Consider the following 57,671-nt stretch of genomic DNA (forward strand, 5'->3'; position numbering starts at 1 on the left):
CTTCGTGTCGCAAGAATTGCGCGCCGCCGAAGATCCAGAGTTTGAAACCTTCTACACGAAAAACATTTTGTTGAATGAGGGCATCCGCGCTTGGATGTCGCCTCAGGATCAACCGCACGAAAACTTTATCTTCCCTGAGGAAGTTCTGCCTCGCGGAAACGCTCTCTAATCTTTAAGGGCGGGCAATACGCCCCCAGACTGGAAGCATCTCGTGTAAAACACAACCCCTACCATCTGGTAGGGGTCTTTGCTTGGAATTTCTTGGCGTTGTTGCTGCTCACATCTTCAGGAATTAGGCAAAGAAACCGGGTTTATAGGAAAAATCGTCGCTTTGGAACTATAGATCGCAGCCAGAAACTTTGGTGATAGGAACGCCCTTGCGTAAGTCCTGATATTTTTCCTTTCTTCCCTCTTCCCCATCTCCCATTTTGAAATTCCTGTGTTAGTCTAATTAGAGGTGTACAACACCTGAAATGGAACAGACTCCCGTTTGAGAAAAAGACCGCTCAGGCAACAAGGAGGTGATGCCCATGATAGAAAGTAGTAAACGCATGGGTCATCAGATTGAAGTTATCCGGCTGTGTGCCGGGGCTGTTCTCTAGCAGTTAGCCTTAGTTCCTTCGGGAACTAAAACGCTGCAACTGCTGGTACTAACTGAAGAGTTCCTCCCGGCAGTCAGGTTCAATCTGAAGACCCGCTAGACCGCTCTCGCGTTGTTGGTTAAATTTTCCAACCAACCCGCGAGAGCGGATAGTTTTTTGGGGATTTATGAGAAGATTTGGCAAAAAATCTTTATATTATCGCAGAAAAAAGCAATCAGAAGGTTAAAAATCAGGAAAGTTCTGTTAATCTATAACTTGAGTAGGCGTTGCCAAGGCAATACGCCCGGTCGCCTTGATAGAAACCAAACATAGGTCTGGTTTGGCAGGAAACCTGGGGCTAAACCCAAGGAAACGGTTCAAATCATAAAATCAAGCAAGCGCGATATGCCAAAGGCACGCTTCGCGAACGCACCTCAACCAAGCTCTAAACCGTTAAATGCCTGCTTTTGGCAGCTTGGTTTGTCCAAAAGTTGGCAGAAGAAAGAATATCAGGGGTTAAAAAGCGGTTAAGGTGGGAAGGAAGAAGCGATCGCTTACTGGAAAAAGCGGCGAGTCAAAAGGCAAGCGATACCGCCTGGATGATGTAGGCTGTTAAATTCCCAAAAATTAGACCTGGGGTTGTGTAAGGTTTAGTACGGAAAGCCTACCTTCCGAAGAGTACCATTGCCCTCAGGCATGGGCGTATCAAGGGTCAGTAAGATGTAGAGCGTAGTGCCTTGACCCAAAATCAGCGCTCGCATAAGCGGCGCTATTGAAGCAACGGGCATTACTAATTCTTGGGCGTTCCTCAGCCCAGAAATCTCCAGCTCTATTGTGTGGTGAGTGTAAACATTCGGTGTGAGGATAAGAGGAAAATGTCTAATATTGTGTGGAAATCTCTGGTAATTAGCCCAGTTTTTCTGGGAACCACGCTGGTATTCGGTACTTCAGCAATTGCAGCCGAAAACGCAACCAATTTAACAGGCAGCGATAAGACCGAAATAGCTGCTGTGGCGTTAACGCTGGCAACTGATAAATCCGCTTCAGACTTTTCAACCAATTCTACAACCGAGTTAGAAAAGCTCGCTGGAGTTAAATCAGTTAAGCCGTTAGAGGATTCTATCACCTCCGGCAAACAGGCTGAAGTATCTGGCGCCACCGTAGCACAGGCAGTACCGAATACGAGGAATGCACCCGCTGCCAATCCTGACAGAACGTTAAATCAAATTCTGCAATATGGCAGCGAAAACTCTGCCAACAGAAATGCCCAGGGTCAGGTAACCTCAGTTTCCCAGCTGACTGACGTAGACCCCACTCACTGGGCATTCCAAGCATTGCAATCCCTAGTTGAGCGCTACGGTTGTATTGAAGGATATCCGGATCGCACCTATCGCGGCAACCGGGCGCTGACGCGCTACGAATTTGCGGCTGGTTTAAATGCTTGTTTAGACCGAATCAACGAACTAATTGCCGCAGCAGTCGCCGATTTGCCCAGCAAAGAAGATTTGGCGACTATCAGGCGTCTGCAAGAAGAATTTGCGGCAGAACTCGCCACCTTGCGCGGAAGGGTAGATGCATTAGAAGCGCGCACGGCGAGGCTGGAAGCTCAGCAGTTTTCTACGACCACGAAGCTGAAGGGAGAAGTAATTTTTGCCGTCACCGACGCCTTTGGCGGGGCTAGTCCAGGTGGAAACGATGACGACAACAATACAGTATTCCAAGACAGGGTGCGTTTAGAATTCCAAACCAGTTTTTCTGGAAGGGATTTGTTACACACCCGTCTGGCGGCTGGTAATGCTGGACAATTTAACTTCCCAGACCGGAACAACAACCTGACAGGGTTGACTACAGGTGAAGGCACCCAGCAATTTAACCTTGGTAACACTGGCAACAACGATATCATTTTAGACTGGTTGGCTTATCGATTCCCCATATTTGGCAAGTCGCAGGTTTATATAGCGGCACATAATGGGATTCACAGCGATTACACTCCCACCGTCAATCCTTACTTTGAAGACTATGACGGCGGAAATGGCGCGCTTTCTGCCTTTGCTCAAGAAAGCCCGATTTATCGGATTGGCGGCGGTGCAGGTGCAGGGGTAAACTTAGCCTTTGGCGGTGGCGGTATTTTGGGAGTAAGTTCGCTCACCTTAGGTTACCTGGCAGGTCCTGGTGCAAATAGTCCCTTGGATAAAAATGGCCTGTTTAATGGTGAATATGCTGCCTTGGCTCAGCTGAACTTCAATGTCAGCAATACCTTTGGCTTGGCTTTAACCTATGTCCACGGTTACCACAACGCTGGTAATGCGATCTTCGATCTTGGTGGTGGAGGCACCAGGGGTTTGGTTGGTACTGGTTTAGCTAATTCGCCAGCAACTGTTGCCGGGTTTCCAGGACGACCTATCGTGACTAACTCCTACGGTGCATCGGCAGCGCTTCGCATCAGCAAGAATTTCTCCATCAGCGGTTATGCTGCTTTCACCGACGCGATTATCATTGGTCGGGGACATGCCGATATTTGGACTTGGGGCGGTGGTCTTGCCTTCCCAGACTTGGGTGGAAAGGGTAATTTGTTGGGTCTGTTCGCCGGTGTGGAACCATACTTGACCGAGATCGATGCGCCAGGAAATTCTAATTTCGAGGACGATCCTCCTTACCACATCGAAGGCTTCTACAAGATCCAGGTAACGAACAATATCTCATTAACCCCTGGCGTCATCTGGCTAATGTCTCCCAACCAAGATAACGACAACGACGACATCTTTATTGGCACTCTCAGAACTACCTTCAGTTTCTAGTGAATACGAGGTCTGCTAGTTGACTCTCGTTGACACCTGTGCTATGAACCCGGTTTCTTTGTAGAAACCGGGTTTTTTGCGTCAGTCCGCTGATAAAATGGAAGAAACCTGCAAACTCTAGTGGAGAACTGGGGTATTTGCAAGACCTGACAGGGATCGATCGGTGCATAGAACTAAATCCCTTGTAATTGATAGCACAATTTGAACCAGTTGTAGCAATTTAGTCGAGAATGGGTATAATCTGTGGAACTTTCATGTAAAAGTGAATACGCGCTTTTAGCTTTATTGGAACTGGCAATTTCTTACAATGAAGGCGAGCCATTGCAAATTCGGCAGATTGCCGCTAAACAAAATATTCCTGACCGATATTTAGAACAACTGCTGGCTACTTTGAGGCGCTGCGGTTTGGTGCGTAGCCAACGCGGGGCAAAAGGTGGCTATTTTTTGGGTCGGGAACCCTGGAAAATTACCCTACTGGAGGTGGTGTCCTGTTTGGAAGGATTAGATCCGCAATCCTCTAAACTTGATACCAAACCAAAAACAGTAGAAAGTGCCGTACTGCGAGAAATATGGCATGAAGGGATTGAAGCTGCTTATTCAGTTTTGCAAAAATACACGCTACAAGATATGCGCGAGAAGCGAGATTCAAGGCGTCAGCTGGATATTATGTATTACATCTAATTGGTAATGGGTAATTGGTGATTGGTAATTGGTTAAAATCTTACCGATGGCGAAGGACGAACTCAGAAACCGGGTTTCAAGCTGCGATCTCTTTTTCCTAGAAACCCGGTTTCTTTGCGTAAGTCGTGGATCTATTACCCATTACCGATTACCCATTACCGATTATGGGAATTGCCCGCGATATTACAGAATTAGTCGGTCGGACACCGCTGGTACAATTGAACCGCATCGCTCAATCGGAAGGCTGCATGGCACGAATTGTGGTGAAATTAGAGGGAATGAACCAGGCGGCTGCGGTTAAAGACCGCATTGGTGCGAGTACGATCGATGTAGCAGAGAAAGAAGGATCGATCGCACCGGGTAAAACCGTTTTGCTGGAACCAACTTGGGGAAATACGGGTATTGTGCTGGCAATGGTGGTGGCAGCACCTGGTTATCGCTTAATTTTAACGATGCCGGAAACCATGAGCAGCGAAACAAGGGCGATTTTGCGCGCTTATGGTGCCGAATTGGAACTGACGCTTGGTATTGAGGGCATGACTGGGGCAATAAGACGGGCGCAGGAAATTTGGGAAACGATGCCCGATGCTTATATGTTGCAGCAGTTTCGCAACCCAGCCAAAGCCAAAATTGATCGCGAGACGACCGCTGAAAGTTGATTTAATTGATCGGGTAATCGCCGTGACCGATGAGGAAGCGATCGCTTACGGGCGCCGTCTCGCCCGCGAAGAAGGACGCAGAACGCTATTTAAGCACGCCCCTGTTCCAAGATCCAGAATCCAAGTTTTCCGTTTTGCCTATAAAGCTTGACAATTTATCTAAAAAATGGTATTAAATCCCGTGGTTTCAAAAGCTGTGTTTGCAGACTCGTGGGAAATTTTTACAATCGAAAATGTTCTTTGCGTTTAAGGGAAGCTGCTTTACAGGCGGCTGAACTCCCGTCGATTTGTAAGGCAGCTAAAAATGAGAGATCAAAACTACTACGAAACGCTAAAAGTTAGTCAGAAAGCGACACAAGCAGAAATCAAGCAAGCTTATCGCCGTTTGGCGAAGCAGTTTCACCCAGATACACAAAAGGAAACGGCAGATAGCGATCGCATCGTTGAGATCAATGCTGCTTATGAGGTGTTGGGAGATCCAACGCGGCGACAGTCTTACGATCGGCAAATATCGGGCAACTCGGCAGTTGCATCGGCAACGGCGCAAAAACAACCCCAAAAGCGGCGACCAGCTGCGCCGGACATCGACGCTCAAATTCAACTATGGCTGGCTCAAGTGTATCAGCCGGTGAATCGCTTGCTCTCTCGCATTCTCAATCCCCTACAATCGCAGATCGACGAACTATCTGCCGATCCGTTTGATGATCAACTTTTGGAAGCGTTTCAGGATTATCTGAACAACTGCCGCCAGTTTTTAAGCGAAGCGCAGAAAATTTTTCGTTCCATGCCTAACCCCTCCCCAGTCGCTGGTGCGGCGGCAAACCTTTACTACTGCCTCGATCGCGTGGGGGATGGAATTGAGGAGTTTAACTTTTTTACCGCCAACTACGACGATAGCTACCTGCACGCGGGTCGCGAAATGTTTAGAATTGCCGCTGGACTGCGCCGGGAAGCCCAATATGCCTTGAGAAATGTGACTTGAATAGTTCTTCAAGTTGCATCTATCTCAGGGTAGAGACGCGGGATACGCAAGGGCGCGCACGCTGCGCGATCGCCATCCCAAAGAAACTTCTACCCATCCTATTGAAAGGATAATGGTATCCAAGGGGTTCAACCCAGCTTCATTTTGGGCGAAATTAGTTTATTCTGAAAAAGGGCTTTATCTAACTTAACAATTCCCACCCCGCGACTTTAGCGTACTCGCTCCAGTTGTTGACCCAGGAGGACAGGTCTTCTGTCGAAACTGGTTAGCTAATTTGGACAAAAAACTCGATTTTGATTATGAAATGCATCATTAATCGTCGGGCTCAGTTTTCAGCAAGTCACAGATACTGGTTGCCAGAACTGAGTGAAGTCGAAAACATTCAGCAATTTGGTGCCTGCTCTCGTGCGCCAGGACACGGACATAACTACGTCCTATTTGTCTACATGGCTGGTGAATTGGATGAGTACGGTATGGTGCTGAACTTATCTGATGTCAAGCATGTAATCAAACGGGAAGTTACTAGCCAACTGGATTTTTCCTATCTCAACGATATCTGGTCGGAATTTCAACAAACGCTGCCAACAACCGAAAATATAGCGCGGATAATTTGGCAGCGACTGGCACCATACTTGCCAATTGTGCGAATTCAACTGTTTGAACATCCTGAACTTTGGGCAGATTATCTAGGAGATGGAATGGAAGCTTACCTCACACTTAGCACCCACTTTAGTGCGGCGCACCGACTGGCGCGTCCGGACCTCAGCTATGAGGAAAACTGCGAAATTTACGGCAAGTGCGCTCGTCCGAACGGTCACGGTCACAATTACCATTTAGAAGTAACCATCAAAGGCGAAATCAACGAACGCACTGGCATGATCGTCGATTTGGGCGCATTACAGAAAGCGATCGACGATCTTGTAGTCGCTCCTTTGGATCACACTTTCTTGAATAAAGATATCCCTTACTTCGCCAAGGTTGTTCCTACGGCTGAAAATATTGCTGTCTATATTGGCAACTTACTGAATCAGCCAATTCGGGAATTAGGGGCTAAATTGTACAAGGTTAAGTTGATTGAAAGCCCGAATAACTTCTGCGAAGTTTACGCATCTGACTTGCCTGAAAGTGCAATCGATCATCGCAAGATAGAACCGATTTTACTGCGCCTGTAATTGGTGATTTTAGATTTGAGATAAGAGACTTGCAGATTTTAGATTAAATTAAATCTGCAATCTGCAAGTCTCTTATCTGTAATTCCCAATTACCCAAAAACAAAACTGGTGTTACTGAGAACGCTGACTTGAACTCCATTGACGATCGCTAAGTCTTTGCTCAAGTAACTAATCACAACGTCACCACCTTTTTGGGCGATCGTGAGGGAGCTACTATTGTTGATTCCCAAACCATTGATGCCAATAACATCAGTACCGGCTTTAAAATCGGTGATAGTGCTAGCATCTGTGGGAAGTACCGCATTGACGATCCAAAACTGATCCTTGCCCTCGCCGCCGGTAAGGGTGTTAGAACCAGTACCAGCGTAGAGAACATCGTTGCCTTTGTCGCCGAACAGGCGATCGCCCGACCCGCCAATCATGGTGTCGCTATCCTGACCGCCGTACAGCACGTTGCCCCCCGCACCCGTAGAGGCATTGATATAATCGCTACCCTGTCCGCCATAGAGGGTGCAAGCTTTGCCAGCTAACAGCAGATCGTTGCCCTTATCGCCGGATATCAAATCCTTTGTGCCGCCGATAATGGTATCGTTTCCTTGCCCGCCAAACAGCGTATTATTCGTCCCGCCCGAAGCATCGATCGAGTCGTTACCCCCGTAACCGAAAACCAATTCGTTTCCTTTAGCAGTTAGCTTATCGGGTCCCTGCCACATCGCCATAATTAGCTGACCGCCCTCGACGTAGTTGCCTTTCATCGTCTCGCGGTCTCTGATGGTATGCGCCTGTACGTCAAACAGGTAAAAGTTTCGACCCTTGCCAACTTCCACAATGCCGGAGGTTTCCCACTCACCGGGTTCGCTAGTATTATCAAATTCTTCGCCAGCGGCGCTTTCGTCAATTTCGGCAACAAAGGTAACTTTGTCGGTGGCGATGTCGTATAGCCACATGCCAGCTTCCCGCGCCCTGGCCCTCATCACATCGCCGCCAAAGGCCGTTTCGTCTTCCTGTATCATTATCTGACCTTTGGTATCAACGACAATGTTGTCATAACTGACACCCGTGTCCATGCCGCCGATGAGGATTGTTTCAAAGTTAGATATTGGCGCAGTTGGATCGGTAGGATTGAGGGTGAAGCGATACATTCTACCGTAAGGGTTTTCTGCTTCAGCTGGAGTACTGGCTTTGCCGCCGCCTGCTTTATCGTTGGTTCCCGTTGTCACAAAGTAGAAAGTGCCGGGGTTGTTAGGGTCTTCGGAAATATCTTCCGGGCGGCGGAAGTTAGTAGAACGACCGGACGCATCCACCCAGTCGCTGAGAACTTTGCCCGTTGTATCTAAGGCTATATCTTTGGGGACGGGCGTCCAAGTGGCTTTGGTTCTTACCCCTTCTGGCAGAGTTTCGTTGTCGTATCCATCGACTTTCAGCACGTACAATTGACCATCTTTAAACCCGTTAGGGTCTTGGGCAGTTTGCTGCCCCACGAACATATAAACTTCGCCGTTGCCGAAGTCTTCTGTGCTGAACAATACGGTTCTTTCGGAATTTGTTGCCCGATACTGGGAAGCGGAAATGGTATTTTCTCTCGCAAAGCGACCAAATCCATCAAGTCCTATGGCTACGCCATCGGGCAATACCGCCCAACTACGACTGGGAGACTCACCCGTGGCACTATTGGTTGTGGTTTCTTCAGGTATGAAATAGACGGGAATTGACTGACCTTTTGCATCAACGAAGCCACTTTCTGCTAAATAGGCAGAACACAAGCGAGTCAAACTAAACTCTCTGCCATTGGCGGCGTTTACGTAGGTTCCCTTCGAGGTGTTTAAGAAATACTCCCCAGTATTATCTACTAACCTCTCGATTAAGTTCTTACCCCCGATAGGGTTCCAGTTTTTATCAAATACAAATAACGATACTCTCGCTCCTTGGATTCTGCCAGGGACGGTGGGGGAAATATCCGAGGTAATGGGATTGCCTTGTGTATTAACCGCAGCAATTTCATGATTTAAGAAAACATAATAGTTGTCTCTGGTTTCAAATAAACCCATACCATCTGGAATCCCCGTCAGGGCAAAATTTCTACCCGTTACGACTCTAAAGTTTCCTACCGTTCCTTCAATTAAAGAAACTTGATCGCCTACGGTCAGTAGAGGGATAAAGTTGAAGCCAGGATTGCCGGGAACATTTCTGATGTAGGGATTAGCGTTGCTTACCATTGATTGGCTATGCCTCTGTTTTAATGAAAATTTTTTGCACTTCCAAATATTTCGATTTGGCAAAGTCGTTTAGTAACTTTGAATAAACGTGCAAATATTAATATCTCGCCACATAGTTAAGGCTTGAATAGGAAAACCCTATGGGTAAATTAAGAAAATGCTATGAGGAAATTAACTAAAATATGTTGAATATATATAATTTTTATCAGCTTTTTTTACAAAAATTAACTAAATAACTTAAAAAAGTTTTTGAATTTATGCTATGAGTAATGAGCAGTTATAGGTGATATAATATCTGGTAGATAATACCGTTCGTAGTGAGTAATAAAGTCCTCATTCTCTTGTTGGTTAAGGACTGAAGTCCTTACTACGAACCTGAAATTGCCGATGGCAGATAGGAATTAAATGGAAAATCTGCCATCGGCAAGGGTTAAATTGCTAGAAAATGGCAGGTTGATTTGTTGTCAAAGTAGGTACGCCTGGTAGAAAAGGGATCGCATCCCTTTCCCCATTACCCATCTCATTGAGGTCAAAATTGAACGCGCCTCTGGTTGACATGCTGGCGGGATGGGAAATCGGTAGGAAGGAAAGAGGCGAGGATGCAGGGAAAAAGGTTTTCGGGAGGATATCGGTAGCGAGAGGATGGGGTGCGTTTCCCATATCCCCAGTCAGAATATCGCCAACATCGGCGACTCGCGTGGCGGTGCGACTAATCCCGGCAATTACAGTATCGTTGCGGGCGGCAAGGTTTTGAATGCGGGTATCTTGCGCTACATCCACATCGGGGATGTTAAAGGGAGTTGCGTTAAAATTTGCAGTCAAAAAGTCTCGCAAAGCTTGCTGTTCGCCAAGTCCCGTATCGATGCGGTTGGTTGCGGGGAAATTGGGGAATGGGTATCCATCGCCACCACCTGCCAAAAAGTTTAACGTGACGATGCGGAAAGTGCGGTTGGGGTCGCCAACGACTTGACCGTTTTGAACGATAGTATCGGTTGTTCTGCCATTGCTATCTTTAAGCGCAATCGAAACAACGCGACTGTTTGCAGGTCTATTTGGATCGAAGCTAAACGCCAATCCTCCCACTTGGGGGAACCTTCCCGGCGTCCGTCCAGGTGCGGTATCTGAGACTCCATGTTCGAGGACTTGCTTTAACTGCTGGGCGGTTAAAGTTAGTAGGGTTAGCTGGTTATTAAATCTGAGACTATTTTCGATATCTAATTGGGAAATTTGACCCGCTTCTTTTCCGGCGATGGGGTTAGCAACGGGAGGAATTCTTTGTCCTGCATTTGGGTCGTTACCGCCACCACCAACAACAGCACCGATAGACTCGCGAATACCGCCGCCATTTTTGATCGAAATAACGACACCAGGGTCATTTCTTCTAACCGCAGCTAAGCTAGCATCTGCTGTCAAGTTGCCTAAGTTTGTTTCTTCAGTGCGGACAGAGTTTCTGTCGCCGTTGAGATAGACATTTGTTCGCCCAAAAAGCTGACTATCTTTGGTGACGATTACGTTTCGCAATGCTTGGGTAACTTGGACAATTTTTGGATCTGGGGCAAAGTTGCCGGTGTCAGCGACGCCGCGATCGTCGGTGGCGTAAGCACCGTTAATTAATGGATCGAAACTGGCGGGAACAATTCTGCCTTGGGGGTCAAATTCGGCAACTAAACGTCCGACATAGCGGTAGTTTGCGGCAGTATTTACTACTGCGATTGGTTCGCCACTTGCCGATGTTCTGATAATGGGATAAACCCCTGCGGCAGTGTCTCCAACTCGCAAGCGATCGCTCTCATCTGCTAATAGCGTGTGGGAACCTCCGGCGACGATAATATCGACATTTCGCAGACGACTGGCGAGGTTGACTTCAATATCCAATTGCTGCATGTGCGCCAGCAGGATAACTTTATTAATACCTTGACCAGTTAAAGCATCGACTGAAGGTTGGATGCTAGCTGCCAAAGCATCTAAATCTTGCGGGTTAGAGGGTGAAACTCTCACATCGCCAGGAGAGGAAATGCTGCGTAACGTTGGCGTTGTTGCGCCGACAATACCGAATCTTTCACCCCCAAGGTCAACTACAGTACTTTTGGCGATGCTATTAGGAATAGTATTTGCTTCTCTGCCATCAGCTACGACTAAATCGCGCAAGTTGGCATCGGGACTGAAATCCAGATTCGCGCCCAGAAAGGGGAAAGCTGTACCTGTGTATTCGCGATCGCGGGCAATTAAAACCCTAACTTGGTTTGTTCCTTGGTCAAATTCATGGTTGCCAAATGCACTCGCTTGAATTCCCAATGCATTGAGAATGGCAATATCGCCGCGTCCGATATTTTCCCTGCCCAAAACAGGTCTTAAACTGGGGTCGCTACTCGCGGCAAAAAAGGGACTGGGAATATAATTATCGCCGCTAGAAAGCGTTAAAGTTTGGTTGGGATATTGGGCGCGGAGTGCGTTTAAAACTGAGGAAAAACGCGGCGCGTCGTCTAACGCGGCAACCCCTGCTTCAAAGTCCGAAGCGTGTAAAAGTTGCAGGACAAAACTGCCCGGTCTTGTTCCCGGTGCGGCGATACGACCTTGGGTTGCTCCCACTTGTACGTAGTGTTGAAATGCACTCTTGCTTCTTCCTTGTGTTATTTCTTGTCTGACATCCGGGTATAGATCTAAATAATAGTTGGGATTGAATAGGGTACTGGGTTGACGGTTTTGGAATTGTCCTATTTCAATGAAATGTTGAAACGCGCTTCTAAATTTGCCCTCGGCGATCGCTTGCCGGACATCTGGATAGCGCTGGAGATAAAAGTTAGCGTTAAATAAACGACTGGGTTCGCGGTTTTCAAATTGCCCGAATTGCCGGAAGTGTTGAAAAGCGCTGCTAATTTTGCCATCGTTTACCGCTTGACGGACATCAGCATATTGCTGCAAGTAAAACTCGCTATTAAACAAGACACTGGGGTCGCGGTTTTCAAATTGCCCCTGGTTGCGGAAGTGTTTAAAGGCACTGCTATTGTTAAGGTTAAAGATTTTAGTGAAATTGGCAAACTCGTTGTTGCGCTGTAGGTAAAAACTGCTGTCAAAGAAGTCTGCTAGGTTGAAGGTCATAGGCTAATTTGGGTCAGTGGTAATGCGGCATAGCCCAAGAGCGGCACGCTTGAGTCTACCGGATCAAAGTTAATAATAAGGGATAATTGGCTCAAGAAATGGTTAAGAAACAAAAGCAACCCGGTTTCTGTTTAGAAACCGGGTTGCTTGGCAGATCTCTAGTTCTGTTGGCACGATTTTGCAGAGAAACCCGGTTTCTGTTTAGAAACCGGGTTTCCCAATCGACGATTTTTCAGAGAAACCTTCAGAGAAACCCGGTTTCTCTAAGAAACCGGGTTTCCCAATCACCAAAGTTTGTTTAGTTTGCCCTAGCAACTATCGTGCGGTGGCGAGGACTGTTGGGGGTAATGGTAGGCGGATTAAAACCAGCTTCTACTATTGCCTGTTCGATATCTAATGTGAAATATTCGTCCAGATATGGCTCGGTACTTTTGAGCAAGGTGAGGATGTAAGGTGGCATTGTAGCAAAAGCTTGCGACTTGGGATTCATATCCATAATTCCCAAATAGCCATTTGGACGCAGCAGACGCCTCGCCTCGCGAAAAATTTGCCCTGTTGCTGACTGGGGTAGTTCGTGGCAGACCAAAAAGATGGAAACCAAGTCAAACGAAGCGGATGGCAATCCAGTCGCTTCGGCGGCGGCATGAACCCAGTTGATCGATGCTTGACGCTGCTGGGAACTGTAATCGGCAACTGCGAGAAAATACGGAGACAAATCAACTCCCGTTATCCTCGCTTGGGGATAGGCATCTTGCAGTGCAAAGGTACTCATCCCGACGCTGCAACCTAGATCTACAATATCTTCAGGTGCTTCTACGATTTGCGCTTTCAGGATATCGCGGTAAGTTTGGCGGAGTCTGGTGTCTCCTTGGGCACCCGCGTTAGGCCAAATTCCGGCGTGGACGGCGTAAGCGGCAACTTCGACTTCAAAAGCCGCTTGCCAGCTGAGATTGCCATTATCGTAGGCGTGAAATGACCGCAGGTAATAATCTGGGTAAGTTAGCTGGGGATTTGTTACCCGTTTCAAATCTGGTTCCCAGTCGCGCGATCGCAACTCCTGCACCGTCTGACGCCAAGGCACGCCAATTTTTTCTGCCCGCTGAATCATCATGTTGCGCGCTTTTTGCTTGGCAAAGTCGGCTAATGGTTTGATAGCTAGGATGCCGTTGATTAAACGGGAAACAAATCCCGGTTCTGTGTTTACAACAGTCGTCATAGATTAATTCACTCAATGGCGATAAAGTCAAGCGGTAATTTAAGGAATTTTCACGGGTTTCGAGGCTGATGTGATCGGCATCACATCTGGCAAATGTCCTAGATTGCACAAGGGAACGCAGAAAATTTGTAAAAATAAGATTTTACCATCTGCTTTTATCCGCAAAATTACTTAGGATTATCAGCCAATGTTACAGTCTGAGTTTGATGGTGGTAACAACAAACACAGAGCGTTTCCGTTACCAGGTTCTCGCCCCCACTACAGTCCGGATCGTCCGGGGCAGGTAGAGCATATCTTCCTGGATTTAGTGCTGGATATCCCTAAAAAAACCTATCACGGCACTTGCACGATTCGATTAGTGCCGGTGCGTAGCGGCATCTCGAATCTGACGCTGGATGCAGTTAGCCTGGATATCCAATCGGTACAGGTGGATGGGACATCCGTTGGGTTTGACTACGATGGGGAACAGGTGCAGATTCAGTTGCAGAAATCTACAGAGGTTGGGAAAAAAATTGAGATAGCGATCGCCTACTCCAACCAAAACCCCCAACGCGGCATCTATTTTATTAGTCCCGAAACCCACTACCCCAACAAACCCATCCAAGTCTGGACTCAGGGCGAAGATGAAGATTCTCGCTATTGGTTCCCCTGCTTTGACTATCCAGGACAACTAGCAACAAGTGAAATTCGCGTCCAAGTTGCCAAACCGTTTGTCGCTATCTCCAACGGCGAATTACTTTACGCCAAAGATGCGGGCGACGATACCATCTACCACTGGAAGCAACAGCAAGTCCATCCCACCTATTTAATGACCCTCGCAGTGGGCGACTTTGCCGAAATTCAAGATACTTGGCAGGATGTCGGGCAAGATGCCCAACCCAGAAGAATAGTGCCTGTCACCTACTATGTCGAAAAAGGCAGAGAAGAAGACGCGCGACGAAGCATGGGCAAGACGCCCCGCATGATCGAGTTTTTCAGCCAAAAATACTGCTTTCCTTATCCCTTCCCCAAATACGCCCAAGTTTGCGTCGATGATTTTATTTTTGGCGGAATGGAGAACACCTCCACGACGCTGCTGACCGACCGATGTCTACTCGATCAGCGGGCGGCGTTGGATAATCGGATTACGGAAAACTTGGTTGCTCACGAACTCGCCCACCAATGGTTTGGCGATTTAGTTGTAATTAAACACTGGTCCCATGCCTGGATTAAAGAAGGTATGGCTTCCTACTCGGAAGTCATGTGGACAGAACAAGAATATGGTGCAGATGACGCCGCCTATTACCGATTGCTGGAAGCTAGAAGTTACTTTAGCGAAGACTCCTCCCGCTACCGCCGTCCCCTCGTCACCCACATCTATCGGGAACCGATCGAATTATACGACCGACACCTTTATGAAAAAGGTGCTTGCGTCTATCACATGATGCGCGCCGAGTTGGGCGAGGAATTATTTTGGCGGGCAATTCATACCTTTGTCCAAGATAATGCCCACAAAACTGTTGAAACTGTTGACCTGCTGCGGGCAATAGAAAAAGCCACGGGGCGCAATCTTTTATTCTTGTTTGACCAGTACGTTTATCGCGGCGGTCATCCGGAGTACAAGGTTGCCTATTCCTGGGACGCCGATAGCAAGCTGGCGAAGGTTACAGTCACCCAATCTCAAGAAGAAGATTTATTCGACCTGAAACTCCCCATCGCTTTCGGTTATACCCAAAAGTCAGGAGCAGAGGCGAGTTTAGATCAACTACCTCCCACTTTGAAGACTTTTACTGTCAGAGTACACGAACGGGAACAAAGCTTTTACTTCCCGTTGTCCGAAAAACCCCAGTTTGTCAGTTTTGATGTGGGGAATCATTACCTCAAGACCGTAACTTTGGAATACCCGCTACCGGAACTCAAAGCGCAACTGCAATTCGACCCCGACCCCCTGTCGCGCATTTACGCGGCGGAGGCGTTAGCGAAGAAAGGGGGAATCATTGCAGTCAAGGCGCTTGCCGATGCCTTACAAAACGAACCCTTCTGGGGAGTAAGGGTAGAAGTGGCGAAACAACTTGCTGAAGTTAAACTCGACTTTGCAGGCAGCGCTTTGCTAGTAGGGTTAAACGATGAAAGTGCTTATGTCCGCCGCGCCGTCGCCGAAGCATTGGGCGATATCAAAACCCCCGAAAGCTACGATGCGCTGAAACAGTTAGTGGAAAAAGGCGACCCCAGTTACTACGTCGAGGCGGCGGGTGTCCGTTCCTTGGGCGGACTGGTGACATCGGCGACGCTTAAAACTAGGGAAGAAGACGTTATCGATCTGCTGACCGATGTGCTTAAACAAAGGGCGGGATGGAATGAGGTGGTGCGAATTGGCGCCATCGCTGGTCTAAGTCAGATAAAAACATCACCCGTAGCGCTCAACTTAGTTGTGCAAACTACCTCCCCAGGTATCCCGCAAGCTTTGCGCTTAGCTGCTATTCGCGCTTTAGGCACAATTTCTACTGGTCAAACACCCAACAATGTCGAGTTAATTTTGCAACAATTGCAAGATTTATCTAAGGAAAGTTTCTTCTTAACTCAAGTCGCCGTCGTTGTAGCTTTGGGACAAATGGAGACACCGAAAGCGATTCCCATTTTACGTTCCTTAGCCGATCAAACAAAGGATGGTAGAGTCCGCCGCATCGCTGAGGAAGCAATTCCCAAGGTACAGCAAAATTCCGGTTCAGATCAAGCTGTCAAGCAGCTGCGAGAAGAATTCGACCAACTGAAAAAGGAAAATCAGGAGTTGAAGAGTCGCCTGGAAAATCTAGAAGCTAAGTCGAAACAATAACACCAATCGGGCAAACCTGTACTCGCTACTTCTAGCCTTAGCGATCGCTTAACTGTCCCGCTACAACCCAGGTTTTCCCGATTGTACTCCCTGGCAATTTAACCGATAAAATAATCAGTATAACCAAACGCGATCGCAATCTCGACGCGCCTCTGATAAATTTTTTTAACTGAGTTTTATTAAAATTTTAATATTTGTTTGTAGTTATATATACTATAATTAAGAAAAAGATAAGAAATAAATGCTCCAAGCGGTTAAAATCCACGCTCGGATAGCTGCTAAGGGTTAACATGGGCATTTTTTGTAAAGAATCAGCAACAATTATTTTGCTGAAACGAGATAAAAAGTCGCTGTAGACAATTACATAGATAGAGAGGCAGATACGAGGCGTGAGTCAGCAACCTATTGCACAGTCTTTGCGTTACGATCCGATAGAGATCGCGCAGTACTACAAATACCGTCCCTGGCGAGCCATCTGGCGGGCAATAACGATAGTATGGTTATTTGCCTGGTTTGTAATTGGACTCAAGTGGGACTATTGGCGTCAGCGAGAGGAAGAAAATAAGTTAAAACGCGCCGCCCAGTTGCGGGAAATGCTCACCCACCTGGGGCCAACATTTATTAAAGTAGGACAAGCGCTATCGACGCGCCCGGACTTGGTGCGGAAAGACTTTCTGGAAGAGTTGGTGAAGCTACAAGACCAACTACCGCCGTTTGATAATGCGATCGCTTTTGCCAGAATAGAGCAAGAATTGGGTCGTCCCATCGGGCAAATGTACGGCGAAATTTCCCCAAATCCCGTCGCCGCCGCCAGTTTGGGACAAGTATATCGGGCGCGGTTGAAAACCGGCGAAGAAGTAGCCGTCAAAGTCCAAAGACCCAACTTACGCCCCATTATTACCTTAGACCTTTACCTGATGCGGTGGGCAGCGAGTTGGTTAGCGCCGTGGCTGCCCCTGAATCTGGGTCACGACCTGACCCTGATTGTAGATGAATTCGGGACAAAGTTATTTGAAGAAATAGATTACCTCAACGAAGGACGAAACGCCGAAAAATTCGCCAGCAACTTCCAAAACGACCCCCGCGTCAAAGTTCCGGCGATATATTGGCGCTATTGTTCCAGCCGCGTCCTCACCCTAGAATGGATTAACGGCTTCAAACTCACCGATACACCAGCAGTTAAAGCGGCAGGACTCGACACCGACACCCTAATCGAAATTGGCGTGACATCGGGACTGCAACAATTATTAGAATACGGCTTTTTCCACGCCGATCCGCATCCGGGGAATTTATTCGCCATGCCCGATGGTCGGATGGCATACATCGACTTCGGTATGATGGATCAGCTGGAACAAAGTACCAAAGAAACCCTAGTCGATGCGGTTGTCCATTTAATTAATAAAGACTACGACGACCTCGCCGCAGATTTTGTCAATTTAGGCTTTCTGACGCCGGAAACCGATATCAAACCGATTGTACCCGCCTTAGAAGCCGTTTTGGGAGACGCGATCGGTCAAAACGTCGGGGACTTTAACTTTAAGACGATAACCGATAAGTTTTCGGAACTGATGTACGACTATCCGTTCCGCGTCCCCGCCAAGTTTGCCTTAATTATACGTTCCCTCGTGACCCAGGAAGGGTTGGCGCTGTCGCTCAATCCTCAGTTTAAGATAGTCGAAGTCGCCTATCCTTACGTCGCGAAACGCTTGTTAACTGGGGAAACGCCTCAATTGCGGCGACGGTTGATCGAAGTGCTGTTTAAAGATGGTAAATTCAAGTGGCAGCGATTGGAAAATATGATTGCGATCGCGCGTACCGACAACAACTTCGACCTCCTACCCACCGCCCAACTCGGATTGCAGTATCTTTTGTCTGAAGAAGGTAGTTTTCTGCGACGCCAGTTGCTGTTAGCGTTAACAGAAGATGACCGACTCCACACCGCAGAAGTTCGCCGTCTTTGGGATTTAGTGAAAGATGACCTCAAACCAGCACAACTGTTTAACGTTGCTTTAAGCGTCGTAGCAGGTAACATCCTAGACGAAAGGGCAGCACTTTTTTAGCCGCATTCGCAGCAGCGTTTCAAACCCTGAATCAAGCGGGTAAGCGATCGCTGTGGGAGCGGATTTTACCAATCATACCAAATCCGCTGCCATCACCCCCTCATATCATGTCCGGTTCTTCACCTATATTTTGGCCTCCTCCCTCACCCGGTGACACGGTGAAACGGTGACGGGTCGAGATTTTGATTAAGGGTAATTAGGCGGACATCATATCACCCCCCACCCTTAAGGGTGGGGCTACACAAACAAAGTCCTAGCAGAGAGGGGCTATAAATAATAATTAGCAATTAGCAATTAGCAATTAGCAATTACCCCATCCTGGTAATATTGAACATCAGGCTGTCAATCCTAAGGAGTTTTTGTGTATTTCTATTCCAACCCGCCCTATTTTTGGCTATTAGCTGGGTTACTGATAGGGGCGACATCTGGTGCCGCCTTCGAGGCGACTCTCAAACAACTTGTCCGGGAATGGTCTAAAACTCGATCTACGCGCGCGATCGCTTATTTACAAGGAATGCCTTTACAGCTACCTTTCTGTGGTATTTGTGTCGGCATTTGTGTTTTTCTAGGTTCTGGTCTGGAAATTTTTGGTTTTCCTGCTGCGCTTTCCTATCTAATTTCTGTGCCGCTTACGGTATTTATTGGTTGGTTAGTTTGGTCGCAACTTGGTAATCTGTTGATGCAACTGGAACGCGGCGGTTCTAAAGCATTAGATTTGGATTCATTCGGTTAATATTTGTTAGAGAGGGCTGAAGTCCTCTCTAGCAAACCGAAGAATAGCTATTGAACCGCAGAGGACGCAGAGAACGCGGAGGAAAGAGGGAAGAAGAGAAGAGATTGGTAATTTGTGTTGTAGGGGCGGGTTTTACTAACTATTTAGTGGAATCGCGAAATATGTCGTTAAACCCGCCCCGGTTACAATGGCTATTAGCCATTGACTTTATCAATAATTCGTTGCCAAATGCTTTTACGAGTTTTAGTTTGAGGTGCTTGGGGCGGTTTTTCGGAGTTGAGATAGCGGTAATGTTCCCAAATATCCCAGTAAGGACAACCGGGTTCGATGCGAATTCCTGCCCAGTGCAAGTATTGTAATGGTTGGTTGACTTTGGGGTCAATCAGTCGGTAGCCATCGTATTTGAAATGCTTGCTTCCCGCCCAACTTCCAGGTCCTTTACCGGGTCGGCGGACGATGTTAAATCGGCGCTTGATTCGCTTCAAGATCATGTAGTTAATAATCGGTTGATCTGAAGTTTTTTGCGAAAAATCAAAATATTCGGGATGGGCGGCACATTCGGTAAAGGTTTCGTAGAGGTCGTTTTCTGATAAAAAGTTCTTTTTAGAAGCCCAGAAACCGCCGTTAAACATATCTTTTAATTCGGTTTCTGTAAACACGTTTTCTTCTAATACTTTAGGGCTGAAGACATTTTTAATGCCACCAGCATGTTGATAGTCGCAGCAAAGGAAGTCGTAATCTGAAAAATAATTGAGGTTGTCAACGATTTTTTCAAAGACGACGATATCGGTGTCGATGTACAAAAACTCATCAAAGGGGCCAAACCAACAAGCTTGCTTGCGAAATTGATTCGGTCTGGCGAAGAATTGTTCGCCAAATGTTTGCTGTAGTTTCTTTGAGAGACGGTCGATAAATTCTAAATCTTCGTAAACTTGAACGCCGTATTTTTCGTTTAACAAACTGGCGATTTGTTGGTAATTATCGTCATAGGGAATCATGACGATGGGGGTTTCGGTATCGTAGGCGCGAATGCTATTTAGTAGAGCGATCGCTTGTTCTGTAACTTTATCATTTGCTGTAATATAAATGCCGCGCTTCATGCTATAATCCTCAAGGATTTATTCCTAATTTTCGCAATACTTTGGTCGCCAAACTCACGGGGGGGTTATAGGGGCGGGGTTTGGTGGTAAATTTAGGTCTGTTTTCTGGTTCGTGTAAATAGCGATAGTGCAAGAACAAATCTCGGTAGGGAAAGTCTATATTTTCCCCGGCGCAAACTTGGGCAAATAATTTAGAACTTAGACCGATGTAGTGAATATAAGTTAATCGGTTCCCTTTATCGTAAAGAATGTATTCTCTTTCCTCAAAATGGGGAGAAGTGACGCAGCACCCTGTTTTTTGATTTGGGGGCAAATGTAATGCCAAATTATAATTGGAAATTCCCAATCGCATGACCATGTAATTGAGGATTGTTTGATCGGGTGCCATTGAGTATAGTACTTCCGCTTCTCCCTCGCGGAGTTTGGCTAAAAGCCAATCTCGTCTATCTCGATCGAATATCCCTTTTTTAGATCCGTAAAATCCGGAACAAAATATTTCCGATTCAATGCGTTCTGGAGGGAATAATTCCGTTAGTTTGGGCGAAGATAATTCATAAACGTGGCTTGGATCGGTATACTGAAAATCGTAAACCACCCAATCATTGTGATTTAATCGCTCAAAAATCGGTGAAACTGGCCCGATTAATAGTGTATCCGCATCCATATAAATAAAGCGGTCAAACGGGCCATCAAACGCACCATAGCGGCGATGAGTGCCAACGCGGTGGTAGGGTTCGTTAGTTACTTTACTCCATCGCTGGAGTGCGGTGGGGTGGGTATCCCAAACGTTGCGGACGAATTCATCCCATCGCTGAATCGACTCTTGATCCTGGTATAGTTGGACGTTGGGACGCTTGGCAATTGCGGCGGCAATTTTTTCGGTTCTATCGTCGTAGGGATAAATGCAAACGGGCATGTCTGGCCCTAAAATAGCCTCAATGCTGTTGAGTAAAGCAATGAGTTGGTCGTAGACGTAATCGTTAGCGAGGGTACAAATTCCATCCATGTTTATCAAAATTTTTCCACGAATTCAGACAGCCAGTTGAGTAAATTTAGTTTGTGTAGGATAATTTGACGAGCTTCTGCGATCGCATCCTTCGCGGCATACCAAGCATCCGGTGTAGCCGTCACTTCTTGAATATAGGCTAATCCTTTTTCATCCAAACTCGGTAGTCTGAGAAAGCTACCGGGAGGAAGCAGCTTGTCAGCCGCAGGGCCGCCGTAGTAAATTGGCAAGCACCAAGCTAGTAAGGCATCCCATAATTTCTCGCTGACGTACCAGTTGTTTTCGGCGTAATTCTCAATCGATAGATTGTAATAGTACGGCGCCATCGCGTACCATTTGTTGAACATTTGCCCATTGGTTTTCGCCCAACTTGGTAAACCGCGACCGTATAAATCAAACTTCACTTCATTATTTTGCAACAACCTGACAAATTCTAACCGCTGGCGGTGATTCGCAGTCCTGCTAATTCCAGAAGTAATCCAACTGCAAGTTTTTTCCTTGGGAGGGGATGGCAGTTCATTTAAATCGTTAAACGAGTTGTTGTGATACCAAATTGCTGGCATATAATCTGGGGTAGGTGCGAAGTCATCTGGTCCGGAAATATAGCCGCAATATTGTTGAGCTTTTTCGTAAACCGCTTTATTTATATGAATAATTTCCTCCAAAGGCGGTTCTCGCATTAAATAAATAATCCGTTCTTGACTCACGCCGCGAAATTGCGTTCTAAAATCTTGCTCTTGGGGGGGTTGAAACTTTTTCAGCATTTTTTCCCAACGCTTTCCTGCGGCAGGTTTTGGCACAAAATCGAACTGATACAGCAGCAAGAAATCTGGCTGATTTGCTGTCGCATGCATTTCGATATTTCCCCATACTCCAAAGAAATTGGGGGTTTGTTGCCACAACCAATCAACTGGACCGGGATTTAACCCCACATAACTGCTAACCATTCCGACAATTTTTCTGCCCATGATAATGATTAAACTAAGGTTGGACGCATCGAATCTTCTACATAACTGAGGATTTTCGCCAGTCTATTTTCGCAGGAAAATTGATTGACAAATTCCATACTATCTGCATATCCTTCGGGTTTTCTGGGATGGGTTTGTAAAACTTGTTGCAAGCATTGAGCAAATTGATGTGGATCGTCGGGTTCGCACCAACCCGCTACCGCTTTGGTCGATTCAAATTCTTTCAACGGGGGTATTTTTGAAGATACAATTGGCGTTCCGGAAGCCATATAATCAAACAGTTTTAAAGGCGAGGTAAACGTTGCCGCTTCTCCTGAAAGATGGGGATGGGCTAAAATATCGGCTGCTTGCAACAAGCTGGCTAGTTTATCTTGGGTTAAATGACCTAAAAAGGCGATGTTTTCTACTTGTTTTTCCTGTGCTAATTTTTGGTATTTTTTTACTTGGTCTTCGTTACCGCCTGCGAGGGCAAATTGAATCTCCGGTAATTCTTTTGCCACATCAATCAGTAAGTTTACGCCTTTAAATTCGTGCAAAGCTCCCGAATAGACTACCAAATGTTCTCGTTTATTCCCCAACAGTTTTTGCCGCCATTCTGCGGCTTTTTCTGGTTGCCGTTCTAAAAATAAATGGTTAAAGCCGTTATGCAGTTTAATAACTTTTTCTGGCGGCATCCCGTTTTGGATCATCGTTGATCGAATTGTATCGGCGACGGTTACGGAAATTTGAAATAACGGGCTTTTAACGATTTCGGGTTCAAATTTTTTTTCTTCGTGGTGGTGGTGTTCGTAAATTGCGGGAATGCCTTGAGCGATCGCTGCCTTAACAAAGTTCCAGTCCCGTGTATGGACAATTTTAGTTTTGGGAAGGATATGCAGGGGAAAATAGTATTTTGTGGCGAGGGTGCTAGAATTTGCCAGCTTACTATTCACAAAGTCTATAGGCCAAGGCATGGGCAGGGGCGCTACTTTTAATTTATCCTGAATATTGTAAAATTTTGCCAGTTCTTCATCTGGCTTGCGAGGGCGAAACGGGAAGATTAAATCGATGGGATTTAAAGCTTTTAATCCCTTTTGCAGGTAAACTAAAACCGCTGGGTAACCCAGGTTCGCGGCCGCGTTAGCCGTATGGGCGACTTGAACGAGGTGCGCTTGGGCTTGGGGTAAAACATTGCGGGTAAAAAAAATATAGTGCTTGGTCATAGGATGGGATTTTAGTTACTTTCAACCTTGGCCTTTTCCTCAGCTTTGTGCGTATCTTCAAACAATTCCAGGGTATTGAGCAAGCCGATCGCCGAACTGTAGGATAGTTCCAGCAATTCGCTTTGCTCTTCGGGGGTGTCTATCATATCGTCAGCGAGTAAGCGCAACGAACCGATCATAGTGTTTAAACGGCTGCGAAATTCGTAGGAAAAACGAGTTTTCAACGTGCCGTTGCTCTTGGCATTCTGCTGATGGTCGCTAAATTGCATCGAGTAAAGCCGAGCATAGTAGCCGCCTTTGCGTAACAATTCTGAGTGGGTTCCCACTTCTACGACTCTGCCTTGATCGAGTACGGCAATTTGATGGGCTTTTTGTACTGTGGAGAGGCGGTGAGCAATTACTAGAGTAGTGCGATCGCGACTCAGTTCTTCGATCGCTTGTTGTACCAGACGTTCGGAAACCGTATCTAAGGCACTGGTAGCTTCATCCAGAATTAAGATATCCGGATCTTGTACCAGGGCGCGCGCGATCGCTAGCCGCTGTCTCTGTCCCCCGGATAATAATACGCCGCGATCGCCAATCAAGGTATCAAACCCCTTCGGCAGTCGCATAATAAACTCATAAGCATTGGCTCGCTTCGCCGCGTCGATAATTTCTTCTTCTGTCGCTTCCGGACGCCCATAGGAAATATTATTGCGAACCGTATTATTGAACAAAAACGTATCTTGGCTGACTATTCCCATTGACTTCCGCAGGGTTGTGAAATCGAATTGACGCAGATCGATTCCGTCTAGGGTAATGCTGCCGCTCTTGGGGTCGTAAAATCGGGGTAACAAATCTGCCAAGGTAGATTTACCCGCACCCGAACCTCCCACCAACGCCAACGTTGTGCCGCGCGGTAGGTACAAACTAATGTCCTTTAAAACTAATTCTTGACGATTGGGATAGGCGAAGCTGATGTTATTAAAATGAATCCCTTCGCACAATTGTTGATAAGGTAATCTCCCCCTACTCATGAAGGGTTTGTTATCCCGACGCAAGAAGTCGTATAAGATTTCTAAACTGGCATCGGTATTGGCTAAAGTGCTTCTGGCACTGTTTAACTGGTAAACAAATGGCAGTAAGCGGAACAGCAATAATAAGTAAGTCAGCAGTACCGTCGAGAGTGCCTCTAACTCGTTGCCAAAAAACGTGCGACCGAGAAAGACAATCCCCATTAAACCAATAATGCCAGTTACCTCGCTCACAGGTCCGATCGCCCCTGCATTTGCCTGGGACTGAAAATCGGCTTTTTCCCGATCTCGGATCAATTTTTGCAGGCGGTGATATTCTCTCCCTTCGTTTCCCGTTGCCTTTACCAGTCGAATGCCGCTGAGGGCTTCCAATACCCCAATCGAATAAGCTTTAGACAAGTCTGAAAGTTGTTTGCCAAAATCCTTGGATCGGACTACCCAGTATTGATTGATTAGCGCGACTAAACCCAATAAAACCGTTGAAGCTACTGTTAATTGCCAGGAAATTGCCAGCAGCAAACCGACAAACACCAAAACAGTTATGCCGATAATAATTAGCCGCAGCACCGTCCCCATTGCCGTCGCTGTCCGACCTAATTCTCCACCCAAGCGGTTGATCACGTCTCCCACTTTTGTTTGGGAATAAAAGCCCAAGTCCACTTCTAGCAGCAACCGCAGTCCGGCGTCTCGCAGATCGGTTGTCAACCTCCGCGTCAGGGAACTCGCTACTAAACCTGCGATATATCCGGTCAGGTTCTTCAAAATAATAATCGTTACGATCGACCCTGCCATCACCAGCAGACGCGACTCTGCCGGAACGCTATCAAAGGGCGTCATAATACTTTTGAGAATCTGCGGGCCATCTTTTAACGTGACGTTTTGACCCAAAAAATTTAAAATAATCGGGACCATTAGGGCTGTACTGACGCCGTTAAACAAGCTTCCCGAAAAGCCCAAAATAATCGTTACTACAATCCAAACTGGATATTTGCGAATAAAAGCTTGAAACAGCAGCTTACTGTAAGACATGCAGGACTTCCGGCTTAAAGTACTTGGATTTTAGTTGATGCGATCGCCCTTCAATCAAAGACGGCTAAATCAGTCATTTTAACCAAACTTCTTTGCAGAAGTCAGTCAAAATTTTAACATTTTTTCTTAGAGACTCGAAATCACCTCTGATAATATCCGTGACATCGCATCTATACTATAATACGCTACGCATCTGTCCCTGGCTTGTTTGCCTTGCTGCAAGGCTGACTCAAAATTCTGGAAAATCCATTGAATTTGCGGGGCAATTTGCTCTGGACTACTGGGATCGACTAAATAACCAGTACCGCCTAAAATTTCTGGGATATCGCCGACTCTTGTAGCCAAAATTGGCTTCGCCATTGCCATCCCGTCGGTTAGTTTGAGGGGAAACTGAGCTACGGCTGCGGGGATATCGCGCTGGGGAACGACTACAATATGGGCAGCCGCGACGACTTCGGGCATGGTAGTAACGGGAAGCTTTGGCAGTTTGACTATCCAACGTCCCCATTGTTGAATCAGTTGCTCGTCATAGTCATCGTAGGGACTGCCACCGACAATAACGAGTCGTAAATCCGGTTCGTTTAGCAGATCTAAAGCGATTAAAACATCTTCGATGCCCTTGTAGGGACGCGGCGCGCCTGGAAACATTAGTATGCGATAACCAGAAAGGCCGTAACGATCTCGACTTTTTTCTGGATCGTACCGCGTCGGATCGAACAGGGAAGTATCTTTGCCGTTGGGGATGCAAACGCCGCCAAACCGCTTTTGCAGAAACTGGGTATGAACGGTAATGGCATCGGCACTTTTTACCCAACCTTCCATCCATTTTAAATAAAGAGGATGATCGGGAAATCTCAGGGATCCATTTTGCTTTAAAATATCCCTCGCCAGTTGTTTAAACGAGGGGCGATACTGCAATTGGTCGCCTCCGAACCAGCCTACTTCCCAGTCGTCGATATCTAATATTACCGGACGACTGCGATTTAACTTTTTAATCAAAGGTAGACCGAAGCTTGTCGGTTTCGGTCTCATCGCATAAATAATATCTCCATCGAGTTTATCTAAAAGTTGCTTAGCCGCACTCAAAAACTTGGGATATCCTTGAGCTGGAATGCAAGTTATGGGTATTTCGGTATTAAATTTGGCTTCTTGGTCTTTATCGAAAACAAATCCCACGATTTCCACATCGCAGTCTATTTTTCGCAGTGCTTGCGCCAGCAAAAACGAACGAACGCCGCCGCCTTCCCACCTGCCAGCACCGCTTTTTGATATATCGCTAACAACCAAAGATACTTTTTTTTTCATGTTATAGTTCCTTCTTTAGCGTCGCCGCCAAGGATTTTCAACTTGATTGGGTAGAAACCATTTAGCCAAGCGATCGAAAATTCTCGTGTACAGCGATCGCGTAATATTTTTAGCATATTGGGGTCGATAGGGATAGGTACAGTGCAGCACTTTGATTGGTTCGTTGACGTTGTAACTTCCCTTCCATTTATCGAGAAAATTATAGGTTGGTGGCAAAACTTTCAAACTCGGTTTAACCGTTTCCATCGCCGCCGCAAATGCGCCTTGGTCTTTCAGCAGCAGCACATCTTGATTTTTTAGTATCACTGACTCAAAATAACTCCTCCACTTGGCAAACAATTCTTCATTTTTCGCACTTTTTCTATACCCCAAAACCCCCGTATTGTATTGAATAGTTTTTTCTGTTACCGGCAATCCAACTTTTTGCAGCGTTGGCAGTATTTCTTCTTTGCCTCTCAGCAAATTAGAAGCTTTTGTGATGTCACGCTGAACATCTTCTGTAACTAAAAAATCTACTTCATCTAATGCTGCAAAAAGTTCCTCAATTTTATCTAACAAGCAAATATCGCAATCGAGGAATATTGTTTTTTCAAAAGGGGATGCTTCATACAAGGCAACCTTTGCCAGTCGAGAAGCTAAAACCGGATTTTCATTAGCTGGTGCTGGTTTAAGGATGACATTGGGAAAAGCTTTGAGCAAAGTTTGGAGATAAACAGGAACCCGGTCGATTAAAATGACAATCGGTTCAGTATGGAACTTCCTGATTGCCGCTAAAAAATGCACGCAGTCTTGGAACGAGTAAAGACCTGTCAAAATTGTGATAAATCCTTTTGCTTCTTTCATTTTTAACCCTTTTATTTTAACTCAAAAAAAATTATACTCTTCTATTTCCCAAAATCCTTCTGGCAATTCCAAATTTTTGCGTACTACTCTCTTCCCCTTATATGTGTAGATTGATTCGCTGATTTTCCTCAGCTTGGGAATTTTATTGATTTGCAATTTTAACGCGATCTTTCTAGTCAAGCTGGGTGACCAATTTAGTTTTTCTCGCATCGCAGCTAGTGACTTTTCAGATTCTGTCACGTACTTCTTATAGTTTTGACTATTTCTTGAGTTAAATTGACGACGAAATCCACTGATTGGTGACTTTGTTCCATATAAATCTGCGTGCAAAAAAAAGCGCGCCCAGAGGTCAAAATCGCCCGCGAGTGAATATTCGGTGCGAATGTGGCCCCCTACTTTTTCCCACAAACTCCGCTTCCAGAAGGTAGACTCCTGCTGTATCCAACCGAATGCTTTCCGACCCGAAGGTAAGTAACAACCATCCAGAAATGCCTCTTGTGAGTATCCAGGAATTGACCGCAGTCCCTTAAAAAAGCCATGATAATCCAAAGAACCTGGATAGAGGGTTGTTAACCATTCAATTTGAGGAAATGCCGACATAATGCTGGATACAGTTTTAAAAGCCCAAGGATAGTACATGTCATCGCTGTTTATCCAAGCAAGGATTTCGCCAGTAGCACGAGCAAATCCTTTATTAATTGCATCATATTGACCCTGGTCTGGTTCGCTGCACCAGTAATGCAGATACTTGTCGTATTTTTTAATAATTTCCAAACTTTCGTCTGTAGAACCCCCATCAATAATTATATATTCAAGGTTAGGATATTCCTGTGACAATACGCTCTTGATGGTTGCCTCAATAAAATTAGCTTGGTTAAAAGAAGGAGTTACTACTGAAATTTTTGGTAAATCTTTATCCATTATTGCCCCCTGTTTTCACTAATCTTGTTTCTGGTTTTCTGGAAAACCTTAATCAATTATAAATGTTTTCGCTAACTTTTTAATTTCATCTGAATAATCCCCCGCCAATACATGCCCCCTACTTCCACTTCTGCCTATTATATCATACTTTTTATTCATCACAGCAAATTCTTTGCCAATTAAATCATCATAATATGCGTGTTCAAGATAATAACCATATCGATCGTTAACTCGCTTGTACGAATTCATCATATTTTTTTTAAAAAAAGCCACATTTGACTTAAAAAACGCTGCATTTACATAAACATTAGGGTTATGTGGCCCTTTAAAACCTCTTGTTTTCAGGGAAAATAAGTAGGCTTTAAAAGTTTCCTTATAAAGGCTTATCCTTGATTCAAATACCTTTTTTTTAGCAGCACTATGGTGGATTTTGAATACATTATAAAATTGCTCGTACTGCTGCTGTATTTGACAAAAATCCGGGACAAACAATCGTCCTGTAATTTTATAAAAGTTAAGCTTCTCATTTAGATGATAGCTTTTCTCGATCGCATATTTAATTATTTTTCCTTCTCCATACCCTTTTCCATACCGTTGAGACTCTCGATTTCCATTGAAAACTAATACTTCCAAAGTTTTTCCTTCATCTTTGGCAAATTGCTGAATTTTGTGAAAATCATAATCTGTCTGACTGTTTTCACAAAATATAATTGGATTAACTGGAGTCAGCTTGATCCATGAAATCAGAGCGCACAAGTATTCTAACAACCTTTCCTCTGAATTATTTATTTTAACGTAAGGAGTATTTCCAACGTTAATGGTTGCTGTCATTACCAGAGGTTCTACCGACGCTAGCTTTGTTTCCATGTTTAGTTCTCCGCGCGATCTTTAATATTTGGTTGGTATTTAGTGAGTCCATTCCCAATAGCTTTGGCTCCAATCTTCCTGGTAATGGAAAGTACCTTGCCACTCATAAAAACGTACAAAGTCATCCAGGTTTGGGGCTTTGTTTAGATCTCTGATCATGTAAAGCGGTTTATCTCCGTAAAAAGATGCCCACATCGTATAACTACTGGGAGGCCCCATAATATAGTCGCATTCAGCTAAGGAGTACATGTCTTCAATAATTTGGTTGTTGCCAAAATAGTAATCAAACTGAGCTAATAATTTTTGCTCTTGCTTGGCGTTATAACATATTAAAAATTTGACCTTTTTATCGGCAAACAACTGTTTAACTGAGGCCATTACTTTGACATAGTCCTCGCTTTGGTAAAAGTATCTACCGTTTTGATGCTGCTGGTAATCTCCCTGACGGATATGGATTCCAATCAGGATATCAGCATCGTTCCTCCTCATAGTGGAAATTAACTTATCTACATTTTGTCTATACTTTTCTAAAGGTTTGAAGTATTCTCTAATTGCCTCCCTATGTTTGCGTAAATTTGCTAGATCTTGCACAAACCATCCATCTCTCAAGAGCCACCCTTGCATAAAGGTGATTGAGTTGGCTTTAACCTGTTCGGTTACTTTAGAGTCGCTCCAGTTAAATGGCTTTTCTCTGGTGATGTCGATTAATTTGAATAGTTTGCTTTCAGCCAAATAGCGATTAAATTGATAGTATTTTATGCGTAACCAACGATTGCCTTTGATTTTGAGAGGGGGCGGTGGATAGGCACAAAATAGATCGTTGGCTGTGGGTTGGAAATATTCAGCATATTCATCAAAGGCCGGATTCAGCAACCACAGGTTATTCTCCCTGGCAAAAGCAATATAATGAGCAAAAAGTAGTAGTCTGTTACCTAATTGTCCAGATTTAGCAGCTATTACCAACATTGATGCACTCCTCAAAGTCATTTACTGGAAACTAACGGAGGGGTAGAATCAGACCGTCAGGTTCTTCTGACAGTCCGATCGTTTTTAACACCTTAACCGTGACGTTTTTGATGCCACTGCCAAGCATGGGATAAGATATCTTTGATGTCTGGGTATTGCGGTTTCCAGCCCAAGATTGTCTGAGCTTTGTCGCTGCTACCGACTAAGGCGGGGGGATCGCCGGGGCGGCGATCGCTGACTTCTACCTTAATCTCTCGTCCGGTGATTTCCCTTGCAGCATCAATCACTTCTTTTACCGAGAAACCCAAGCCGTTACCTAAGTTAAACGCATCGCTGTTACCGCCTTGTAAAAGATATTCCAACCCCAAAATGTGAGCATCTGCCAAATCGGAAACGTGGATGTAATCTCGAATACAAGTCCCATCTGGTGTAGGATAGTCCGTGCCGAAAATAGAAATAGAATCGCGCTTGCCTAAAGCTGCCATCAGCACTAGGGGAATTAAGTGAGTTTCCGGATCGTGATCCTCGCCCAACAATCCTTCGGGATCGGCACCGGCGGCGTTGAAGTAGCGGAAGCAAACCGACTTAAAGTCATATGCTGGAGCGAAATCGGCGAGAATTCGTTCCACCATTAATTTAGTCGCTCCATAGGGATTGATCGGATCTTGGGGATGATCTTCGGGAATTGGCACGATTTTGGGCACGCCGTAGGTGGCACAAGTGGAAGAAAAGACAAATTTCTTCACAGATGCTGCCATCATAGCCTCTAGGAGCGTCAGAGTACCTATGACGTTATTACGGTAGTATTTAGCGGGATCGGTTACCGACTCGCCTACGTAAGCATAGGCGCTAAAGTGCATCACTGCGTCAATATGGTGAGTCGAGAAGAGGCGATCTAGCAACGGGCGATCGCTTGTATCTCCCACTACCAACTCTGCCTTTAACACATCCTCAACGATGTCGCGATGTCCGTAGACCAAGTTATCCAGAACGACGACGCCGTACCCTGTCCGTTGGAGTGCTTTAACCGCATGAGAGCCAATATAACCTGCGCCCCCGGTAACGAGAATGGTTGGTTTATCCTGTGACACTTTTAAACCTTCCTGCTGTGCTATGTTTTACGAACTTGGCGCTTGTTTGGCGCGAAGTCTACATTACTTCCAAGGCTATTGGGGGGCATCTATCCTGCTTCATAACTTTTACAATGCGTTACTAACCTAACACCGTGCGGTTGTCGTCAGTCAACGAGCTTCAGGCGACCAGTTTGAATGTAGTCAAATATACGATTAATTTGGCGGCGGTCTTCGTCGGTGAGCTCGTAGTCAGAGAGAACTGCAGATATAAGCTTGAGGTGATCTTGACGGCTGATTTGTTTGGCTGAAAAGATCTGCTCTATCATTTGCTTTACGGCTAAGTTGGATTTACGGGGAACGCCCTTGGTCATCAGCAGTGGTTTCCTGATCGGCTTATATATTTTTCCCAGTCGATCGTCTTTCTTTATCATTCCAGATCCTATTTGGATTTAAGTATTATTTAGGTACGCCCAGACAAAGCTCGGATCGGGAAACTGTAAAAAATACCTAAAGATTCGCTCTCAAGTATCCCCCTCTCCCTCAATAAGCAAAGGAGACAGTTTACATGCAGGTTTACCGGCTTGAAGCCCTTTGGGACAATTACGTGTTTTTGCTGCACGATCCGGAAAAAAATATCGCCGCTGCGGTCGATCCGGCAGAAGCTGAGCCTGTATTGCGGCAACTTCAAGCCTTGAAGGCGGAATTAGTCGCGATTTTCAATACCCACCATCACGGCGACCACGTCGGCGGGAATCAGCAGCTAATGCAGCATTTTCCCCAGGTTCGCGTTTATGGGGGGGCAGAGGATGCTGGTAGAATTCCAGGACAGCAGGTATTTTTGACCGAAGGCTCCTTTGTCGAGTTCGCTGGCAAAGAAGCTCTCGTGTTCTTCGTTCCCGGACATACCCGCGCCCATATCGCTTACTATTTTCCGCCAGATGCCCCCGATCAACCAGGGGATCTATTCTGCGGCGACACGTTGTTTGCGGGTGGGTGCGGCAGATTGTTTGAAGGCACTCCCGCCCAAATGGTTGCTTCCCTCACCAAATTGCGCGCTCTCCCAGATAATACTAGGGTATGGTGTGCCCATGAATACACGCTGAAAAATATGGAATTTGCCCTGACGGTTGATGGTGCTAACCCTGACTTACAAAAAAGATACGCCGAGGTTAAGCAAGCGCGCAGTCGGTTAGAAGCGACCGTACCATCGATGTTGGGGGTAGAAAAACGCACAAATCCCTTTTTGCGGTGGGATGTTCCGGAGTTACAAGCGGCGGCGAAAAGCAGCGATCCCGTGCAGACCTTTGGGCGAATACGGGGAATGAAGGATCAATTTTGAGGCAGACTTACCCGGTTGCGATCGATCTCGGTATTTGGATAGGATTGTATGTTCGGGCTGGGTACGCATTACCCAATAGAGGAAAAGTCATGCCGAAACGCATTCAATTAGTTTTAACTCAGGATGTCAGCAAGCTGGGAAGATCCGGGGACCTGGTAGAAGTAGCTCCAGGCTACGCTCGCAATTATCTACTGCCGAGAGGGCTTGGGGTCAATGCAACTCCAGCCATTCTCAAGCAAGTAGAACGGCGTAGAGAGCAAGAACGCCAACGCCTGTTGGAAGAAAAGAAAGTAGCCATTGAGCGCAAAGCTGCGATTGAAGCAGCGGGTCGCTTCACCATCAGCAAGCAGGTGGGGAAAGAAGATGCCATCTTCGGTACCGTCACCGAACAGGAACTGGCAGAGGCGATTGGCGCACGCACGGGTCAGGAAATCGATCGGCGCGGTATTACCATACCGGATATTCGCAAAGTTGGTACTTACAAAGCCGACATCAAGCTGCATCCGGAAGTTACCGCAACTGTAGAAGTTCAAGTAGTGGCAGGCTAGTTGCTAATTGCTAATTGCTAATTGCTAATTGTTCAGAACTTTTGATCGTTAGCCATTAGCCATTAGCCATTAGCTATTCTCAATTATGGCTGACGAACTAAATTTACCAGGTGCAAGCGATCGCTTACCTCCCCAAAACGTCGAAGCAGAAGAAGCGATCTTAGGCGGCGTTCTCCTCGACCCAGAAGCAATCAAACGTATTTGCGATGTTCTGGTTGTAGAAGCTTTTTCGTTGGAAGCTCATAGAATTATTTATCGAGCCGCAACAACCCTCCACAGTCAAGGCAAGCCAACAGATTTAATGACCGTTACCACCTGGCTTGCTGACCACAATTGTTTGGAAAAAGTCGGCGGAACTAATAAATTAGTGCAATTGGTCGATCGCACGGTATCCGCAGTCAATATCGACCAGTATGCCGCACTGGTAATGGATAAATATCTGCGCCGTAAATTAATTAATGCCGGTTATAAAATTACCGATCTGGGTTTCAAAACAGCCGTCGAATTACCGATTATTCTCGACCAGGCAGAACAGGAAGTTTTTAGCATTACTCAAGAACGACCCGCCCAAGGTTTAGTTCCGATTTCCGAGACGCTAATTCATACATTTCAAGATATTGAAAATCGCCAAGAAGGCCAAGTGTTACCAGGTCTGTTGTGCGATTTTTACGATTTAGATGCGATGACGGGCGGTTTTCAGCGTTCCGATTTAATTATCGTCGCTGGCAGACCGTCAATGGGAAAATGCTGCTCCCTAGATACTGAAATTGTCCTTTCAGATGGTAGCGTAGCAACTATTCAAGAAATCTATAACCGCCGTCGATCCGAATTACTAACTTTAGGAAATGATTGGAAATTTCACAGCACTAAAGCTTCGGCTTTTGTGGATGATGGGATAAAGCCAGTATTCCGCGTTACTACCCGCTTGGGAAGATTTGTTGAAACAACAATTACCCATCCTTACTTAACAATTAATGGCTGGAAGCGTTTAGCAGAGCTTAAACCAGGGGAGAAAATTGCTATTCCTCGAAGAATAAATATTTTTGGGACAGAAACCCTGGGCGAGTGTGAAGTAAAATTATTGGCGGATTTGACTGATAAAGAAACTATACCAGAGATTATTTTTAAGCTAACTCGTAACGAATTAGCGTTATTTTTAAATCGTCTCTTTTCTAAGGATGGATGGGCGACAGTATTGGCTAGCGGTCAAGCACAATTAGGTTATGGGACTGTGAGTGAGAAGCTAGCCAGACAAATTCAACATTTGTTATTAAGATTTGGGATTATTGCCGCGCTGAAAAAACGCTCGTTTAAATACAAAGATGCTAGAGGACAAGCTTGGCAACTGGATATTACGGATGCAAAATCGCTCAAAAATTTTATTTCAGAAATTGGGATATTTGGTAAAGAAGAGGCGCTGTATAAGGTACAGTCAGCCTTGGCAAAGAAAAAATACCAAACCAATCGCGACCTGATTCCAGTTGAAATATGGGACAAAATAGCAGTAGCAAAAGGTAGCGAACCTTGGGCAGCTTTAGCGAGACGTGCCGGAATTAAGGGACATAGTAATATTCATGTGGGCAAGCGATCGCTAACCAGAGATCGACTGATGATTCTGGCATCAGCACTAGATAATTTGCCGCTGCAACAGTTAGCGATGAGCGATGTTTATTGGGATGAAATTGTTTCTATCGAATCAGTTGGATCGAAGCAAGTGTATGACTTGACTATCCCAGAGACACACAATTTTGTAGCCAATGATATTTGCGTTCACAATACTGCAATCTGCTTAAGTATTGCTCACAATATCGCTAATCGCTATCGACTACCCATTGCTATTTTTAGCTTAGAAATGTCAAAAGAGCAATTGGTACAGCGACTTCTAGCAAGTGAAGCAGGTATTGAAAGTAATTATTTGCGCTCGGGAAGAATTAGTCAAAATCAGTGGGAATCTTTGAGTCGCGCCATAGGCAATTTATCGGAATTGCCTATTTTTATTGATGATTCTGCAAATATTAGCGTCACAGAAATGCGGAGTCAAGCGCGTCGCCTCCAAGCAGAAAACGGTGGAGAATTGGGATTAGTTTTAATCGATTACTTGCAATTAATGGAAGGCGGCGGTAGCGATAACCGGGTGCAAGAACTGTCAAAAATTACCCGCAGTCTTAAAGGTTTAGCGCGCGAACTCAACGTACCCGTTATTGGTTTATCTCAGTTAAGTCGGAGTGTAGAAGCACGCACTAACAAGCGTCCGATGATGTCAGATCTAAGAGAATCGGGTTGCTTGACAGGTGATAGCCTCGTGACTTTAGCAGACACTGGGTTACAAGTCCCGATTCGCGAATTGGTAGGTAAATCTGGTTTTGCAGTTTGGGCGCTAAATGAATCCACGATGAAATTAGAAAAGGCTATTGTCAGCAATGCCTTTGCGACGGGTGTAAAACCTGTTTGGCGGCTAACAACTCGCCTGGGACGTACTATTCGGGCTACTGGTAATCACAAGTTTCTCACTATTGACGGCTGGAAGCGCCTGGATGAGATGACAGAAGGTTCGCGCATTGCTTTACCTCGATGCTTACCAAGTCCATCTTTTCAATCGATGAGCAATGCTGAATTAGCGTTACTTGGTCACTTACTAGGAGACGGTTGTACTCTTCCTCGACACGCAATTCAGTACACAACTAGAGAGTTAGATTTAGCTGAAATTGTTTCATCTTTAGCTGTCGAAGTTTTTGGCGATCGGGTTACACCTCGTATTGTTAAACAGCGCGATTGGTATCAGGTCTATCTTGCTGCAAGTTACAGCGGATTGCAAGCGAGTGAGGTACAGCCCTCCGGCTTCGTTTGTGTAGCGGCAGCATTAATGCTGCCGCTACACAAACAAAGGTGTACCTCATACGGCTGCAATCCGCTGTATCGATTAACCCATAACGTCAGGAATCCAGTCGTTAAATGGCTAGATGCTATGGGTGTTTTTGGTCTGCGGTCTTATGAAAAGTTTATTCCCAGCTTGGTTTTTGAACAACCTCAAGCAGCTTTAGGTGTTTTCTTGCGCCATCTTTGGAGTACAGATGGTTGTATTCATTTATCCAAAACGACCACCCACTATCCTAACGTTTACTATGCTTCTAGTAGTCATCGATTAGCACAAGATGTGCAATCACTTCTGCTCAGACTTGGCATTAACTCTAGGTTATTTGTAGTCCCACAACGTGGAAAAGGGCGCGACCAGTACCACACTTATGTAGGTGGTAAACATGATTTAGAAACATTTATCAATTCGATTGGCGCGGTAGGTCAATACAAACAGAAAAGTCTCATAGATGTGGCAGGTTACGTTGGCAATGTAAGTTTCGCCAATACCAACAAGGATTTTATCCCGCATAATGTGTGGAAAATATATGCTGTACCAGCCATGCAGCAGATTGGAATGACTTCAGTTGAAATGCAAAATTCAATAGGTATCAAATACCGTGGTTCAGCTCTTTATGAGTTAAATTTAAGCCGCGAAAGAGCAGCAAAACTAGCTGAGGTTGTTAAGTCAGATGAAATTAAGCGATTGGCTAATAGTGATGTTTACTGGGATGAAATTGTTTCAATAAAGCCGGATGGCGAAGCTGAAGTTTACGATTTAACAGTTCCGAGACTGCATAATTTTATTGCTAACAATATACTCGTTCACAACAGTTTAGAGCAGGACGCCGACGTAGTTATCATGTTATATCGGGAAGAATATTATATGCCCGATACGCCTGACCGAGGCATTGCAGAAGTGATTATTTCTAAACACAGAAATGGCCCGACGGGAACGGTTAAATTATTATTTGATTCTCAGTTTACGCGATTCCGAAATTTGGCTTCTCCCAAACGTTAATCGCTTTGGGAGAAACCAGAAAATTGCTATTTAACGCCAGTTGCTAGTTATAAACCCAGGCGTTGCTAATTGCTAATTGCTAATGGCTAATTGCTAATAAAGTATTTTTACTGATATTAGCCTTTAGCCATTAGGCGCTATCTATGAGGTAACTAGCAACTTGAGTTATTTAACGTAAGTAGGGGCGGATTTTACCAACAATTAAGTGGCAAGAAACCGGGTTTGTCGGAAAAATGGTTGAGCCAGGAAAGAGATCTAGGTCGAAACCCGGTTTCTTTTGTCGTTAAAGTGTGCTGCTACTGGTAATGGGTAAAGGGTAATCGGTAATTTTAACGATTCCACCACCAATTACCAATTACCTATTACCTATTATCTATTAACGCAAGTTGCTAGTTATAAACAAGGGCGTTGCTAATTGCTAATTGCTAATTACTAATATAGGATTTTTACCAATTGAGCCATTAGCCATTAGCCATTAGCTGTTTTTTGAGAGATAACTAGCAACTTGAGTTATTACCAATCTCACAACTTATAACTAGGAACTGGCGTTATTTAACTTCTAGCAGTTCCACATCAAATATGAGAGTCGCATTGGGAGGAATGACTCCACCTGCACCGCGAGCCCCATAACCCAAATCTGGGGGGATAATTAACTGACGCCGTCCGCCGACTTTCATGGTACCGACGCCTTCATCCCAACCTTTAATCACTTGTCCGACACCAATAGTGAAATCGAAGGGAAGCTTGCGATCGCGGGAACTATCAAACTTCTTGCCATTTTCCAAAGTGCCGGTATAGTGTACCCTCACCGTCTGACCTCTGTTTGGCGTCGCCCCAGTTCCTTCCTGGATCTCGATATACTTCAGTCCAGAAGGCGTGGTGATGACTTCGCCACCCGCAGTTTCTTCAGTCATAGTATTGCTCGCAATTAGGGTATTTTCGTTCGTCGCTTCGGCGATCGTCGGTTGAGTCAAAGGCGATGCGGTAGCGATCGCAGCTGGCGTGTTAGACACTTGCGATCCGATCGCACCTTTAGGCCCCCCGCCAAGTTGAGCCACCACGATGATCAGAAAACAGACTACCACGACCCCAAAGCTAATTAAAATTCCTCTCATCTGTTTGCCCTCAGATCGGACGCCGTTAAACATATCACGCCAAGGAGTCCGATAGTCTATTTGACATCGATTAACGCCAGAGTTTGTTTTCCAAGTCGCGTACTTGACGTTCCAGACGATCTATGCGTCCCCGCAATTCATCTACTTCAGACTGGCGGGGAACCCCCAGTTCCTGCAACATATTACGCATCTGGCGCTGCATCTGAGCTTCAAAGTTACCCCTATCCGACCCCAACTGATGCATCATATCATCTACGAATGCCTTAGCTTGGTCGGGATTGATTTTACCCTCTTTGACCCATTCATCGCTGACTTCTCGGATTTTATCGGCGACCAAAGTCGTCGTGCCAATACCAATCATCATTAATTGTTTCATCCAGTTGTTGTTATCCATGCTGCGTTCCTGTTATTTGGTTAAAAGGCGGCGTCACTGATGCCATCAAGTCATGCTGGCAGGCGGTCGCATTCTGGCACCCAGTATCATTGTATGAACTCCTCAGTCCTGCTGTGTGAGGTGGATTTCCGCACCGCGTCGGAAAATGTTTAAACTGTTTAGGATTTCTGTGCGATCGCGGTTCTTGCTGTCCCCGCTTCATTTATCCGTTTTCGGTTCAACTTCGACCGCCGTAGTTTTACGTATATTTGTTAAATTTTCACGCTATTTACCTTGGGTCAGGTTAACTTAGTATCATCGTCGAAAAATAAAAACAAAGTCTTTAACTCAAGCTGCAAACCTCGTAAACTTACCTAATTTTTTCCGATTTCCCTATTTGGGTAATAGTTCGAGCAATAGGGATTCAAACCTGTCTGAGATTGGTAGGTTGCTAGGTTCGTTTTTCTAGGCGAAATTGACTCAATATTAAACTGTTTGTGGAGATACATTGAATGGGTGAAACATGACTCATTCACCCCTTGTTTAACTGTAAATAGCTCGATAAATATTGGTTCTGTAAGCGGCTAATCCTGACATTTTTAGCCGGAGGGTTGCATCTATTTAACGCAATTTGCTAGTTAGATCCAAGCGGACTGGTAATGGGTAATGGGTAATTGCCAATAGCAGACCCCCTATAAATCCAATTAACAATTAGCAATTAGCAATTAGCAACTTGGGATATTTAATTGCTTTCGTAACCTGTTGAGGTAGGTTATTATGTCTAGTGAAAATTTGCTCGATAGTTTGAAGAAATCTGAGGAAAAAGCCTACAAATTATTAACCGAATTTGCGGCAGATGAAGAGTTTGGGGAAAAAATAGCTCGCGCCTTCGGCGACGACTTCGACAACGCCGGACTAGAAGCATTCCGTCAGCTATGGAGAACGGGGGATTTTACCGGATTGCCAGCAGTTGAAATTCGTTCAGCATCCGATATCAATGGCGCGAATGGGGCTTTTTCTGTTGATACTAACAAGATTTATTTATCTGGGGAATACTTGGCGCGGCATGGAGGGGATGGGAGTGCGATCGCGGATGTTTTATTAGAAGAAATCGGACATTTTGTAGATGGGCGAATTAACATATCCGATGCCCCTGGAGATGAAGGAGCAATTTTTTCCGCTTTAGTTCAAGGCGTGCAATTAGATGAACCTGCACTTCAGGCATTAAAGACTGAGAACGATACAGTTGTTCTTACCTTAGATGGGAAAGTTATTCAGCTGGAACAGCAAAATTTCACGGGTAAATTTACGGATGCGATCGCTGACCTAGATCAGTTGCTAACTACCCTACAAAATGGTGTCAACAATCGAGTTTTTAGTGAGAGCATACCCATTGTCGGGGATAGTCTAAAAAATGCCAGTAACCAAGCAGTCCAATTCATCGAAAATATTAGAACTGCTGTCCACGACAAACTCGATGATATCACCGATTTAACCAATGCAACTGTTACCGATATTCAAAACGCTCTCAACACAGCGCTTGGTTCAAGTGGATTAAACCTGCTCAAACAAGCTATCAATGTTGTTGACACAACGGACGAGGTGATATTTGACTTAAAACTCGGCCCTAATACTCCTTCTAATTTTACCACCTCGTTAGCATCCAACTTTGGCATCCCAGGCGTGGGAATTGAATTGACTGGCGACGCTAATGTAGGTTTGGGCTTTGACTTTGACCTGAAATTGGGCGTCAATAAGACCGAAGGGTTTTTCATTGATACGTCTGCAAACGATGAACTAAAAATCAATCTCAATGCTTCAACTCCCGGTTTAAATGCCAATGGTAAGCTGGGATTCCTCAACCTTAACGCCACAGACAAAGGAACTAACTTTAATGGTTCTTTTGCTGTTGATTTAGCTGACTCTGGCAATCGATTGAAAGTTGCAGAAATTACCTCGGTTAACTTTACAAGTTTGGTTGATGCTAAATTAACTGCCAACGCCGACGTTAACTTAAATTTTGCCACAAGCTTCGCTGATTCAGCTAATTTTCCCAAACTTAGCAGCGACTTCAATTTAGATTGGAACTTCAACGCAGCCGATATCGATGATGCAAAATTTGGCGACTTACCAACTGTTGGTTTTAATAACGTCAAACTAGACCTTGGTTCATTTTTGAGTGATTTTGCCAAGCCGGTTGTAGAACAAGTTCGTAACATAACAAAACCTCTAGAACCAGTCATTGACGTTATTACGACAAACTTGCCGTTGCTGGACGAATTTGGCATCAATATCAGTCTTCTGGACATAGCTAAGACATTTGCTAAAGGTTCTCCAAAGTTAGGTTTAATCGAGGCAATTCCTCAAATTGTGAATGCTGCTAAAACTCTTGACAGCATTGATACAGCAGCGGGCAGCGTTTTGCTCGATTTGGGCGGTTTCAGCCTTCCTGGAGATATTCGTCAGATTCCTAACCTGAGTGGAATCACACTCAATCCCAGCAATATCATCGCACCAACACTCGGTAACCCGCTGGATCAGGCCAAAGGCAAATCAACCACAGCGAGTAGTTTCTTTGCAGGCGCACAAGGCGGTGGTTTAAGTTTTCCAATTCTCGAAGAACCAAAAGAAGTATTCAAACTATTTCTAGGCAAAACAGATGCCACACTATTCTTGGCAGACTTACCAACTTTGGTAGCTCAGTTTGAATACACGCAAAAGGTTCCGGTATTTCCTGGCGTTAATGTCAACTTTGGAGGAAATGGCGGTTTTGGCGCCAATCTTGACTTTGGATTTGATACGCAAGGTCTTTTTGCGGCCGCCAGCAGTGGCAACGCATCTGATATCTTCAATAAAGGTTTCTTTGTAGATGCAAATAGCGGGTTTAATTTAAATCTTGGATTCTTTGCGGGTGGTGGAGTTGGTATTCCTGGTGCAGCAGAATTAAGTGCCGATATTTTCATCGAAGGTACGGTTGACTTCAAACTTAACGATCCGACACCTGGGGATGGTAAAGTCAGACCGCCAGAAATCTTACAAAACTTGTCGAAGGGAGTTAACTGCGTTTTCAATACCGAAGGTAAAGTTGAGGCGGGTGCTGAAGTATCCTACGAACTTTTGTTTGTTTTTGAGGATAGCTTTGAAATTGCCAGATTCCCGATTCCGGGTTTGAATTTTTCCTATGGTTGCGGTGGCGGTACAGAGATTAAAAATCCGGTATTAGCTAAGGATTTGGGCAGCAATCTGTTGCGACTCAACATGGGACCAAATGCAAGCGATCGCGGCAGTGGCACTCCATTTATCAATGAAATTAACGAAGTCTTTGAAGTACAACCAGGAGCAAACCCCGGTCAAGTTTTCGTCTCGGCATTCGGTTACGTTCAGTCTTACCCCACTACCAGTCCTAGCGTTGGCAAAATTATCGCTGATGGCGGTACCGGAGATGATGCCATTATCGTTCAACCGGGTGTTGCTGCCGAAGTAGATCTCGCTGGCGGCGATGGTAATGACATTTTGAAAGCTGGCGACGGATCGGCAACCCTGCGCGGCGGGGTGGGGAATGATGGTCTTAATGGCAGTCCTAAAGCTGACCAGATTTTTGGAGACGATGGCGACGATGCACTCAAGGGCGGTGCAGGGGATGACAGTTTAGACGGTGGTGGTGGTAAAGACATCGTAGCCGGTGATGCGGGTGCTGACACGCTTAAGGGTGGTGCTGACGATGACAAACTCAACGGCGGCGATGGCGAAGATTTCGCATTCGGAGAAAGTGGCAACGATCGACTCAGCGGTAACAAGGGCAATGACTTTCTTGATGGCGGAATTGGACTAGATACTCTGTATGGCGATGTTGGCAACGACACGCTGAATGGGGATGCTGACAACGATTTCCTCAACGGTAATGAGGGAGATGATAGCCTCGTTGGCGGCACTGGTAATGACACGCTAAAAGGTGGTTTCCGCACAGAAATTACTCAACTTGGTGTTGATGATAAAGGTTTGCCCATATTTAGCGAACCAAAGTTTTTTGACGATGCTGGCAAAGACTTTCTTGCAGGCGGTGAAGGAGATGATGTTCTAGATGGTGGCGGTGGCGATGACTTCTTAGTAGGAGGATCGGGCAACGACTCTCTCATCGGTGGTGCTGGTATTGATATTCTCGACGGCGGAATTGATAGCGACACTTTAAATGGTGATGCAGGTACTGACTCTCTCGTTGGTGGCGAAGGCAGCGACATTCTCGATGGTGGAATTGACAGCGATCGCTTGAACGGTAACGCCGGAAACGACTCGCTGTTTGGCAATTCCGGCAATGATTTCCTCATGGGAGAAGCAGGCAATGACCTAATTGATGGTGGTGCCGATATCGATACCGTCAGCTACGAAAATTCACCCAAAGGTGTCGTTGTAAATATCGATGAAACCCAAAGTTTCAACAACACTGCCAAAGATTCCACCGACCTCGAACCTACTTTTACTATCAATTCAGGCACTGCTTTAGATGGTTTTGGTAATACAGATACCCTTAAGGGTTTGGAAAATATCATCGGCTCAAACTTCGATGATATTCTCATCGGTAATAGCCTTGATAACCAAATCAAAGGGTTAGCCAAAAATGACCTGCTAATCGGCAACGCTGGCAACGATACCATCGATGGTGGTGAAGATACCGATACTGTCAGCTATCGTCGCGATCCAAGTAGCGTCATTGTCAATTTAGAACAGAACTTCGCCAAAGATGGTTTTGGCAATACCGACCAAATCTTTAACGTTGAAAATGTCATCGTTTCTGCCTTCAACGACGACATTACTGGCGATGCCAAAGCGAATATTATTACCTCCGGAGATGGCAACGATACGATTGCCGCAAGAGATGGAAACGATTCGCTTTATGGGGAAAACGGCAACGATGTCATCTCGGCAGAAGCAGGCGATGACTTGATTGTGGGCGGAAAAGCGGCAGATACCCTTGATGGCGGTACTGGTAACGATACTGCTTCCTATTTCAATTCCGAAACCGGCGTTGCTGTTAGTTTGAAAACGGGTAAAGGTTGGGCAGGAGATGCCAACGGGGATATTCTGACATTAATTGAAAACCTAATTGGTTCGGAATTCATCGATACTTTAATTGGCGATGATGGCAATAATTTTATCGATGGGTTAGGCGGCAACGACTTTATCGATGGCGGTGCTGGGGATGATACCGTCGAAGGAGGAGAAGGACGCGAACGCATTATCGGTTCTGCTGGCAATGACTCGCTAGCGGGTGAAGCGGGAATTGACTACATCACCGGCGGCGACGGCAACGACTATCTCAACGGCGGCAGCGATAACGACCAACTCTATGGTGACCAAGGTACTGACACCCTTGACGGTGGCGAAGGCAACGACTACCTCGAAGGCGGCGACGGCGATGACTCTCTCGCTGGTAGCGGCGGCAACGACCAACTTTACGGTCAACTCGGCAACGATATCCTCGATGGCGGCACTGGCAACGACTACCTGGAAGGCGGCGACGGCGATGACTCGCTAGTCGGCAACGATGGCAACGATTATCTCTACGGTCAAGTTAGTAATGACACCCTCGATGGCAGCGCTGGTAACGATAACCTCGATGGCGGTGCAGGCAATGACCTGATGTTCGGCGGCGAAGGCAACGACCGACTAGATGGTCAAGTTGGTACCGATACGTTAGAAGGCGGCGACGGCAACGACCAACTCAATGGCGGCGACGATGCCGATCTTCTGTTGGGGCAAGCGGGAGTAGACCTCCTAGAAGGCGGCAACGGCAACGACCAACTCAATGGCGGCGACGACGATGACCGCCTCTACGGTCAAATTGGCAATGACACCCTCGATGGCGGCAACGGCAACGACTTGCTGGACGGCGGCAAAGGCGACGACCTGCTAAACGGCAATGCGGGCAATGACCGACTCTTCGGTCAAATTGGTAACGATACCTTGTTTGGCGGTACGGGCAACGATTTCCTCGATGGCGGCAACGATAGCGATACGCTTTCCGGGCAAGCGGGTGACGATACGCTGTTTGGTAACAATGGCGACGACTCGCTTACGGGTGGCGATGGCAACGACTCCCTCGTAGGTGGCAATGGCGATGACCTGCTGACGGGCGACGCGGGGAATGACGAAATTTACGGTAGTGCTGGTCGAGACTCCCTCGAAGGCGCTGCTGGCAATGACTCCCTCGATGGCGGTACAGGCGACGACGAACTGTATGGTCGCACTGGCAATGATTCTCTCGTGGGCGGCGACGGCAATGACTACCTCGATGGCGGTGCAGATGCCGATACCTTATTTGGGCAAGCGGGGAATGATTACCTCGATGGCGGCGACGCTAACGACCAATTATCGGGCGGCGATGGCAACGACCAATTGTTCGGTCAAGCGGGTAACGATACCCTGGCAGGCGATGGGGGGAATGACTACCTCGAAGGCGGTAGCGGCGATGACTCGCTGTCAGGTGGCATTGCCAACGACCAACTTTACGGTCAAGTTGGTAATGACGTCATCGATGGTGGAGTGGGCGACGATTACCTGGAAGGCGGGGATGGCGATGACTCCTTAACGGGCGGAGATGGTCGCGATCAACTCTACGGTCAAGCTGGTAATGATAGCCTTAATGCTGGTGCTGGCGATGACTACCTCGAAGGCGGGGATGGTAAAGACACCCTGTTTAGTGGCAATAATAACGACCAACTTTACGGTCAAGCTGGCGACGATTACCTGGATGGCGGCGACGGCGTTGACTTACTCGCTGGTGGAGAAGGTAACGATACCTTGATTGGGCAAGGGGGAGATGATTCTATTTCCGGAAATGGCGGCAACGACTCGCTCAACGGTGGTGCTGGCGACGATATAGTCGAAGGTGGAGAAGGTGACAATGTGCTGTTTGGCGGTGCGGGATTTGATAGTCTTTATGGCGGTAGCGGTCAAGACCGATTCGCACTCGTTGCCGGGGCAGGTGCGGATGTTATCTTCAACTTTATCAAGGGGAGCGATCGCTTGCTCTTAACCAACTCTCTCACCTTCAATCAACTTAAAATTGTCCAAGGCACCGGCAATAACGCCAGCAATACTTTGATTCTGTGGCAAAACAATAACGAACTCTTATCTACCATTTTGGGAGTACAAGCAAATACCCTGACCAACGCTGATTTTGCCCTCTTATAAACTGTTGTAGGGTGCGTTAACGCAGTGTAACGCACCATCTCCACAATATCTGTTGTAGGGTGCGTTAGCCACTAGGGATAATGCACCCTAGAACATAGCGGATTGCAGCCATATGCGTTAGCCACTAGCGATAATGCACCCTAGAATATAGCGGATTGCAGCCATAAAAATAAGGTATACCTTTGTTTGTATAGCGGCAGCATTAATGCTGCCGCTATACAAACGAAGCCAAAAGACTGTACCTCACTCGAAAAGCAATCCGCTGTAAGTGCGATCGATCCTCAAAATAACCCTAATCAATGCCAAATTGCCCCCGCTGTCAACAACCTGTTAAACCCCAAGCACTAGAATGTCCCCACTGCCGCATGGTGCTAAAAGCCTACGGTCATCCCGGCATTCCTTTACACCGGACGAGTGGAGATGTACCTTTATGCGACAGTTGCACCTACCACGAAGACGATACCTGCACTTTCCCCAAACGCCCCTATGCTAAGGAGTGTACCCTTTACCAAGACCGCGCTTTAAAAGATTTGTATCAAAAGCAGCAGCAAAACTCCAGCCCGTCGATTAGGCTGTGGTTGCAGCGAAACCTGATTTGGCTTGTCCTGGTAGGTCTAATCCTGGTCAGTTTTATCCTGGCCTTGATGGGGTAGGCTCAAGCACGCTCACCGTTGACGAATGGGTTTCGTCCGATGGATTATCCAGGTGGGTCGCTTTTTCCTGAAATACTGCCAGGTCAAACCAGAAAGTTGTACCAACGCCCACTTCGCTGACTAGGTGAATTTGAGTGTGATGCTTATCGATGATATTTCTGACAATCGAAAGTCCTAGTCCAGTTCCTTCCTTGGTGTGAACCCGGTTTTCTACGCGGAAAAAGCGAGCGAAAATTGCCTGCTGATCCTCTGGCGCAATGCCAATACCCGTATCCGAAACTTCCAGGCGCACCGGCCCGATTTTTGGTTCTACTGCATACGCCCGAATTGCCACTCTTCCGCCTGGTTCAGTAAACTTCAATGCATTACCTACAAGATTAGTCAGTACTTGCAGCAACAAATCGTAGTTACCTAAAACCAACGGCAAATTGGCGTCAATTTCTTGAATCAGCTCAATCTCTTGATCTTTTGCATTCAACTGATAGGTTCGCAGGGTTTGGTCAACGATTTGAGCGATATCTAACCCATCAAAATGATAAATTCGGCAGGAAGTTTCCAGTCGCGATAAATCCAGCACGTCGTTGACGAGGCGGGTGAGGCGGTCTGTTTCGCGATTGGCTGTTTGGAGAAAGTCGCGGCGTTGTTCTTCGTTGAGGTCTTCGCCGTACTCGTGCAGAGTTTCGATGAAGGATTTGATATTAAACAGTGGGGTTCTAAGTTCGTGGGAAACGTTGCTGATAAACTGACTTTTGGCTTCGTTTAGTTCTACTTCGCGAGTAATATCTTGTACCGTCATGGCAATGCCTTTGATGCTATCTCGGTATTGGTCGAGGACGGTAGTCAGGAGAATGCGGACGGTGCGGTTTGTCGGGTGGGTGAGGGTGATGCGAAACTCGGCTTCGCGATCGCCTTCCCCTGCGGTCATTTTATACAACGGTCGCGTCAACTCTGCCGAAACGGGCGCTGGCAGGCTATACAGCAAGTTCGACCCCACCAAATCGTTGCCATCCCAGCCAAACATCTGCCGCGCTGTGGTATTGACTAAAATCACCTGCAAGTTAGTATCCAGCAGCACCGCCCCATCGGCAATCGTCGAAACCAGGGTTTCCAGCTTGGCTTTTTCCGCGGTTAATTCTTCTATATTTTGCTCTTCATAACGCTCTAGCCTTTCCGCCATTTCGTTGAAGCTTTCGATCAACTCGCCGAGTTCGCCGCCGTGGGGTAGGTCTATTCGCTGCTGAAAGTTCCCCGTAGCGATATTTTTGACTCCCGTCACCAACTCTTTAATTGGTTTGGTGATTGTCAAGGCGTTAATCACGCCGCCCAAAATCACCATTGCCCAGATCGAGATAAAAACGGCAATCGTCACATCCCGCGTTAGGTGTGACGAAGTGACAGCGGTGGGATTGGGATTGATGCCAATTGCCAGAATGCCTAGATACTTCCCCTCGTGATAGACGGGAACAAACACATCGGTGACTTCGCCGTCGGGGGTGCGGTGCTGCCGCACCATTGGCAAGTCGGCATTGGTCGCGTAATCTGCTGGTAGTTGAATGCGACGTTCGAGGGTAAGTGACGTTTGCACTTCCGATTCCGAAAACGGAATCCCAAAGAAAATTTTCCCTTCAGTGTCGGCGTAGAGCATGTAGCGCACGCTGGAGGTGCTGGCGTAGAAGCGTTGGGAAAAGCGAGCGACATCAGTCAGATCGTTTTCTGCGATCAAAGGCGCAACGTTCGTCGCCAGCAGGATACCCAGGTCGCGACCGAAGCGGGTATCGTTAAGACGTGCATCTTGCTGAATTGAGTTGACTGCCCAGAAGGTGAGGCCACTCATAAATAGGGAAACAACTAAAGTCGCCGCTGCCATTAGCCTTGTCTGGAGGGTAAATTCAGACCACCAATGAGCGATCGCATCTCGGATTGTTTTCAAGAGGGCCAGCATTTGGGGGATTTTCCGCGAATGTTTTTAACAGGCACTATAGCGCCTGTCAAGTAAATGTTTCTGTTACATTAATCATTACCAGTTTGGACAAATTCAGCAAGGAAGCATAGATAAAGATTCCCGATAACCAGATTAACCCTTGACTCGGTGACCGATATCTCGCCGGTAGTACTTGCCTTCAAACTCAATACAATCTACGGCGGTGTAAGCTTGTGCGATCGCTTGCTCAAAATTCTCTCCCGTCGCCGTCACCCCCAACACTCGTCCCCCATCGGTTAATATCTGGTTCTCCCGCAATTGCGTTCCGGCGTGAAACACAATCGCTCCCAAAGCTTCGGCTTGTTCTATCCCGCTAATAACTTTCCCTTTTTCGTAGTCTCCCGGATAACCCCCACTCGCCATCACCACGGACACGCAAGCTCCTGGCTTCCAGCATATTGGTGGCATTTTGTCAAGTCTTTGTTCGACACAAGCCAGCATTAATTCTTCCAGGGGAGTTTCGAGCAAGGGTAGAATGGCTTGGGTTTCCGGATCGCCAAAGCGACAGTTAAATTCCAGGACTTTAGGTTCCCCTTGGGGGGTAATCATTAATCCGGCGTAGAGGACGCCGCGATAGTCGATCTTGCGTTTTTGCAGATGGGCGATAGCACTTTGCAAAACTTCCTTCTCAATCCGTTCCATCAACTGGGGCGTCAGCAGGCGGGCAGGGGCATAAGCGCCCATGCCGCCGGTATTTGGGCCGGTATCCCCCTCGCCGATGCGCTTGTGATCCTGGGCGGGTAACAAGGGGCGAATCGTCACGCCATCGGTTAAAGCTAACACCGAGACTTCTTCCCCCATCAAACATTCTTCAATTACCACTATCCCGAAACAACTGTTAAACACCTCCTCAATCGCAGCTTGAGCTTCCGCAACAGTTTGCGCCACGGTTACCCCCTTCCCAGCCGCCAAACCATCGGCTTTGATCACGATCGGGGCACCATGGGTCTTGACATAGGCTTTTGCCGACGAGGCATCGGCAAACACAACCGCTTTCGCCGTGGGCATTTTAGCTTCTTGCATCAAAGCTTTTGCCCAAGCTTTACTCGCTTCAATTTGGGCGCCCGCTTTCGTGGGGCCAAAAACGGGGATATGTTGCGATCGCAGATAATCTGTAATTCCCCTGGACAGAGGCAGTTCTGGCCCTACCACCACCAGAGAAATATCATTTTCGCTAGCAAAGCGTGCCATTCCCTCAAAATCATCTACCCCCAGGGGGAGATTCTGACAGCGATCCATTACCGCCGTACCGCCATTACCCGGAACGCAGAACACCTGTTGAATTCCCTCAGATTGTAGGAGTTTCCAAGCTAAGGCGTGTTCCCGTCCCCCATTCCCAACAACCAAAACCTTCACGTTATCTTCGCACTCCAACTCTCGAATCTTTAACGATAAAATGTTACTCTTCAGTCCAGGTATCGCTCTTCAGTATAGAAAGTTTATGGCTAAAAGTATCGTTACAGGGGTTGCCGGTTTTATTGGTTCTCACTTGGTGGAAGCCCTGTTAAACCAAGGGGAACAGGTGATCGGCATCGATCAGTTCAACGATTATTATGACCCAGCCCTGAAACGCCAGAATATTTCCAGCTTTGAAAATCACCCTAATTTTAAATTAATCGAAGCGGATATCCAGTCTCTCGATTGGGCGGCACTGTTGGCTGATGTGGAAATAGTTTATCACCTAGCGGCGCAAGCGGGAGTCCGTGCTAGCTGGGGCGATGGCTTCCGCGCTTATACAGAAAGGAATATCAACGCCACGCAAATTATGCTGGAAGCGGCGAAGGACGCCAAACACCTGAAGCGGTTTGTTTATGCTTCAACTTCTTCTGTCTACGGCGATGCCGAAACTTTACCGACTTCTGAATCTATTTGTCCCCAACCCGTATCTCCTTACGGCATTACCAAGCTGGCAGCTGAGCGTTTATGTGGATTGTATTACAAAAACTTCAAAGTTCCGTTTACGGCCTTGCGATATTTTAGTGTCTATGGCCCCCGCCAACGCCCGGATATGGCATTTCATAAGTTTTTTAAGTCGGTTTTAGTCGAGCAACCAATTCCTATTTACGGGGATGGACAGCAAACGCGAGATTTCACCTTTGTCGGCGATGTTGTTGCTGGGAATTTAGCGGCTGCTAAAGTGCCAGAAGCGGTGGGGGAAATTTTTAATATTGGCGGCGGGAGTCGGGTGGGATTAATGCAAATTATCGACACGATGGAACAAATTGTCTCTCGTCCCATTCGCAAAAATTATCTCGAACCAGCGATGGGAGATGCGCGTCACACGGCGGCAGATGTGTCAAAAGCAAGGAAAATCCTGGGTTATGAGCCTAAAGTATCGCTGCGGGAGGGTTTAACCCAGGAGTGGAATTGGATTCAGTCTTTGTACGGTTAATTGCCAGGCCATCACCTTTGTTTCTGAGTAGATCTCCAGTTGAGAAAGCAACGATTTTTCAGAGAAACTTTGGTGTTTGCGTAATTCCTGAATTCTTTCAATATTGGTTAGCATCAAACTCCCAAAGTTCGTGTTCTGCAGGATAGGGAGTTTGTACTCTTTTTCCTAGTAGTTTTTCCCACCAGCGAAAGGGATGAGGCAGCGTTGCCACTTGGATGCTAGGACAGCCTACAAGCCACGCTCCTAGTATGTCTGTGTGGCGGCTGTCTCCAATCGCTACAACTTGTTTTGGTTTGAGTTGCATGTAATTTAAGGCTTTAATAAAGGCAAAAGGAAAGGGTTTCCTGGCTGGATTTATGGCTGGAATTCCTAGGCGATGCTCCCAAAATTTCACCCGATATCGCCGCTTACCATTTGAGAGGATATAAAATTTAAACCCTTCTAATTTTGCTTGTTTGAGCCATGCTTCAGCCCCTGGAGATAAGTAACGATCGTCTTCAGAAACAATCGTGTTATCCAGGTCGAGTATTACTCCCCGAATTCCAGATTTTTTCAGTTCATCAATCTCTATAGAAGCGAGTCGATAAGCTTGATGAGGAAAATATCGAAACATTTTGTTTGACATAGGAAAATCTCGCGCTGGTTGAGCAACTGGTTTCAAAGAATATCGATTGTTTTTATTGGATTAAACCCTGAGATTTAAACCAGAGAATGCCAAAGCTGGCGATCGCCCAAGCAACCACAGTCATCAGGAGTGGAAAATCCTTTAATAAAACTTCTTCAGGTCGCTCAGTTTGTCCTCCTTTCTCAAGACTGGCGTCACTTTTACGAGCTATTTCTTGGGGGTCGCTGAGTAATTGATAGCGAAAAATGCCGTATAAAACAAAGGGCAATGTTAGCATCATCCAGGGAGTTGATGCTCCATTGACTTGAGGGCCGGAACTCCAAAGGGCATAGGTTAAAACGGCTCCCGTTGTGACTGTACTTTCCATGCGGATTAATAGAGGCAAGGAGTAGCGTTTGAGGACGGCGCGAGTTTTACCGCCTTTAATTTGTAACAACCGCAGTTCCGCTTTGCGCTTTTCAATGCCCAAAAACAGAGCCAGCATGGCCGTACACAGCAAAAACCAGGGAGATAGAACAATACCAGTTGCTGCGGCACCTGCAAAAGCACGCAAAATAAATCCCATTGCGATCGCCACTACATCCAAAATTACCGTGCGCTTTAGTCGCAAATTATACGCAACTTGCAGTATGCCGTAGGCGATGATAGTTACTCCCAAGCTGGAACTTCGCCACCAACCGACGGCTATGGCGCCACCCAACAAAACTATTGCCATCAATATCGCGACTGGGATAGCGATCTCTCCCGCTGCAATCGGGCGCTTGCATTTGACCGGATGTTGCCGGTCTGATTCTACATCGGCAATATCGTTGAATAAATAAAAACTACTGGAAGCGCAACAAAACAAAACAAATGCTAGCAAGCTCCCCAGCCAAGATTGCCAATTAAGACTAAAAGCAAACAAAGGGGCGGCAAAAACAATCAAGTTTTTTGTCCACTGGCGAGGTCTGAGCGCCTTCAAATAAGCGGCTGCTTTATTACCAACTTTTTCTTGTTCTGGGTGCAAAGTTCTATTACCTTTAAATTCAGTTTTTTTCGGTCTAAACATATGTTCCAATTTTATCAACGGCGATCGCTCGTAGTTTTGAGATTTACCGCAACGTCGAAGCTGCCCACTCCAGGGGTGGAAGGGTCAGTCGGGCGCTGCTGCATCTGCTTTAGCAATTGGGTACGTGGCGCTGCTTGACTATTCATCACCTCTTTTGCTTTGAGCAATTGCAAACCATTATTCACACCCGCAGTCAACACCAACATCCCTGCCAATACCAAGCCGATGGAGCGTGCAGGCGTCTGGGTGCTGAATGCTGCCAAAACTATTAACAATGGCAAGAAATGTAACGAGTAAAGAAATGTCTCCTCGCCGTATACGGTGTGAAGTGCTAGCTGTCCCAAGATACTAAAACCAAGAACAATGCGGAGTTGGCGATGCTGTTTGGCAGCGAAAAAGCCCCATATTCCTAAAGCTAATAGAGCCATCCACAAGATGACGGCAACGGTTCCCCAGACGCTGGCAGAACCAGGTATAGCGCGCTGTGTCAGCACCCTTAATAGCTCGAACTTTTTCCAATGAGGAATTATCCGCATATCCGGCATTACCATTGTGTGAGCCACAAAAGACTGGAGGACGTGCCAAAAACCTCCAGATGCTTGCCGCAACATGTAATTTTTTTCTTCGCTATCGCCCAAAACGATAAAAAATCCAGCACTGGGAAAGATAGACTTTTGTACGCTCCACAGCACAATATTCAGGCACAATGCATCGAGGGTAATCTTCCATGCCCACTTGCGGCGATATTTTGCCAAGGTTGCCAGAATTCCCACCATCCAGTTGGTGGTCGTGATGCTCAATGTCGCGGCACTTACAACTGCATACCATTGTGCTGACAGCTTTCGATATTGGGCGATCGCCGCCAGACATAGTCCCGCCAGAATGCTTAACGCTCCAAATGGGTAGGTTTCTGGCACGATAAACCAAAACATCGCGGCGGCGCTAGTTGCCCCAAGGATGCTAAATAGAGCCGCGTCAAATCGTCGGCAACCAATCAGTCTCAGTACAATGAAAAGCGCCATTATACATAGCGCTGCTACCGCTGCGATCGCTATTCTTACCGCAGTCAGAGCATCAAGACCCAATACTTTGTGCATTAAAAATACGGGTGGGAATGCTATCAGCGAAAATATTGGGTGTACTTTAGTGCGGGAATGGTTGCTGAAGCGGTCGGTCATGTTGGCAAACACGCGGGGAATATCGGCTGAAAACCACAGGTCGGCACCTCGATCGGTAAGTAGCCAGGGGTGAATCAGCTGCGCCCCAAGATAGGATGCAATGCCTGCACTTGCCGCGAGCGCAACTACCAATAGAATCTCTCCCCAGTTTTCGCGAGCTTGCTGATTAATCCAACCGATTTTACTTTTAATCGATTGGGCTACTACAGGCAATTTCCAAAATATTCCTCCTATACCAAACGTGGATTTTTTCATAGTTATATCTCTGGCAATTCCATCTGCTTTGAGTTTCTTTTTGCTCGGCTAATCAGGTTAAATTCGCTCCCACCATTGGCTGTATTTTTTACATTATTTGCCTTGATTTTCAGCCAATGTAGCTTTTACTGCCTTAGTTGACCATGCTTTCCCTGTCTGTATATTTACTGTCTGATTCCGCCATCAGGACTAGAGAGATAATATTTGTTTTTTGTATCATACTATTGCTATGAATATTCATGAAATTATTTGTCAATTATTTTTACACAATCTTTAAATATTGTTGCTAAAATTCAGTTGATCTTTATCTATACTTCATAGACTTATTGTCCGCAGGCATTGGTAAACAAAGATACAAGGAACGCGCCTCATACCAACAGGACTTACGCAAGGGCGTGGCTATCACCACAGTTTCTACTTAGATCTCTAGTTCCCAAACCAAGGATTTTTCAGAGAAACTTTGGTGATTGGCCAGGACTCTAGCACCCTGCGCCAAAAACAAAGGTGATGCGTCAATGTTAGGAATGACGGGGTGACGCGGTGACACGGTGACAAGGGAGAGATTTTTATTCAGGGTAATTAGGCGGACATCATATTAGGGAGGTGTAGGAACGTCACTTTTTTTATCTCTAAACATGTGCTGCTCTCAATTTAATCGACCATGTCAGGACTTACGCAAAGAAACTAAGGTGATACGCAAAATCGTTGGTTTGTAAACGAGAGATATGCCTCCCAACGCTAGCGCGAACGACTCTTCACCTTTGTTTCTGCCCTCGACCTGCGTAAGTCCTGCATGTTTTTAGTTAGCTTGATTGCAAGTCAAGGTATTCTACCTTTAAAGGTGTATTAGGGGGAAACGCTGCTCCCAGTCGGACATTAACTTTCTTACCGCTCAGCTTTACCTGCATTTGCTTGCCGTCCCAATTCCAATCAATCTGACCATTTGGCATCGGTAATCCCCGCAGCTGCATCGGCGCCTTCAGCCAGGTATCTGGAATTCCGGCACCAATTACTAACGTCGGCTGGTTGGTCATCTGGTCAATGTAGGCTAGCATATCCAATTGCAGCAACAACATTTCGGCAGCAGTCCAGTAATGGGGCGTAACGTGGGGGGGTTTTACCCAACCGCGTACTCGCTCCCAACGACCAAAGGTGTTTTCTTCTCCTTTACCCTCCCACCAGGTGTATAACCCAGGGGATGCCTGATGATGCCAAAACCAGCGCAAGGTTGACCACACGCGCTCTGGTTGTTTGAGAAACAGCCATTGGTGTGCCTCAGCGATATTGAAATAAGTCCACAGAGGGGTTTGGCGAAATTCGCCTTGGGCATCGCGTAGCTTAGTCCACCGCTCTTGCAGCCGTTGCAGCAGAGCATCTTTATGGGAGGTTGCTACCCAGGTAGGCCAAAGACTGTTGATGTAAGTCCGCTCGTTGTTCGACTCTGGTGGTTTGAACGCTTTTTCCCAAGCTTTTTTCAACTGAGCTGCCTTGGTACGCCAACGCTGAGCATCGGCAGGGTGACCGACTCGTTCTGCCAGAGACGCGGCATCGAGTAGCCCCCGATAGCTGACAGCATTGACGAATAGTAGGGGGCGATGCCAATCCATTCGACCGACGATCAAACCGTTTTTAGCTGGATCTGCAACCAGTGTCAAGTTAGGGTTTTTCTGATATTTCGGCACGACTGGACCGACTGCTGTCTGACGAATCGGTTCTTTGGTTGCCAACATTTTAAGGATGAATTCGGCTTTGCGGCGCACGTGGGGCATTAGCCATTTGTCGTATTCTGGCTGGTTTAGACGCACAGCCACTTCTTCGAGCGCCCAAATCGATAACCCAGGGGCATCGGCTTCGGCGCCGAAACCACCGAAGAAATCGTTTTCGGCAAAGTAGGTTGATAGTTCTTTTGCGACTTGCAACTTTCCGGCGCGCGCCAAAGCGACGATCTTGTAAGCGCCGTCGCGCTGCCAAGATAAGGGATAGTTGGTAGGTTCCCCAGGGCGGGTTTCCCGTCCCACAATTCCCATCATCAAGTGGGCGACTTGTGCGTTTAAACTGGCTGTAAATTGCTTGTCGGGAAGGTTTAGTTCTAAGGCTGGTCGCGTATTGGTGACGGTTGGCGCTTTGATCGGTGTGGGGGGGTTAGAATCCTGGATAACTAAATTCGTATTGCTGTTATCGGCTAGTTCAAACCGGGCATAGCCCCAGCCATTCTCGCTTTGCCATTGGGTACGGTCTGAGCGATCGCTCATCCAGCCCTTTGGCGCTTCCTCACCTAAGTAGACTTTGGCAGGCGCTGTTGAAAGCGTCACAGACCAACGGTCGTTGATTAACAGCCGTTTGCCATTCCAGTCGAGAGAGCGAATTGCCCCTCCTGCTGGACCGACGCTGCGGATAACCACCATTGGTTTAGTCGTTGCATTGGCTTGGGTTTTGAGATTGAGCGTCCAAGTCGCCGGTTTGGTGGATGACCAAAATGCTTGATAGTAGCTCGTTTGAGTCAGAATTCCCGGTATGTCCTGACCATCGACCCACTTTAACTCCTGGCGGATATCGCTTAACGGGATGCGATCGCTTGTAGTCAAGAGATTCCCGTATGTATCGGTCAGCCACAGGGAAACGCCGAAGCTGCCCACGGCAGGGCTGAAACTGCCACCCGGTTCGTGATAGGCTTTATCAACTTCACGGCTTCCTGGCGCCGCCAGCACTACGTGTCCCGTACCGCGAGGCCAGGGGTCGGTCGGGCGCAGCTGCATATGGCCTAAAACTTGATCCCGTGGCGAACCCTGAGTTAGAACAAACTCCGTAGCCTTAATCAATTGCGAACTATTATTCACCCCCGCAGTTAGCACCAGCATACCTGCCAGTACCAAGGCTATGGGGCGCGCAGGCGTTTGCGTACTCCATGCTGCCAAAACTACTAACAATGGCAAGAAATGCAATGAGTAAAGAAATGTTTCTGACCCGTATACCGCATGTAGTGCCAGCTGTCCCAGCAGGGTTAATCCCAAAACAATGCGTAGTTTGCCATGCTTTCTAGTGGAAAAGAACCCCCATAACCCCAAACCTAACAGTGCCATCCACAAAACGACTGCAATGCTGCCCCACAGACTTGCTGAACCTGGAAACGAGCGTTGGGTAAGCATGATTGACCAGTCTTTATTGTTATGAGCTATCTGGATGGCTGGCATGACCATCGTGTGAGCAAAAAAAGACTGGAGGACTTGCAGGAGACTGCCGAATGTCGGCTTGTATATGTAACTTCTTTCTTCCCGATCGCCGATAAAAAATTCAGCACTCGGAAAGATAAACTTCTGTACGCCCCACAGCAGGACTACCAAGCAAAATGCATTGACTGTAATCTGCCAAGCTCGCTTGCGGCGATACTTTGTAAATGTTGCCGCGATTCCAGCCATCCAGTTGGTGGTCGTTATGCTCAATGTCAGCGCACTTACAACCACGTACCATCTCGCCGACAGCTTTCTATATTGGGCGATCGCAACTAAACATAGTGCCGCGATCATAGTCAACGATCCGAACGAGTAAGTCTCTGGCACGACAAACCAAAACATCGCCGATGCGCTAGTTGCCCCAAGTATGCTAAATAGCGTCGCGTCCAATCGAAGGCAACCAATCAGTCTCAATAAAATGAAAAGCGCACCGACCCAAAGCCCAGCTATGGCAGCAATTACGAGCCTTACCGCAGTAAGCGCTTTGATACCCAAAACAGTTTTCACTAAATATACTGGTGGGAACGCTATCAGTGAAAATAGTGGGTGTACCTTAGTCCGGTAATG

At 46.5% G+C, this 57,671-nt stretch carries 38 protein-coding genes and 1 pseudogene (1 of these 39 running past the window's edge); 16 read left to right on the forward strand and 23 right to left on the reverse strand.

What is annotated here, in order from left to right; translation table 11 throughout:
- The 7 genes and pseudogenes from ACE1CM_RS08765 to ACE1CM_RS08795 all read left to right on the forward strand — a co-directional run.
- Positions 1-169, forward strand: a 169-nt coding sequence (locus ACE1CM_RS08765; protein ID WP_374876931.1) for a photosystem II protein D2, incomplete at its 5' end; no start/stop codon positions are given.
- 879 nt (positions 170-1,048) lie between these two features.
- Entirely contained in the window at positions 1,049-1,189 is a 141-nt protein-coding gene (locus tag ACE1CM_RS08770) for a hypothetical protein (RefSeq protein ID WP_374877029.1), read from the forward strand.
- A gap of 267 nt (positions 1,190-1,456) precedes the next feature.
- Positions 1,457-3,379 carry an iron uptake porin gene (locus ACE1CM_RS08775; RefSeq protein WP_374877030.1) on the forward strand — a complete coding sequence of 641 codons (1,923 nt, stop codon included), beginning with the start codon at positions 1,457-1,459 and terminating at the stop codon, positions 3,377-3,379.
- Positions 3,380-3,622: 243 nt separating this feature from the next.
- Positions 3,623-4,060, forward strand: a complete 438-nt coding sequence (locus tag ACE1CM_RS08780; RefSeq protein WP_374877031.1) for an RrF2 family transcriptional regulator — start codon at positions 3,623-3,625, stop codon at positions 4,058-4,060.
- Between the two features lie 164 nt (positions 4,061-4,224).
- Positions 4,225-4,713, forward strand: a pseudogene (locus ACE1CM_RS08785) (pyridoxal-phosphate dependent enzyme); the annotation flags it as partial.
- A 310-nt stretch (positions 4,714-5,023) separates the two neighbouring features.
- Positions 5,024-5,701 carry a DnaJ domain-containing protein gene (locus tag ACE1CM_RS08790; RefSeq protein WP_374877032.1) on the forward strand — a complete coding sequence of 226 codons (678 nt, stop codon included), beginning with the start codon at positions 5,024-5,026 and terminating at the stop codon, positions 5,699-5,701.
- Between the two features lie 299 nt (positions 5,702-6,000).
- Complete coding sequence (locus ACE1CM_RS08795) at positions 6,001-6,873, forward strand: 6-carboxytetrahydropterin synthase (RefSeq protein ID WP_374877033.1); 873 nt, start codon at positions 6,001-6,003, stop codon at positions 6,871-6,873.
- 89 nt (positions 6,874-6,962) lie between these two features.
- Here ACE1CM_RS08795 and ACE1CM_RS08800 read toward each other — a convergent pair whose 3' ends face one another.
- The 3 genes from ACE1CM_RS08800 to ACE1CM_RS08810 all read right to left on the reverse strand — a co-directional run bounded on the left by ACE1CM_RS08800 (position 6,963) and on the right by ACE1CM_RS08810 (position 13,404).
- Positions 6,963-9,089 (reverse strand): alkaline phosphatase PhoX, encoded by a 2,127-nt coding sequence (locus tag ACE1CM_RS08800; protein WP_374877034.1) that lies wholly within the window; start codon positions 9,087-9,089, stop codon positions 6,963-6,965.
- Between the two features lie 438 nt (positions 9,090-9,527).
- The gene (locus tag ACE1CM_RS08805) at positions 9,528-12,188 is read right to left on the reverse strand and encodes a bifunctional metallophosphatase/5'-nucleotidase (protein ID WP_374877035.1); all 2,661 of its coding nucleotides are present in this window, start codon (positions 12,186-12,188) and stop codon (positions 9,528-9,530) included.
- A 298-nt stretch (positions 12,189-12,486) separates the two neighbouring features.
- A complete protein-coding gene (locus ACE1CM_RS08810) occupies positions 12,487-13,404 on the reverse strand; it encodes a class I SAM-dependent methyltransferase (RefSeq protein WP_374877036.1) in 918 nt (305 codons plus the stop codon).
- Between the two features lie 187 nt (positions 13,405-13,591).
- Between ACE1CM_RS08810 and ACE1CM_RS08815 the strand changes: the two genes are divergently transcribed.
- The 3 genes from ACE1CM_RS08815 to ACE1CM_RS08825 all read left to right on the forward strand — a co-directional run bounded on the left by ACE1CM_RS08815 (position 13,592) and on the right by ACE1CM_RS08825 (position 19,009).
- Positions 13,592-16,216 (forward strand): M1 family aminopeptidase, encoded by a 2,625-nt coding sequence (locus ACE1CM_RS08815; protein ID WP_374877037.1) that lies wholly within the window; start codon positions 13,592-13,594, stop codon positions 16,214-16,216.
- A 389-nt stretch (positions 16,217-16,605) separates the two neighbouring features.
- Positions 16,606-18,276: an ABC1 kinase family protein gene (locus tag ACE1CM_RS08820; protein ID WP_374877038.1), complete on the forward strand. Its 1,671-nt coding sequence runs from the start codon at positions 16,606-16,608 to the stop codon at positions 18,274-18,276.
- A gap of 361 nt (positions 18,277-18,637) precedes the next feature.
- Complete coding sequence (locus tag ACE1CM_RS08825; protein WP_374877039.1) at positions 18,638-19,009, forward strand: hypothetical protein; 372 nt, start codon at positions 18,638-18,640, stop codon at positions 19,007-19,009.
- Positions 19,010-19,203: 194 nt separating this feature from the next.
- On the opposite strand, the gene ACE1CM_RS08830 is transcribed toward ACE1CM_RS08825, so the two are convergent.
- The 12 genes from ACE1CM_RS08830 to ACE1CM_RS08885 form a co-directional block, all read right to left on the reverse strand.
- Entirely contained in the window at positions 19,204-20,109 is a 906-nt protein-coding gene (locus tag ACE1CM_RS08830; protein ID WP_374877040.1) for an Npun_R2821/Npun_R2822 family protein, read from the reverse strand.
- 10 nt (positions 20,110-20,119) lie between these two features.
- Entirely contained in the window at positions 20,120-21,115 is a 996-nt protein-coding gene (locus ACE1CM_RS08835; RefSeq protein ID WP_374877070.1) for an Npun_R2821/Npun_R2822 family protein, read from the reverse strand.
- Positions 21,116-21,120: 5 nt separating this feature from the next.
- Positions 21,121-22,083: a glycosyltransferase family 10 domain-containing protein gene (locus ACE1CM_RS08840; protein ID WP_374877041.1), complete on the reverse strand. Its 963-nt coding sequence runs from the start codon at positions 22,081-22,083 to the stop codon at positions 21,121-21,123.
- Between the two features lie 8 nt (positions 22,084-22,091).
- Complete coding sequence (locus ACE1CM_RS08845; protein WP_374877042.1) at positions 22,092-23,285, reverse strand: glycosyltransferase family 4 protein; 1,194 nt, start codon at positions 23,283-23,285, stop codon at positions 22,092-22,094.
- Between the two features lie 11 nt (positions 23,286-23,296).
- Positions 23,297-25,327 carry an ABC transporter ATP-binding protein gene (locus ACE1CM_RS08850; protein WP_374877043.1) on the reverse strand — a complete coding sequence of 677 codons (2,031 nt, stop codon included), beginning with the start codon at positions 25,325-25,327 and terminating at the stop codon, positions 23,297-23,299.
- A 126-nt stretch (positions 25,328-25,453) separates the two neighbouring features.
- Positions 25,454-26,632, reverse strand: a complete 1,179-nt coding sequence (locus tag ACE1CM_RS08855) for a glycosyltransferase family 4 protein (RefSeq protein WP_374877044.1) — start codon at positions 26,630-26,632, stop codon at positions 25,454-25,456.
- Between the two features lie 15 nt (positions 26,633-26,647).
- Entirely contained in the window at positions 26,648-27,475 is an 828-nt protein-coding gene (locus ACE1CM_RS08860) for a hypothetical protein (RefSeq protein ID WP_374877045.1), read from the reverse strand.
- Between the two features lie 21 nt (positions 27,476-27,496).
- Complete coding sequence (locus tag ACE1CM_RS08865) at positions 27,497-28,396, reverse strand: glycosyltransferase family 2 protein (protein ID WP_374877046.1); 900 nt, start codon at positions 28,394-28,396, stop codon at positions 27,497-27,499.
- A 48-nt stretch (positions 28,397-28,444) separates the two neighbouring features.
- Positions 28,445-29,263 (reverse strand): hypothetical protein, encoded by an 819-nt coding sequence (locus tag ACE1CM_RS08870; protein WP_374877047.1) that lies wholly within the window; start codon positions 29,261-29,263, stop codon positions 28,445-28,447.
- Between the two features lie 39 nt (positions 29,264-29,302).
- Positions 29,303-30,229, reverse strand: coding sequence for an alpha-1,2-fucosyltransferase (locus tag ACE1CM_RS08875; protein ID WP_374877048.1), 927 nt, complete (start codon positions 30,227-30,229; stop codon positions 29,303-29,305).
- 92 nt (positions 30,230-30,321) lie between these two features.
- Positions 30,322-31,320 carry a UDP-glucose 4-epimerase GalE gene (galE, locus tag ACE1CM_RS08880; protein WP_374877049.1) on the reverse strand — a complete coding sequence of 333 codons (999 nt, stop codon included), beginning with the start codon at positions 31,318-31,320 and terminating at the stop codon, positions 30,322-30,324.
- Between the two features lie 146 nt (positions 31,321-31,466).
- Positions 31,467-31,733 carry a hypothetical protein gene (locus ACE1CM_RS08885; RefSeq protein ID WP_374877050.1) on the reverse strand — a complete coding sequence of 89 codons (267 nt, stop codon included), beginning with the start codon at positions 31,731-31,733 and terminating at the stop codon, positions 31,467-31,469.
- A 134-nt stretch (positions 31,734-31,867) separates the two neighbouring features.
- Between ACE1CM_RS08885 and gloB the strand changes: the two genes are divergently transcribed.
- The 3 genes from gloB (at position 31,868) to dnaB (ending at position 37,063) form a co-directional block, all read left to right on the forward strand.
- Positions 31,868-32,641 carry a hydroxyacylglutathione hydrolase gene (gene gloB / locus ACE1CM_RS08890; protein WP_374877051.1) on the forward strand — a complete coding sequence of 258 codons (774 nt, stop codon included), beginning with the start codon at positions 31,868-31,870 and terminating at the stop codon, positions 32,639-32,641.
- A gap of 89 nt (positions 32,642-32,730) precedes the next feature.
- Positions 32,731-33,189 carry a 50S ribosomal protein L9 gene (gene rplI, locus ACE1CM_RS08895; protein ID WP_374877071.1) on the forward strand — a complete coding sequence of 153 codons (459 nt, stop codon included), beginning with the start codon at positions 32,731-32,733 and terminating at the stop codon, positions 33,187-33,189.
- Positions 33,190-33,274: 85 nt separating this feature from the next.
- Positions 33,275-37,063, forward strand: coding sequence for a replicative DNA helicase (gene dnaB, locus ACE1CM_RS08900; RefSeq protein WP_374877052.1), 3,789 nt, complete (start codon positions 33,275-33,277; stop codon positions 37,061-37,063).
- Between the two features lie 548 nt (positions 37,064-37,611).
- Here dnaB and ACE1CM_RS08905 read toward each other — a convergent pair.
- Positions 37,612-38,178, reverse strand: a complete 567-nt coding sequence (locus ACE1CM_RS08905) for an FKBP-type peptidyl-prolyl cis-trans isomerase (RefSeq protein WP_374877053.1) — start codon at positions 38,176-38,178, stop codon at positions 37,612-37,614.
- A 70-nt stretch (positions 38,179-38,248) separates the two neighbouring features.
- A complete protein-coding gene (locus ACE1CM_RS08910; protein ID WP_374877054.1) occupies positions 38,249-38,572 on the reverse strand; it encodes a phasin family protein in 324 nt (107 codons plus the stop codon).
- A gap of 756 nt (positions 38,573-39,328) precedes the next feature.
- On the opposite strand from ACE1CM_RS08910, the gene ACE1CM_RS08915 reads away from it, so the two are divergent.
- Both ACE1CM_RS08915 and ACE1CM_RS08920 read left to right on the forward strand, forming a co-directional pair.
- On the forward strand, positions 39,329-45,742 hold the full coding sequence (locus ACE1CM_RS08915; protein WP_374877055.1) for a calcium-binding protein: 6,414 nt from the start codon (positions 39,329-39,331) through the stop codon (positions 45,740-45,742).
- Between the two features lie 299 nt (positions 45,743-46,041).
- A complete protein-coding gene (locus tag ACE1CM_RS08920; RefSeq protein ID WP_374877056.1) occupies positions 46,042-46,395 on the forward strand; it encodes a zinc ribbon domain-containing protein in 354 nt (117 codons plus the stop codon).
- Here the strand turns inward: ACE1CM_RS08920 and nblS are convergent.
- Both nblS and purD read right to left on the reverse strand, forming a co-directional pair.
- A complete protein-coding gene (nblS, locus tag ACE1CM_RS08925; RefSeq protein WP_374877057.1) occupies positions 46,373-48,337 on the reverse strand; it encodes a two-component system sensor histidine kinase NblS in 1,965 nt (654 codons plus the stop codon). The two genes, ACE1CM_RS08920 and nblS, sit on opposite strands and share 23 nt — an antisense overlap.
- A gap of 132 nt (positions 48,338-48,469) precedes the next feature.
- Positions 48,470-49,732: a phosphoribosylamine--glycine ligase gene (purD, locus tag ACE1CM_RS08930; protein ID WP_374877058.1), complete on the reverse strand. Its 1,263-nt coding sequence runs from the start codon at positions 49,730-49,732 to the stop codon at positions 48,470-48,472.
- An 85-nt stretch (positions 49,733-49,817) separates the two neighbouring features.
- Here purD and ACE1CM_RS08935 point away from each other — a divergent pair, with 85 nt between their 5' ends.
- Positions 49,818-50,768 carry an NAD-dependent epimerase/dehydratase family protein gene (locus ACE1CM_RS08935; protein ID WP_374877059.1) on the forward strand — a complete coding sequence of 317 codons (951 nt, stop codon included), beginning with the start codon at positions 49,818-49,820 and terminating at the stop codon, positions 50,766-50,768.
- Between the two features lie 97 nt (positions 50,769-50,865).
- Here ACE1CM_RS08935 and ACE1CM_RS08940 read toward each other — a convergent pair whose 3' ends face one another.
- The 4 genes from ACE1CM_RS08940 to ACE1CM_RS08955 form a co-directional block, all read right to left on the reverse strand.
- A complete protein-coding gene (locus tag ACE1CM_RS08940) occupies positions 50,866-51,393 on the reverse strand; it encodes a YqeG family HAD IIIA-type phosphatase (protein WP_374877060.1) in 528 nt (175 codons plus the stop codon).
- Between the two features lie 52 nt (positions 51,394-51,445).
- Complete coding sequence (locus tag ACE1CM_RS08945; RefSeq protein WP_374877061.1) at positions 51,446-52,441, reverse strand: decaprenyl-phosphate phosphoribosyltransferase; 996 nt, start codon at positions 52,439-52,441, stop codon at positions 51,446-51,448.
- A 14-nt stretch (positions 52,442-52,455) separates the two neighbouring features.
- Positions 52,456-53,874: a hypothetical protein gene (locus ACE1CM_RS08950; protein WP_374877062.1), complete on the reverse strand. Its 1,419-nt coding sequence runs from the start codon at positions 53,872-53,874 to the stop codon at positions 52,456-52,458.
- Positions 53,875-54,677: 803 nt separating this feature from the next.
- A protein-coding gene (locus ACE1CM_RS08955) for a DUF6080 domain-containing protein (protein WP_374877063.1) crosses the window boundary here: on the reverse strand, positions 54,678-57,671 show its 3' portion. It continues 276 nt past the right edge of the window; 2,994 of the gene's 3,270 nt are visible here — the last part of the coding sequence; the start codon falls outside the window, past its right edge; the stop codon is at positions 54,678-54,680.

Source organism: Microseira sp. BLCC-F43 (assembly GCF_041929235.1).
In the GTDB taxonomy this organism is placed as follows: Bacteria; Cyanobacteriota; Cyanobacteriia; order Cyanobacteriales; family Aerosakkonemataceae; genus Microseira.

What these genes read in the sequence shown, in the direction of transcription:
- ACE1CM_RS08870 (WP_374877047.1), bottom strand. Translation starts at nt 29,263, where the DNA reads ATGGAAACAAAGCTAGCGTCGGTAGAACCTCTGGTAATGACAGCAACC.
- dnaB (WP_374877052.1), top strand. Translation starts at nt 33,275, where the DNA reads ATGGCTGACGAACTAAATTTACCAGGTGCAAGCGATCGCTTACCTCCC.
- ACE1CM_RS08920 (WP_374877056.1), top strand. Translation starts at nt 46,042, where the DNA reads ATGCCAAATTGCCCCCGCTGTCAACAACCTGTTAAACCCCAAGCACTA.
- ACE1CM_RS08910 (WP_374877054.1), bottom strand. Translation starts at nt 38,572, where the DNA reads ATGGATAACAACAACTGGATGAAACAATTAATGATGATTGGTATTGGC.
- ACE1CM_RS08815 (WP_374877037.1), top strand. Translation starts at nt 13,592, where the DNA reads ATGTTACAGTCTGAGTTTGATGGTGGTAACAACAAACACAGAGCGTTT.
- nblS (WP_374877057.1), bottom strand. Translation starts at nt 48,337, where the DNA reads ATGCTGGCCCTCTTGAAAACAATCCGAGATGCGATCGCTCATTGGTGG.
- ACE1CM_RS08795 (WP_374877033.1), top strand. Translation starts at nt 6,001, where the DNA reads ATGAAATGCATCATTAATCGTCGGGCTCAGTTTTCAGCAAGTCACAGA.
- ACE1CM_RS08935 (WP_374877059.1), top strand. Translation starts at nt 49,818, where the DNA reads ATGGCTAAAAGTATCGTTACAGGGGTTGCCGGTTTTATTGGTTCTCAC.
- ACE1CM_RS08950 (WP_374877062.1), bottom strand. Translation starts at nt 53,874, where the DNA reads ATGAAAAAATCCACGTTTGGTATAGGAGGAATATTTTGGAAATTGCCT.
- ACE1CM_RS08885 (WP_374877050.1), bottom strand. Translation starts at nt 31,733, where the DNA reads ATGATAAAGAAAGACGATCGACTGGGAAAAATATATAAGCCGATCAGG.
- ACE1CM_RS08875 (WP_374877048.1), bottom strand. Translation starts at nt 30,229, where the DNA reads ATGTTGGTAATAGCTGCTAAATCTGGACAATTAGGTAACAGACTACTA.
- ACE1CM_RS08940 (WP_374877060.1), bottom strand. Translation starts at nt 51,393, where the DNA reads ATGTCAAACAAAATGTTTCGATATTTTCCTCATCAAGCTTATCGACTC.
- ACE1CM_RS08865 (WP_374877046.1), bottom strand. Translation starts at nt 28,396, where the DNA reads ATGGATAAAGATTTACCAAAAATTTCAGTAGTAACTCCTTCTTTTAAC.
- ACE1CM_RS08790 (WP_374877032.1), top strand. Translation starts at nt 5,024, where the DNA reads ATGAGAGATCAAAACTACTACGAAACGCTAAAAGTTAGTCAGAAAGCG.
- ACE1CM_RS08830 (WP_374877040.1), bottom strand. Translation starts at nt 20,109, where the DNA reads ATGAAGCGCGGCATTTATATTACAGCAAATGATAAAGTTACAGAACAA.
- ACE1CM_RS08855 (WP_374877044.1), bottom strand. Translation starts at nt 26,632, where the DNA reads ATGAAAAAAAAAGTATCTTTGGTTGTTAGCGATATATCAAAAAGCGGT.
- ACE1CM_RS08845 (WP_374877042.1), bottom strand. Translation starts at nt 23,285, where the DNA reads ATGACCAAGCACTATATTTTTTTTACCCGCAATGTTTTACCCCAAGCC.
- ACE1CM_RS08835 (WP_374877070.1), bottom strand. Translation starts at nt 21,115, where the DNA reads ATGGATGGAATTTGTACCCTCGCTAACGATTACGTCTACGACCAACTC.
- ACE1CM_RS08800 (WP_374877034.1), bottom strand. Translation starts at nt 9,089, where the DNA reads ATGGTAAGCAACGCTAATCCCTACATCAGAAATGTTCCCGGCAATCCT.
- ACE1CM_RS08840 (WP_374877041.1), bottom strand. Translation starts at nt 22,083, where the DNA reads ATGGGCAGAAAAATTGTCGGAATGGTTAGCAGTTATGTGGGGTTAAAT.
- ACE1CM_RS08905 (WP_374877053.1), bottom strand. Translation starts at nt 38,178, where the DNA reads ATGAGAGGAATTTTAATTAGCTTTGGGGTCGTGGTAGTCTGTTTTCTG.
- ACE1CM_RS08810 (WP_374877036.1), bottom strand. Translation starts at nt 13,404, where the DNA reads ATGACGACTGTTGTAAACACAGAACCGGGATTTGTTTCCCGTTTAATC.
- ACE1CM_RS08805 (WP_374877035.1), bottom strand. Translation starts at nt 12,188, where the DNA reads ATGACCTTCAACCTAGCAGACTTCTTTGACAGCAGTTTTTACCTACAG.
- ACE1CM_RS08775 (WP_374877030.1), top strand. Translation starts at nt 1,457, where the DNA reads ATGTCTAATATTGTGTGGAAATCTCTGGTAATTAGCCCAGTTTTTCTG.
- ACE1CM_RS08860 (WP_374877045.1), bottom strand. Translation starts at nt 27,475, where the DNA reads ATGAAAGAAGCAAAAGGATTTATCACAATTTTGACAGGTCTTTACTCG.
- gloB (WP_374877051.1), top strand. Translation starts at nt 31,868, where the DNA reads ATGCAGGTTTACCGGCTTGAAGCCCTTTGGGACAATTACGTGTTTTTG.
- ACE1CM_RS08915 (WP_374877055.1), top strand. Translation starts at nt 39,329, where the DNA reads ATGTCTAGTGAAAATTTGCTCGATAGTTTGAAGAAATCTGAGGAAAAA.
- ACE1CM_RS08945 (WP_374877061.1), bottom strand. Translation starts at nt 52,441, where the DNA reads ATGTTTAGACCGAAAAAAACTGAATTTAAAGGTAATAGAACTTTGCAC.
- ACE1CM_RS08850 (WP_374877043.1), bottom strand. Translation starts at nt 25,327, where the DNA reads ATGTCTTACAGTAAGCTGCTGTTTCAAGCTTTTATTCGCAAATATCCA.
- rplI (WP_374877071.1), top strand. Translation starts at nt 32,731, where the DNA reads ATGCCGAAACGCATTCAATTAGTTTTAACTCAGGATGTCAGCAAGCTG.